The sequence below is a fragment of the Pseudomonas oryzagri genome (assembly GCF_020831405.1).
Lineage (GTDB): Bacteria > Pseudomonadota > Gammaproteobacteria > Pseudomonadales > Pseudomonadaceae > Geopseudomonas > Geopseudomonas oryzagri.
On record NZ_JAJHPU010000043.1, the window covers coordinates 54,571 to 111,170 of the forward strand.

A 56,600-nucleotide genomic window follows, 5' to 3' on the forward strand; every position below is an offset into this window, starting at 1 on the left:
CCACTTCCTGCCGCTGGCCGACAGCCTGGCCGCCGGCCAGTGGTGGCGGCTGATCAGCCCGATGCTGGTGCATTTCGGCGTGCTGCACCTGGCGATGAACAGCCTGTGGTTCTGGGAACTGGGGCGGCGCATCGAGTGGCGTCAGGGCAGCCTGATGCTGCTCGTGCTGACCCTGCTGTTCAGCCTGGTGTCCAACTTCGCCCAGTATCTCTTCGGTGGGCCGGCCATCTTCGGCGGCTTGTCCGGCGTGCTGTATGGTCTGCTCGGCCACTGCTGGCTGTTCCAGCGCCTGGCTCCCAATCCTTGGTACCGCCTGCCGCCGGGCGTGATCGGTCTGATGCTGGTCTGGCTGCTGGTCTGCCTCAGCGGGCTGATCGGCGCCCTCGGCCTCGGCCAGATCGCCAACGCCGCCCACGTCGGCGGCCTGCTCAGCGGCTGCGTCACCGGCGTGCTCGGCGGCCTGCTGGCGCGTCGGCGGCGTTGAATGGCAACCAATCGTAGGGTGGACAACGGCGCAGCCTTGTCCACCGGGGGCCGCGCCGCAGGGTGGAAAAGACCTGCGGTCGTTTTCCACCCTACGTTGTCACGGCCCCGTTAGAATCACTCCTTTTCCCTTGGAGGCACCCCCATGACGTCCTTCGCCGAGATGATCGAGAACATCACCCCCGAGATCTACCAGAGCCTCAAGCTCGCCGTGGAGATCGGCAAATGGCCGGACGGCCGAAAGCTCACCCAGGAGCAGAAGGAACTCAGCCTGCAGGCGGTGATCGCCTGGGAGATCAAGAACCTGCCCGAGGAAGAGCGCACCGGCTACATGGGCCCGCAGGAATGCAGCTCGAAGTCCTTCGAAGTACCGAACATCCTGTTCAAGAGCTCGGACAGCCTGCACTGATGATCGAACTCGGACGCGGCGCGCTGACCAAGATGGCGGTGCGCCTGGATAGCCCGGTGCAGTACGCACTGCGCCTGGACGACGCCGAGGTGGCGCTCAACCCTCTGCTCGGCAAGACCCTGCGCCTGGAATACCTCGGCGCCATCCACTGCACCCATTGCGGCCGGCGGACCAAGAAGAGCTTCAGCCAGGGCTACTGCTACCCGTGCTTCACCAGGCTGGCGCAGTGCGACAGCTGCATCGTCAGCCCGGAGAAATGCCATTTCGAGGCCGGTACCTGCCGCGAGCCGGCCTGGGGCGAGCGGTTCTGCATGACCGACCACGTGGTCTATCTGGCCAACTCCTCCGGAGTGAAGGTCGGCATCACCCGCGCCACCCAGCTGCCCACCCGTTGGCTCGACCAGGGCGCCAGCCAGGCGCTGCCGATCCTGCGCGTGGCCACCCGCCAGCAATCCGGGCTGGTCGAGGACCTGTTGCGCAGCCAGGTCGCCGACCGCACCAACTGGCGCGCGCTGCTCAAGGGCGACGCCACGCCGGTCGACCTGCCGGCGGTGCGCGAGCAACTGTTCGATACCTGCCGCGCGGGTCTCGAAGGTCTGCAACAGCGCTTCGGCCTGCAGGCCATCCAGCCGCTGGCGGATGCCGAGGTGGTGGATATCCGCTACCCGGTGGAGGCCTATCCGGCCAAGATCGCCAGCTTCGACCTGGACAAGAATCCGCTGGTCGAGGGCACCCTGCTCGGCATCAAGGGCCAGTACCTGATCCTCGACACCGGGGTGATCAACATCCGCAAGTACACCGCGTACCAGTTGGCGGCCAGCTGCCAGTCTTGAGCCCGAGGCCGCCAGCAGGCACTCTGGAGCCCATCTCCCGAAGGCGCCGGGATTGCCCGGCGCGTCCACCTTCCGTCCGCGGCGCCCGGTCGCCGCGGTCCGCCAAGCCGAGGTCCCCATGCGCAGCGAACTCCCGAAGACCATCCACCTCAAGGACTACCGGGTTCCCGACTACCTGATCGACGAGACCCACCTGACCTTCGAACTGTTCGAGGACCACAGCCTGGTCCACGCGCAACTGGTCCTGCGCCGCAACCCGCAAGCGGGCCCGGGCCTGCCGCCCCTGGTGCTCGACGGCCAGCAGCTCGAGCTGCTGTCGCTGGCCATGGACGACGTGCCGCTCGGCGAGGCCGACTACCTGCTCACCGACAGCCACCTGACCCTGCAGCCCAAGCGCGGCGAGTTCGTCATCGACAGCAGCGTGCGCATCCATCCCGAGCGCAACACCGCGCTGGAGGGGCTGTACAAGTCCAGCGGCATGTTCTGCACCCAGTGCGAGGCCGAGGGCTTCCGGCGGATCACCTTCTACCTCGACCGCCCGGACGTGATGAGCAAGTTCACCACCACGCTCAGCGCTGACAAGCAGGCCTATCCGATCCTGCTCTCCAACGGTAACCCGATCGCCAGCGGCGAGGAGGAGGACGGTCGCCACTGGGCCACCTGGCAGGACCCGTTCAAGAAGCCCGCCTACCTGTTCGCCCTGGTCGCCGGCGATCTGTGGTGCATCGAGGACAGCTTCCGCACCATGAGCGGCCGCGACGTCGCCCTGCGCATCTACGTCGAGCCGGAGAACATCGGCAAGCTGCAGCATGGCATGGACAGCCTGAAGCACTCGATGCGCTGGGACGAGGAGGTCTACGGCCGCGAGTACGACCTGGACATCTTCATGATCGTCGCGGTCAACGACTTCAATATGGGCGCCATGGAGAACAAGGGCCTCAACATCTTCAACTCCAGCTGCGTGCTGGCCCACCCGGATACCGCCACCGACGCCGCGCACCAGCGCGTCGAGGCGGTGGTCGCCCACGAGTACTTCCACAACTGGTCGGGCAACCGCGTCACCTGCCGCGACTGGTTCCAGCTCTCCTTGAAGGAAGGCTTCACCGTGTTCCGCGACGCCGAGTTCTCGGCCGACATGAACTCGCGCACGGTCAAGCGCATCGAGGACGTCGCCTTCCTGCGCACCCAGCAGTTCGCCGAGGACGCCGGCCCGATGGCCCATCCGGTGCGCCCGGACTCCTACATGGAGATCTCCAACTTCTACACCCTGACCATCTACGAGAAGGGCGCGGAAGTGCTGCGCATGATCCACACCCTCTTGGGCGCCGAGAAGTTCCGCCAGGGCTCGGACCTGTACTTCGAGCGCCACGACGGCCAGGCGGTGACCTGCGACGACTTCGTCAAGGCCATGGAGGACGCCAGCGGCCAGGACCTGACCCAGTTCAAGCGCTGGTACACCCAGTCCGGCACCCCGCGCCTGGCCGTGCAGGACAGCTACGACGCCCATGCCAAGACCTACACCCTGACCTTCCGGCAAAGCTGCCCGGCCACCCCCGGCCAGGAGCACAAGCAGCCCTTCGTCATCCCGGTGGCCCTCGGCCTGCTCGATACCCACGGTCACGAGCTGCCGCTGCGTCTCTGCGGCGAGACCGAGGCCTGCGGTACCTCGCGCGTGCTGGCGGTGACCGAGGCCGAACAGAGCTTCACCTTCGTCGACGTGCCGACCCACCCGCTGCCCTCGCTGCTGCGCGGCTTCAGCGCGCCGGTCAAGCTGAGCTTCCCCTACGGCCGCGACCAGCTGCTGTTCCTCATGCAGCACGATTCCGACGGCTTCAACCGCTGGGAAGCCGGCCAGCAGCTCGCCGTCCAGGTGCTGCAGGAACTGGTCGGCCAGCAGCAGCGCAGCGAGCGCCTGCACCTCGACCGCCGGCTGATCGAAGCGCTGCGCAGTGTGCTGGCCGATTCGGCGCTGGACCCGGCGATGGTCGCCGAGATGCTCTCCCTGCCGGCCGAGGCTTACCTCGCCGAACTCAGCGAAGTGGCCGATATCGACGCCATCCACATCGCCCGCGAATTCGCCCGCCGGGAGATCTCCCGCGAGCTGTTCGACCTGCTGTGGAGCCGCTATCAGGCCTGCCGCGAAGCCTCGCGCAGCACCGCCTACGCCGCCGACGCCGCGCAGATCGCCCGTCGCAGCCTGCAGAACATCGCCCTGTCCTACCTGATGCTGGCGCAGAGCGAGGAGGTCCTCGACGCCTGCGAGGAGCAGTTCGAGCACGCCGACAACATGACCGAGCGCCTCGCCGCGCTGGCCGTGCTGGTCAATTCGCCGTTCGACGCCGAGAAGGCCGGCGCGCTGGCCAAGTTCGCCGAGCACTTCAGGAACGACGCCCTGGTCATGGACCAGTGGTTCAGCGTGCAGGCCGGCTGCCCGCTGCCGGGCGGTCTGGAGCGCGTACAGGAGCTGATGCGCCATCCGGCGTTCAACCTGAAGAACCCCAACAAGGTGCGCGCGCTGATCGGCGCCTTCGCCAACCAGAACCACGTCAACTTCCACCGCGCCGACGGCGCCGGCTACCGCTTCCTCGCCGACCAGGTGATCGCCCTCAACGCCCTCAACCCGCAGATCGCCTCGCGCCAGCTCACCCCGCTGACCCGCTGGCGCAAGTACGATCCCACTCGTCAGGCGCTGATGCGCGGCGAGCTGGAGCGCATCCTGGCCAGCGGCGAGCTGTCCAGCGACGTGTTCGAGGTGGTGAGCAAGAGCCTGGCGTAAGCCGGGCTTGACCGGGCGCCGGTGGTGGAAACCAGTGCCCGGTAATGCCGCCGGCTGACGACAAGGCGCGGCCGACGCCGGCCGCGTTGCACAGGGATTGTGGTGGAAGGGCCGCCCGCGTGGCCCTTCCGACGATGACAAGCGACTCAAGGATGATCGATGCGCGTACTCGTGCTGGGCGGTCTGGGCAACTTCGGGGCCCGGATCTGTAAACGACTGGCCCAGGAGCCAGGGATCGAGGTGCTGGCCGGCTCGCGGAGCCTGCCGGCTGAGACGCCGTTCGGCGCCGGCCGCGTACGGCTGGTGCGCGTGGATATGGACGCGGTCGATTTCCCGCTGCGCCTGCAGGAGTTCGGCGTCGACCTGCTGATCCATTGCGCCGGGCCTTTCCAGCAGCAGGGTTACCGGGTGGCCGAGGCCTGCTGCGCCGTGGGCGTGCACTACATCGACATCGCCGACGGCCGCGACTTCGTCGCCGACTTTCCCGCGACCATGGCCGCCCGGGCCGCGGCGGCCGGGGTGTGCCTGATCTCCGGGGCGAGCACCGTGCCGGCATTGTCGTCCGCGGTGGTGGACAGCCTGGCCAGGCGCTTTGCCAGCATCGACGCCATCAGCGTGGCGATCGCCCCCGGCCAGCAGGCGCCGCGCGGCGTGGCGACCATGCGCGCGGTGCTCAGCTATGCGGGCAGGCCGTTCCAGCGTCTGCGCGACGGCGTCTGGCGCAACGTGTATGGCTGGCACGATCTGCGCGCCATCCACTTTGCCGGTCTGGGTACGCGCTGGGGTGCGGCCTGCGACATCCCCGACCTCGCGCTGTTTCCACAGCGTTATCCGACCGCCAGGACCATCGAGTTTCGCGCGGCTTTGGAGCTGCGCATCCAGCATCTGGTGCTGTGGGGGCTGGCGGGGATTCGCCGGCTGGGGGTGGAATTGCCGCTGGAGCGCTACGCGCCGCAACTGGAAGCCTTCACCCACCGCTTTCTCGACCGCTTCGGCGGCGACCGCGGCGGGATGATGGTGCGGGTTGCCGGCCGGCGCGCGGATGGCGCACCAGGCCAGGCCACCTGGCACCTGACCGCGCCGGACGGCAACGGCCCGGAAATCCCCTGCATGGCGGCGGTGCTGCTGGCGCTGCGCATGGCGGCCGACGGCCCGCCGGCCAGCGGTGCCCATGCCTGCATCGGCCTGCTGGAGCTGGAGGCGTTCGAGCCGGAGTTCCAGCGATGGGGGATCACCACGGAATGTTCGGTCGCCGCGTTCTGAGCGTCATCCAGACTACGTTGATCCAGCTGATAGCCGCCTGGGGACTTTATACGGCTGGGTTTGAGGGCTATCGCCTGTTCATAGGGCCAGTCAGGCGGGACATTTCCTTCGGCCTGCAACTGCACCACGGCATGTCTGTGTTGCTGTTTCTGGCCACCATGAACGCCATCTGCCGGGTCATCTGTTCCGGTCGGCGGGCGCGTCTCGCATCCGCGGGCTGCATGGTCGCCTGGACGCTGTTTTGGGTGAACATCTTTCCCTCCATGCCTTTGCGCAGCGGCCTGGTGGTCGGGGTAGGGGTTATCGCCCTTGCCCTTCCTGCGCTCTTGCGCCAGGCGTGACCACCGGCCGTTGGGAGGGGCGCCTGCCCCTGAGCGGAGACACTTGGCCGGGAACTGCTCTAATCGGGAATCTCCACCTCGACCAGCCTGGCCAGCTGGATCAGCGACTCCTGCCAGCCCAGGTAGCACTCCTCGACGGGAATGGCGTCGGGAATGCCTTCCTGCACGATGCTCAGCTCGGTGCCGCAGGACACCGGGCACAGCTCGACCGTGGTGTACATGGCGCCGGACAGGTTCGGGTCGTCGAACTGGTCCGTATAGCGCAGGCGTTGGTGCGGCACCAGGTCGAGGAATTCGCCGAAGAATGCATGCGCCTTGCCCGTGGTGAAGTTGGTGAACGACATCCGGTAGGTGCCGCCGACCCTGGGGTCGAAATGATGGACGTTGCCGGTGAAACCGTTGGGCGGCAGCCACTTGGCCATGGCGTCGGCGTCGAGGAAAGCGCGGTAGATCTGCTCGGGCGTCGCCCGCAGGATGCGGTGCAGGCGGATGGTGGAGGGCATGCTGGCGTCTCCTCTTGTTGTCGTGGGGCCGGACGGAGGGTGGCTCGCCTCCGGTGACAGTTGAGGATAGTTCGCGCCCTCGGCGCGGCCGCCCGGCAGCGACCGGCGGCGCGCCGCCGGCCGTGCCGGTCGCCTCAGCCGCGGTGGTAGCGCTGCGCCACGAACGGGGTCTTGACCACCTTCATCGGCACGCGCTTGCCGCGCACCATGGCCCACACCTCGCTGTCCAGCGCGGCGTGGGCGCTGGCGACGTAGCCCATGGCCAGCGGCGCGCCCAGGCTGGGGCCGAAGCCGCCGCTGGTGACCTTGCCGATCACCGTGCCCTCGGCATCGACGATCTCGATGCCCTCGCGCACCGGCGTGCGCTCCTGGGGCAGCAGACCGACGCGCTTGCTGGTCACGCCGTCGCGCTGCTGGGCGAAGATCCGCGCCGCGCCCGGGAAGCCGCCGGCGCGCACGCCACCCTCGCGCCGCGCCTTGGAGATGGCCCACTGCAGGCTGGCCTCGACCGGCGTGGTGGCGGTGCTCATGTCGTGGCCGTACAGGCACAGGCCGGCTTCCAGGCGCAGCGAGTCGCGGGCGCCGAGGCCGATCGGCTGCACCTCCGGTTCGGCGAGCAGGGCGCGGGCGAGCTGTTCGGCATGCTCGACGGGCACCGAGATCTCGAAGCCGTCCTCGCCGGTGTAGCCGGAGCGGCTGACATAGCAGGCGACGCCGCACAGCTCGATCTCGGCGAACTGCATGAAGGTCAGCCGGGCGACCTGCGGCGCCAGGCGCGCCAGCACCTCGGCGGCCTTGAGGCCCTGCAGGGCGAGCAGGGCGCGCGACTCGAACAGCGACTGGATCTCGCACTGGTCGCCGATGTGCTGGCGCAGGTGGCCGAGGTCCTGCTCCTTGCAGGCGGCGTTGACCACCAGGAACAGGGTCTGCGCATCGAGGCGAGCGACCATCAGGTCGTCGAGGATGCCGCCGTCGTCGGCGGTGAACAGCGCGTAGCGCTGCACGCCCACCGGCAGGTCGAGGATGTCCACCGGCACCAGGCGCTCCAGCGCCGCGGCGGCCTGCGGGCCGCGCAGGAGGATCTGGCCCATGTGCGAGACGTCGAACAGGCCGGCCTGGTCGCGACAGTGCAGGTGCTCCTTGAGCACGCCCAGCGGGTATTGCACCGGCATGTCGTAGCCGGCGAAGGGCACCATCTTGGCGCCGAGTTCCAGGTGCAGGGCGTGCAGCGGGGTACGGGCGAGGCTTGCGGTGGTCACGTGACGCACTCCATGGGGTGCGCGCGGCGCACCGGGTGGGGGAGGGCCGGCGGCTGCCGGGCTTATGGGCACGGATAGTCACAGGCCGGCGCGGCGCTGTGAAGAGGGGACGACGCGCCTCGTATCGGCCGCGTCGCATGCTTCAGCACTCGACGATGTTCACCGCCAGCCCGCCGCGCGCGGTTTCCTTGTACTTGCTCTTCATGTCCGCGCCGGTCTGGCGCATGGTGCGGATTACCCGGTCCAGCGACACGAAGTGGCGGCCGTCGCCGTGCAGGGCCAGGCGCGCGGCGTTGATCGCCTTGACCGCACCCATGGCGTTGCGCTCGATGCACGGCACCTGGACCAGGCCGCCGACCGGGTCGCAGGTCAGGCCGAGGTTGTGCTCCATGCCGATTTCGGCGGCGTTCTCCACCTGCTGCGCGCTGCCGCCCAGCACCTCGCACAGCGCGCCGGCGGCCATCGAGCAGGCCACGCCGACCTCGCCCTGGCAACCCACCTCGGCGCCGGAGATCGAGGCGTTCTCCTTGTAGAGCATGCCGATGGCCGCGGCGGTGAGCAGGAAGCGCTTGACGCCCTCGGCGCTGGCGCCGGGCACGAAGCCCCAGTAGTAGTGCAGCACCGCCGGGATGATGCCGGCGGCGCCGTTGGTCGGCGCGGTCACCACCCGGCCGCCGGCGGCGTTTTCCTCGTTGACCGCCAGAGCATACAGGTCGACCCAGTCCAGCGCGCCGAGCGGATCGTCGCTCTCGGCGCGGGCCTCCAGATGGCGCAGCAGGGCGGGCGCGCGGCGGCGGATGCCGAGCCCGCCGGGCAGCTCGCCCTCCTGGCGGCAGCCGGCGGCCACGCAGTCCTGCATCGTCTGCCAGAGGCGCGCGAGGCCTGCGCGGGTTTCTGCGTCGGCGCGCCAGGCCCGCTCGTTTTCGGCCATCAGCGCGCTGATCGAAAGCTCGTGCGCGGCGCACTGGGCGAGCAGCTCGGCGGCGCTGTGGAAGGGGTAGGGCAGGGCGCGCGCGTCCTCGCCGGCGGCGCTCTCGTCCGCAGCGACCACGAAGCCGCCGCCCACCGAGTAGTACTCGCCGCTGTGGATCTGCAGGCCGGCGGCATCGAAGGCGCGCAGGATCAGGCCGTTGGGGTGGCGGGGCAGGCTCTTGCGCAGCATCAGCAGATGCTCGCGCTCGACGAAGCGGATCGGCCGTTCGCCGCCCAGGCGCAGCTCGCCGCTGGCGCGGATCTGTTCCAGGCGCTGGGGAATGTACGTGGTGTCGATGCGGTCGGGTTGCTCGCCCTCCAAGCCGAGCAGCACCGCGCTGTCGCTGGCGTGGCCGCGCCCGGTGGCGCCCAGCGAGCCGTACAGCTCGATCTTCAGCCTGGCGGTGGCGGCCAGCAGGCCGGCCTCGCGCAGCTCGCCGACGAAGCGCGCGGCGGCGCGCATCGGCCCCACGGTGTGCGAGCTGGACGGACCGATGCCGATCTTGAACAGGTCGAAAACGCTGAGGGACATGGCGAGGCCTCCTCCGTGCTCCTCTCCACTGTACTCCTTCCCGGGGCGGGCAAGGGGGAGCGTCCCGGGCAATCGCACGAATGGCTGGCGAGCCTGGTCGATCCGCTGGGGAGCGAAGCCATTGGCCCAAATGCCCCGCCAAGGAAGGCGAATGAATTCGCCCCTACAGGCCGGAAAATTGGCTTTATGCGACCGCCGTGGGGGAACGTCGGCGGCCCGGGCCGGCCGGCCTTTCCGCGTGGGCGGCGTTGGGCGCAGGCGATGTTCGGTGGCAGCCGCGCCAGCCGTTCCGCTACTCGGCCAGTCCGCCGCGCCCGCCGGTCGCCTCGCCGCTGGCCAGGCCCCTGGCCTGCATCAGCTCGGTGATGATCGGCACCGGCCCCAGCAGGTGCTCGCGCATCAGCCCACAGGCGCGCGCCTGGTCGCGGGCGAGGATCGCCTCGACCAGGCTGGCGTGCTCGCGGCGCTTGGCCTCCAGCGCCTGTTCGGAGAACACCGTGTGCTGCAGCCACAGGTGGCGGTAGCGCTCGGCCTGGTCGAACAGGTAGGCGCGTACCTGCAGCAGCTGCGCCGAGCCGCAGCCGGCGACGATGGCGGTGTGGAACGCCTTGTGGCGGGCGTCCCAGACGCCCAGCTGCTCCTCGGCGTTGCGCACCTCGACCACCTTGGTCAGCGTGTGGGCGCGGGCGAGGATCTCCGCCTCCCAGGCATCGTCGCCGCGCTCGATGGCCAGGCCCAGCAGCATGGCCTCCAGGTTGGCGCGGGCGTCGTAAATATCGAACAGCTCGCCGAGCGACATCGGCGCCACCCGGTAGCCGCGCTGGCTGATGACCACCACCAGGCGCTCGGCCACCAGCTGCGACAGCGCCTCGCGCAGCGGGCCGACGCCCAGCCCGTAGCGCTCCTTGAGGCCGCTCATCAGCAGCTTCTCGTCGGGCTTGAACACCCCGCGGATGATGTCGCGCTTCAGCAGTTCATGTCCGCGGATCGCCAGATTCTCTTGGGAAACAGGGGTTTCCATATCGCCGTCCTTCCTCGTCGTGCGTCGACATCATACCCAATCGTTGGCGGGATGCCCGTTTCGTCGCTGAGCGTTGAAAATTTTTGACAGCTCGCAAAAATGTCGATATTTTTAATTTACGCCGACATTAACAAGAAACGTCTCATCCCCTTTGCCGCTTTGCCCAGGAGCGCCGTCATGAGCACCGTCGTCCAACTCAAGCCTTCCGTTGCCCAGCCGATCGAACCCCAGGGCTTCACCCTGGCGCCTTCCGCCCTGTCGCCGCGCCTGCTGCAGCTGACCTTCCCGCGCAGCACCGTCGAGGCCTACCTCGCCGCCACCGCCGAGTACCCGGTGCAGGCGCTGGAGTACAAGTCGTTCCTGCGCTTCCGCTGCGCGCGCCTGCTCGACGAGCTGTGCGCCAACACCCTGCAGCCGCTGCTGATCGAGACCCTGGCCGACCGCGACAGCGGCGCCCTGCTGATCACTCCGGAAGGGCTGGACTCGGTGGAGCAGGCCGAGGACATGGTCAAGTTCACCACCGCGGTGGCCCACCTGTTCGGCCGCTCTAACTACGACGCCATGAGCGGCCAGTACTACGCGCGCTTCGTGGTGAAGAACGAGGACAACTCCGACAGCTACCTGCGCCAGGCCCACCGGGTGATGGAGCTGCACACCGACGGCACCTTCGTCGAGCAGGACACCGACTACGTGCTGATGCTGAAGATCGACGAGCAGAACATGGAGGGCGGCGACTCGCTGCTGCTGCACCTGGACGACTGGGAAGGGCTGGAGCACTTCTACACCCACCCGCTGGCCCGTCGCGAAATGCGCTGGAGCGCGCCGCCGAGCAAGAACGTCAGCAAGGACATCTACCACGCGGTGTTCGATACCGACGTCGCCGGCCGGCCGATCATCAGCTACATCGACCAGTTCGTGCAGCCGAAGAACTTCGAGGAAGGCAACTGGCTGGCCGACCTCGGCGACTCCATCGAGAACAGCCCGGCCAAGCTGTCGGTGCGCGTGCCGGTGGGCAGCTTCCTGCTGATCAACAACCACTGCTGGCTGCACGGCCGCGACCGCTTCGTTGCCCACGCCGGCCTGCGTCGCGAGCTGATGCGCCAGCGCGGCTACTTCACCCACAAGAAGGTGCTGCGCCAGCCGCGGCAGTGACGCCGGACCCGCCAGTCACACCCGCGCGGCGTAGCCGGGGACGGGCGGGCAGAGGTCTTGAGTGGCATCATCCTCTGCCTTCCCGTTTCCCGCTGCGGCGCGCGGCCTGGACGGGCTTGCACAAGTCGTGGGGCGAATCGGATCCATGCGTGCGCCGCCCCGCGTGCCCCATAACCATCACACGACAAGGGCAGACAAGGTGTACGACTTCATCATCATCGGCGGCGGCATCCTCGGCATGTCCACCGCCATGCAACTGATCCGCGCCTACCCGGACTGCCGGATGCTGCTGCTGGAGAAGGAATCCGCGCCGGCGCGCCACCAGACCGGCCACAACAGCGGCGTGATCCACGCCGGCGTCTACTACACCCCCGGCAGCCTCAAGGCGCGCTTCTGCCTGGCCGGCAACCGCGCGACCAAGCAGTTCTGCATCGAGAACGGCATCCGCTTCGACGAGTGCGGCAAGCTCCTGGTCGCCACCAACGCGCTGGAGATGCAGCGCATGCAGGCGCTGTGGGAGCGCACCGAGGCCAACGGCCTGCAGCGCGAATGGCTGAGCGCGGAGGCATTGCGCGAGCGCGAGCCGAACATCACCGGCATCGGCGGCATCTTCGTGCCCTCCAGCGGCATCGTCAGCTACGCCGAGGTCGCCGCGGCCATGGCTCGCGAGTTCCAGATGCGCGGCGGCGAGATCCGCTACGGCACCGAGGTGATCGGCCTCGAGGAACGCCCCACCGAGATGGTGGTGAAGACCAGCGCCGGCGCATTCAGCAGCCGCTTCATGGTGTCCTGCTCGGGGCTGATGGCCGACCGCGTGGTGCGCATGCTCGGCCTCGACCCGGGCTTCAGCATCTGCCCGTTCCGCGGCGAGTACTACCTGCTGCCGGCCGAGCACAACCGCATCGTCAACCACCTGATCTACCCGATCCCCGACCCGTCCATGCCGTTCCTCGGCGTGCACCTGACGCGGATGATCGACGGCACCGTCACCGTCGGCCCCAACGCGGTGCTGGCGCTCAAGCGCGAGGGCTACCGCAAGCGCGACATCTCGCTGTCCGACACCTTCGCCATGCTCACCGACCCCGGCATCCTCAAGGTGCTGAAGAACAACCTGCGCCCGGGCCTGGTGGAGATGCGCAACTCGCTGTTCAAGCGCGGCTACCTGCAGGAAGTGCGCAAGTACTGCCCGAGCATCGAACTCAAGGACCTCAAGCCCTACCCGGCGGGTGTGCGCGCCCAGGCGGTATCGCGCGAAGGCAAGCTGATCGAGGACTTCCTGTTCCGCAACACCCGGCGCAGCGTCAACGTGTGCAACGCGCCGTCGCCGGCGGCCACCTCGGCCATCCCGATCGGTGCCTACATCATCGAGCAGATCGACGCCCAGCTCGCCGACCTGCCCGGGTTCAACAGGCAGCGCCAGACCGCCTGAGCCCCGAATGCCTTGCCCAACCCCCATGGAGCGTGCGTCATGAGCCAATCGCTGCAAGAGAAGGACATCCACTACCAGCTGCACCCCTATACCAACGCCCGCCTGCACCAGGAGCAGGGCCCGCTGATCATCGAGCGCGGCGAAGGCGTGTACGTCTTTGATGAGCAGGGCAAGGACTACATCGAAGGCATGTCCGGGCTGTGGAGCGCCGCGCTGGGCTTCAGCAACCAGCGCCTGATCCGCGCCGCGCAGCGGCAGCTCGAGACCCTGCCGTTCTACCACCTGTTCAGCCACAAGGCGCACCGGCCAAGCATCGAGCTGGCCGAGAAGCTGATCCAGATGGCGCCGGTGCCGATGAGCAAGGTGTTCTTCACCAACTCCGGCTCCGAGGCCAACGACACCGTGGTCAAGCTGGTGTGGTACCGCAACCACGCCCTCGGCAAGCCCGAGAAGAGCAAGTTCATTGCCCGCACCAACGCCTACCACGGCATCACCGTGGCCAGCGCCAGCCTCACCGGCCTGCCGGCCAACCACCGCGGCTTCGGCCTGCCGCTGCCGGGCTTCCTGCACGTCGGCTGCCCGCACCACTACCGCTACGCGCTGCCGGGCGAGAGCGAGGAGCAGTTCGCCGACCGCCTGGCCGCCGAGCTGGAGCAGCGCATCCTCGCCGAGGGCCCGGAAACCATCGCCGCCTTCATCGGCGAGCCGCTGATGGGCGCCGGCGGGGTGATTGTGCCGCCGCGCACCTACTGGGCCAAGGTCCAGCAGGTCTGCCGCAAGTACGACATCCTGGTGATCGCCGACGAGGTGATCTGCGGCTTCGGCCGTACCGGCAACATGTTCGGCAGCCAGACCTTCGGCATCCGCCCGGACATCATGGTGGTCTCCAAGCAGCTGTCTTCCTCCTACCAGCCGATCGCCGCGGTGCTGATCAACGACGCCGTGTACCAGCCGATCGAGGCGCAGAGCGGCAGCCTCGGCACCCTCGGCCACGGCTTCACCGCCAGCGGCCACCCGGTGGCCACCGCGGTGGCGCTGGAGAACCTGAAGATCATCGAGGAGGACAACCTGGTCGCCCACGCCGCGGCCATGGGTGAGCGCATGCACGCCGCGCTGCGTCGCTTCACCGACCACCCGCTGGTTGGCGAGGTGCGCGGCTGCGGCCTGATCGCCGCGGTCGAGCTGGTCGGCGACAAGGACAGCAAGGCGCCGTACCAGGCCACCGGCACCCTCGGCCGCTACCTGGCCGGCCGCGCCCAGCAGCACGGCCTGATCACCCGCGCCATGGGCGACGCCATCGCCTTCTGCCCGCCGCTGATCATCGACGAGAAGGAGATGGGGCTGCTGCTCGAACGCTTCGAGCGCGCGCTGGACGATACGGCGCAGTGGGTGGGTTGAGGTAAGAGCCGGCCGGTGCAATCTGTAGGGGCGAATTCATTCGCCAAGGGGTGCGAAGCGCCCCCCGAAACCCTCAAGGGCAGGCCATTGGCCTGCTTGGCGAATAAATTCGCCCCTACGGATCCGGTGGCACGCGATAGCCCGGGCCGGCGCAAGCCGGCCTTTTCGCGTCAGCAGACGCAGTAGAGCCGCAGGCATGCCCTGGCAACGGAGCGCAACCCGAAAAGGAGGACCCCTTGAACATCCCGGTCGTGCCGATCACGGCAGACAACACCGCCAGCGCGGTCGACGCCCTGCGCGAGCTCTGGCCGCACTACGCACCGGAAGAGATGGTGCGGGTGATCGACCAACAGCTGCGGCCCAACGGTTACCAACTGGCCGGCATCTTCGCCGACGACTCGCCCGCGGCCGCCGCCGTGCTCGGCTACCGCATCCAGCACTCGCTGTGGCTGGGCCAGTCGCTGTACATCGTCGACATCGCCACCCTGCCCGAATGGCGCGGGCGGGGCTTCGGCGACCGCCTCATGGAGTGGGCCGAAGCCGAGGCCGCGCGCCTGGGCTGCAGCGCCGTGCATCTGGACTCCGGCGTCGGCCGCGAGCGTGCGGCGGCGCATCGCCTGTACATGCGCCATCACTACCAGATCGGCTGCCATCACTTCGTCAAGAAGCTCGGGGGTTAGTCCGCGCGTGCTGAAGGATACGGTGCAGTGGGTGAGAGGAGGGCCGGCGTGAGCTGGCCCTTTTCTGTAGGACGCAAGAACGGTGTGGTGGTAGTGGCTTGTCCAGCGGGTTGCCTGCAGTCCGAGCAATCCTGTCACGGTGACGATTACTTGTTGACGACCCAAACCAGCCGGTTGCGACAGGCAGGATGCGGCCATTACCGGACATCAACGCCCAGACAGAACGCTGACATTGACACCGGCGGCACGCCTAGTTGATTTTGGAGACGTCAGCCACTGATGGCTCATGTCAGATACGGATATTCGGCTCTATCGCGAAATCGCGTTTCCTAGGGCAGGAGTCAGAGGAAGCCTCATAGGCGGTTCCAGCCCTACGCTAGACGTGCCAAAATCAAGAAAATATGGCTAAGGACGGGCATGCGGCATGTATTTGAGTAGAATAGTTATTAAGAACTATCGTTCCCTAAAGGCCGTGAATGTTCCCATTGCCCCAGGATCCTCTGTTGTAATCGGCGAGAACAGCGTCGGCAAATCGAATCTCTTCCAAGCCCTTCGGATTTGCCTTGATGTGCAGCTTTCGTCGACCTTCCGGTCGCTCCAGAAGGAAGATATTCACTGCCATATCGATCAGACTGGCCCGTTTCAGGTACTCATTGGCGTCGAGCTCTCCGGCTTCCAAGGAAACGAGAACGAGGAAGCTCTTTTACATGGGACGGAGATCGATGCGAACCGTGCTCGTCTATTCTACCGTTTTCGCCCCAAGAGGGCTGTCCGCGAGGCGTTGAGCCGTGACGAGTACGAAGGCCCCCTGACCCTCGACGACTTTGGATGGGAGCTGGCGGGCGGTGGCAACCCCCAAGTGGATCTCACTGAGATCGAATGGGACGATGAATTGGGTGACCTTGGCGCAACCAACGTCGGCTTGCAGTATCTCCAATCTTATTTGGTCGTGTTTCTCCCCGCTCTTCGCGACGTGGAGGCCGACTTGCAAACACGCCGGTCGACGCTTGCTCGCCTAATCGAGGCAAGCCAGATCAATGTCGCTGAACAAAATACCCTGATCGATGCCGTCAAGGCGGCAAACGACGAAATCGAAGCCTCGCCCACAATCCAGACGATTGCGGGAGCGATTGACACCGCTTTTAAGGAAATTACCGGGCCGGCGTTCAGCCTCAATGTGGATCTTGGTCTGTCCTCACCAACCTTCCAGTCCATTATTAGGAACCTGATTGTCCTGCTGACAAGTAACTTAGTCACTCAGTTTGAGCCGCGCCGGAATGGCCTCGGCCTCAACAACATCCTCTATATCGCAATGCTCGTGGAGAACTTCCGAAAGCGCTCCGCTAATGGGAAAGCAGCAGGCGAACTGCTTCTGATCGAAGAGCCGGAAGCGCACCTGCATCCCCAACTCCAGAGTACATTGATAGAGGCACTGCGGAGTTTCTCTTTCCAGTCGCTGGTTTCGACACATAGCACACAGATAACCGCCAAGGTGCCGCTAGAAGCCTACGTCGTGCTGACTACGACGGCGGAAGGCACACCATTCGCCGCGGCTCCAGCCTCCACTAACGATCTTTCTCTATCCGACCAGCAGGACCTGAACCGTTATCTCGATGCGACCAAATCTAACCTTCTTTTTGCAAGGAAGGTGATGCTGGTAGAGGGAGCAGCCGAGCTCCTCCTAGTACCACCGCTCGTCAAGCAGATCATGGGAATCGATTTAGAGCGGGAAGGGATTTCCGTTGTGGCGGTCCACGGTGCTCACTTCGCGCCGTTCGCCCGTCTCTTCAACGGCAGTTGCCTGCCAAAGGCCTGTGCAATTGTGGGTGATGCCGATCAGGAAGTGGAAGCGGTCGACCCCGATGACGATGTGCCCATGCCGTCGAATCTCGGCGCGCTGGTGGGGCCATTTGTGCGCGTATTTCTCGGTGCGACCACGTTCGAGCGCGAGCTGACAACAAGCGGAAACTTGAAGATGCTCGCAAGTGCTGCCAATGAGCTGGGGGCTCCTCGGCTCAAGAGGACGCTTGAAGTACAGGATCTCATTGGTGGAGATGTGCCGGATGATTTGAAGGCAAAGGTTCTTCGGACTGCGAAGCGTTTTGGCAAAGGACGATTTGCTCAAGTCACTGCTCGCCACATAGCTGAAGCGGGTGACTTGCCGCCGTATATCTTCGAAGCGGTGGAATGGCTGCGGGCGCAATGAGACTTACAGACGAGCAAAAGACTGCTGTTGCCCACGACGGCAATCTCCTTCTCACGGCATGTCCTGGTAGCGGAAAGACCCGGACGCTTATCGCGAAGGCAGTGCGTGAGATTGAAGAATTACGGGGCTCCCCCCGCCGTGTCTGCTGCATCACGTATACCAATTCGGCTGCACAAGAGATCGAACAACGGGCCTCACTCCAAATGCAGGATGGCGACGCCACCCATCTATCGGTTTCCACCATCCATGCCTTTTGCCTTCAGGAAATTCTGCGTCCTTATGGCTGGCTTCTTCCTGAATTCAGTGGTGTGATGCGAGTTCTTACTCGCGACAATCCGGACTTCGAGGAAATCGCGAACCATGCAGCGGCCCAAGTTGGCCTGCGTCAACTTAAACTACGCGAGTACGATGACTTTGAATCCCTGAGCGTCAACGCTGCTGGAGAGCTCATCGGGCAGTCCGCTCAAAATACGGCAGTCTCAATGGCTTCCCCCTACTTCTGGAGACGGTGTGCCGAACTTGGCTACATCGACTTCTGCTCAATCATCTATAGATCGTATCGGATTCTGCGCGATCATCCGCGCGTGGCGAATTCTCTCTGCTCGAAGTTTGCTTGGTTTCTGGTCGACGAATTCCAAGATACGACGGAACTCCAGATCGAGATCCTCCGGCAGCTCTATGACGCCGGAGGATCCAAGTTCTTCCTCGTCGGCGATCTTGCGCAGTCTATATATGCCTTCACCGGGGCGCGGCCGGAGCTAGTGGTTCCGTTCGGCGAGTACATTAACGCCCGAACTGATCTGACATTGAGCCAAAATTTCCGATCCAGTGCTCATGTGGTGGATCACGCGGAGCGACTGTTTCCTCGCAATCCAGCTATGTCTGCGGTTGGGAAATACCATGCGTTTCAGGCAGAGCCTGTACTAATCCGTAACGTTACCGCCTTCGAGGCCATTACCGAGTATTTCCTGCCGATACTTGACGAACACGGGATTGGTCTCGGTGACGCGACGATCCTCGGTAAGGACTGGGCGTCGCTAAGCAACCTCTCGCGTCAACTGAGGAGCTTCGGTACGCCAGTAGTCGGGCCTGGCGCTCGCCCGTACCGGCGTTCTCGCCTATTCGCGACTCTTGCCGAGCAGCTTTGCGGAGCCATTGTGGAGACGCAGGCAGACACAATGCGCCAGCTTGAGCGCGCCGTCTTCCACGCTGTGCAGGAGATAACAGGTCAACCTAGGTTTGATGTTTTCAGCCACGAAGGCCGCGTCCTAATTATCCGGCTACTGCGCGCCGCGCGCCGGCATGCCGCTCATGACGGCGCACTTATCTGGCTTGATAACGTGTCGCAGGAGACAGGGAAGCTCATGTACGAGGCCGGACTCATTGATCTTGTTCAATCGGGCCTATTCTATGCCTCCGTTCAGGAGATGAAGATGGACATGGACCGCCAGCAGGTCGATACCGCCAATCTCCGGATCGAGGACCTCGGCTTGTTCGCCAGCCCGACGAAAGCGCTGCGGCTTTCAACTATTCACTACGCGAAGGGCCGCGAGTATGCCGCAGTGGCCTTGATCGGGCTCCGACAAGGTAGCTTTCCCCACTTTTATGCAACTTCTCCAGATGCCATTCTTAGCGAAAAGCGCCTGTTTTATGTCGGAGTAACCCGTGCAGAGAGGGTACTCATGTATGTCTCCGAACGCGACAGATGGTCGAATCCGCCCAGCCATTTCCTCGGTGCTGATGGAGTGGGGATGGTCTAATGGAACCCCCAGAGGAAACTTTCTCATAATTACCACTCGAATGCGCACGCAGCATGGAGCATTCTATGGCAGATAATGACATTGATCGGTTCGATCGCCTTACCGGCGCCGTCTTCGCAAGGCTTTATGAGTCCTTTCCTGTTGGTGTTGACCTAAACTCCATGGAGTTCTCCAGGGTGATTTCGCCTAGCGAAGAGCATGACGAATTATTTTGTCAAATTTTCAATCAAGACGAATTCTTTAACTCAACCGTTTTTTGGTTGCGAGACGCAGGTTTCATCACTTTTAGCAATACGACTCTAGATAACAGCATGGCGTATCAATGCAGACTAACCGCAAAGGCGCTTCAAGTTTTGAAATGTACCCCGGAGAGGGTTGGTGGGGAGACTCTCGGTGGTCGGCTAGGTGACGCAGTCAAGCAAGGGACAATGGTGGTCTTGGAGACGGTGGCGAACGAAGCGCTAAATCGCGGAGTCGGCTTATTACTCTCCACAGCAGCCGCTGCATTGCCCAGATAACCTAAAAAGGCATAAATAAAAAAGATGACATATCTATCTCCTCGCTCCAGTCATTTCTTTTGCATATTAACATGCGGGATGGCAGTGCTAAATTATACAAATAAACAATTACCTTTTCGGCTGACAGGGAGGACATTTAATGACCATTGTATGTGCTTGGGTTAGAGCCTCTAAGAGAGGGGCGGAGGAGCTCATTGTGTGCTCTGATAGCCGGCTGTCCGGCGGAGGTACGCTGGATTGTTCGCCAAAGGTTTTTCAACTTCCTAGAACGGACGCCGTAATTGCTTTTTCAGGGGCAACTTATCTTGCCTATCCATTGCTCCTCCAAATGACACAGGCAATCAATTCCCATGGCCCGATGAGGGATGGCGTTCTTGACTATGCTCGTCTAAAATCGTTTCTACTGAGATTGTTAAACGAGCTATTTGGCAGATTTGATACCTACCTGGATGCATTTAAAAAGCCAGAACATAATTTCCTGCTATGTGGGTATTCATGGTTCCACAAAGAATTTATGATTGATCGATTTGAATATGATCATTATGCAAATAGATTTCAGGCGCACCCAGTCGTTAAGGGGATAGGGAATTTCGGGAAAATTGCATTCATTGGTGATGTGCGTAAACAAGCAAATCATCAGCTTATAACTTTGCTGCGAAGACGTTATGGGGATGCATCAGTCTTGCCTAACAGTACCCTAGTCAAACGATATGACATGGAGCCATTTGAAATCATTCGCGATATGTTGAGAAGTGCAGGGCCAGAGGACTCGATTGGGGGCGCCCCTCAGTTAACCTCACTATGCCAGCATATGATTTCAAAGCCTCTGGGGATATTCTGGCCTGACAAGAATAGCAATGACGTATTTGTAAATGGAAGACCTGTCTTTGCGTTTGAAAATATTGATAGCTGGATTATTGATCCAGACTCCTTGAAGAAGTCTCACAAGTACTTATCAAGAAGAGAGCCGACTTTTGAGGAATAGAAAGAACCTGGAAAGGCTCTAGAAACTAAGCCGCTGAATCAGTTATCACCGCATCAGTGACCGCTTTTGGCCGTTCACTGCTGGCCGTCACTGAAAAATTATTGGCCATCCTGGACGAAATCTGTCTTCAGACTGCAGCAGGCTGGTCAAGAACTCCGCCTTGTCACACAAAAAACGCGACCTCCCTAGTCGCGTTTTTTTGTCCGACCCTCACCCTCACTCCCCCCGCCTCTGCAACCCCCCACGCACCTCCCGCGCAGTACAGCCGTACTGCTGGCGGAAGGCGCGGGTGAACTGGGCTTGGTCGTTGAAGCCCCAGCGGAACGCCAGTTCGCCGATCGACAGGTGGCAGTGCGGGTCGCGCAGTTGGCGGTGCACCGCCTCCAGGCGCTGCAGGCGGACCCACTCGCCGAGGGTGTAGGGGGTGGCGGCGAACAGCTTGTGCAGGTAGCGCAGCGACAGGCCGCAGGCCTCGGCGATCTGCGCCGGGTTCAGCTCGGGGTTGGCCAGGTGGCGTTCGATGTACTGCTCGACGCGCTGCAGGTGCACGGCGGCCAGCGTCGAGGTTTCGCTGTTGAGCACCCGCTCGTCCTGGCGCAGGGCCATCAGCAGGGTGGCCAGCGCCTGTTCCAGCAGCAGGTGGCGGGCGCTCGCGTCGCACTCGTCGAAACGCGCCGCGCACAGGCCGAGCTGTTCGACGAAGATCCGCCCGAGGCCTCGGCGGGCGTCGAAGCAGAAGCGGGTGTAGCGTTCCGCGCCGCGCAGCTGGCCGTGCAGGGCGCGCTCGGGCAGCTTGAACACCCAGAGGTCGTTGTCGGCGGCGTAGTGGAAGCGGTAGGGCGCATCGCCGCGTTCGACGATGAAGCCGCCGGGCTGGCAGCGCAGGGCGCGGCCGTCCTGCTCGAACTGCACTTCGCTTTGCCGCGGCACGGTGACCAGGTAGCAGGCCTCCGGGTCCTGGCTGACCTGGGCCTTGCTGCGCGAGTAGGCGAGCTGGCTGGAGCGCAGGCGGGAGAGGGTGAGCGGCGTGCTGGGCGTGTCCCAGACGTGCAGGCTGCCCTGGAAGGCGGCGCCGGGAGCGAACTCCAGGCTGAGAGGGAAGTAGGTGGAGCCGATAGCTTCTGCCCAGCGGAGCTGGCGTTCCTGTTGCGGCCAGTACCGGGTGGAGAGCTGTTGAGCCATGGCCGGTCCTCACGATTATCGTTGTTATGAGGACAGCGCGGCGGGGAGTGGAAATCCCTGCCGCGCTGTTATTTCGCCATCATTGGCCTGGGTGACCGGGTGGTCAAGTCCGTGGCGTCACCCGGTAGGTGGCGGACGGGGTGAGCGTCGCCTGCCAGCCCGGCGGGATGACGATGTTGGTGGTGCTTTCCTCGATCACGCACGGACCCTGCACGCTCTGGCCGGCCTGCAGGTGGTTGCCGTCGTACACCGGGGTGGCCTGCCAGTCGCCGTCGGCGCTGAACAGCATCTTGCGCAGGCTGGACGGGGCGGCCTCGCCGACCTCGGCCGGCTGCGGCAGTTCCGGCAGCGGCGGGCGCGGCAGGCGGCCGATTACCGAGCACTCGAGGTTGACCAGCTCCACCGGGCTGCCCGGCTCGCTGTAGGAATACAGCGCCTGGTGGCGGCGGTGGAAAGCGTCGCACAGTGCGGCCAGGCCCTGCTCGTCGAGCCGACTGCTGGCCAGCTCCACGCTGCACTCGTGGATCTGCCCGAGGTAGCGCATCTCCAGGGTGTAGTGGCACTCGATGGTGTCGGCGGCGAAGCCGTCCTCGCGCAGGTTGCCCAGGCCCTTGTTGCGCAGCTCGGCCAGCGCCCGGTTGAGGCGCTCGAGGTCGACGTGGCCGGCGTCCAGGCGCATCGGCAGGCTGGTCAGCTGGTCGTAGCGCATGTCGGAGAGGATCTGGCCGAAGGCGCACAGGCCGGAGGCGACCTTGGGGATCAGCACGGTGTGGATGCCGATCTCCTCGGCCAGGCGCACCACGTGCATGCCGGCCGCGCCGCCGGCGCCGATCAGGGCGAAGTCGCGCGGGTCGTGGCCGCGCTCGATGGACACCCGGCGGATGCCGTTGACCATGTTCAGGTTGACCAGGGTGGTGATGCCGTAGGCGGCGCGCTCGATGCTGATGCCCAGCGGGTCGGCGATCCTGCTGCGGATGGCGTCCAGCGCCGCCTGGCGGTTGAGGCGGATGCTGCCGCCGAGCAGGGCGCCGTCGGGCAGGTAGCCGAGCACCAGGTTGGCGTCGGTCACGGTCGGCTCAAGGCCGCCCTTGCCGTAGCACACCGGGCCGGGCTTGGCGCCGGCGCTGCGCGGGCCGACCTGGAGCATGCCGAACTCGTCGAGGTGGGCGATCGAGCCGCCGCCGGCGCCGAGGGTCTCCACCTGGATCATCGGCACGCCGATGCGCTGGCGCAGGAAGTCGACGTCCTTGCTGAAGTTGGTGCGCCCGGCGTTGGTCAGGGTGATGTCGAACGAGGTGCCGCCCATGTCGACGGTGATCACGTTGTCGATGTCGAACGGTTTGGCCACCGACAGGCCGGCCTGCGGCGCCGAGGCCGGGCCGGAGTTGATCGCGTTGACCGCGCGCTCGCGCATCATGCCGCCCGGCGCCAGGCCGCCGTTGGACTGGAAGTAGCGCACCGGCTGCTGGGCGCCGAGCTCCTCGAACAGCGCGTCGATGCGCTCGACGTAGCGCGCCATCACCGGGCTCAGGTAGGCGTTGACCACGGTGGTGGAGGTGCGGGTGTACTCGCGGATCTGCGGGAACACCTCGACGCCGGTGCAGACGAACACCCCGGGCAGGGCGGCGCGCACCATCTCGGCGGCGCGCAGCTCGTGGGCCGGGTTGCGCACCGACCAGACGAAGGAGATCGCCACCGCCTCGACGCCCTCGGCGCGGAAGTACTCGATGGCCTCGCGCACCGCGGCCTCGTCCAGCGGGCTGTACTCGCGGCCGTCGCTGAGGATGCGCCCGCCCACCGGGCGGCGCAGGTGGCGCGGCACCAGCATGTGCGCCGGCGGGTAGTGGGCGTCGTAGCGGTGGCCTTCCTCCTTGTGGCCGAGGCGGATCTCCAGGCTGTCCTCGTGGCCCTCGGTGCACAGCAGGCCGACCTTGACCCCGGTGCGCTCGATCAGCGCGTTGAGCGCCACGGTGGTGCCGTTGATGCACAGGTCGCAGTCGGCAATGATCTCGGCCGGCGAGCGGCCGACGGCGTCGGCGATCTGCGCCAGACCGGCGCGGATGGCCAAGGTGCCGTCCTGCGGGGTGGACGGCGCCTTGAACAGCTGCACGCCGCCGTCGCGGTCGGCGAGGATGAAGTCGGTGAAGGTGCCGCCGGCGTCGATGCCCAGACGATATTGGTTACGCATGTCGATGTTCCTCAGCAGTGCTCAGTGGGGGGCGCGGGCGGCGCGGGTGGCGGCTTCGTCGAGATGGCCGGCGGCGTCGACGATCACCCCGTACTCGAGGCGGGCGCCCTCGGCGGAGACCAGGCCGTTGCGCAGGTCGTCGAGGACCGCGGCGACCGGGCGGCGCAGCGGGTCGCCGTAGCCACCGCCACCGGGGTTGACGTTGATCACCCGCTCGCCCGGGCGCACGGTCAGCACTGGGTTCTGGATGTAGTGGGTTTCCTCGCCGTCGGCGCGGCGGTGGATCAGGCGGCCGAGCTTGGGCTCGATCAGCGCGTTGCGCGCGCCGGCCGCGCCGGCGGTGGCCAGCTGGCGGCCCTCGCCGAAGCCGACCACGGTCATCTCGTGCTCCAGCGGTTCGATCTCCAGGCGGGTGCCGGAGCCGCCGCGGAATTCGCCGGCGCCGCCGCTGTCGCTCATCAGGCTGTAGCGGTGGATGACGATCGGGTAGGAGTACTCGAGCAGCTCGATGTCGCCGCTCATCAGCGCGCCGAAGCAGCACAGCGGGCCGCAGGCGTGCCAGCCGTCCATCACCTTGTTGGCGCCGGCGCCGGAGATGATCGAGGCGAGCACCATGGTCACGTACTCGTCGCCCTCGCGACGCGGGTCGTGGCCGGCGATGTTGATGCCGCTGGCGTGGCCCCAGGAGGCGGTGACGCGCTCGGGTGCGGCCTGCTCCAGCGCCTGGCGCACGGCGTCGGCCAGGGTCTCCATCGGCGTGGTGGTGCAGTTGACGTGCGGCGCCGGTTCCTCGGCGTTGCACAGGGTGCCCTTGGGCCCGAGGTCGACGCTGACGCAGCGGTACAGGCCCTCGTTGTAGGGCGGCGGCACCTGGGCGAACATCATCAGGCCCAGGTAGACGCCGGACACCGAGTTGCCCTCGTAGGAGTTGATGAAGTAGGGCACCTGCGGCGGGCTCTCGATGCGCACGTGGGCCTCGTCGCCGCGGATCTCGACGTGGGCGGTGATCTCCAGCTCGCCGAGGCCGTGGCCGGAATCCTCGAGGATCGCGGTGCCGCTGTAGTGGCCGTCCGGCACGTCGCGCAGCAGGGCGCGCATGTGGCGGTCGGCCATGTTCTTCAGCTCGGCGATGCAGGCGCGCACCTGGGCGACGCCGTACTTCTCGACCAGCTCCAGCAGGTGGCGCTCGCCCACGCAGCAGGCGCCGTACTGGGCGTTGAGGTCGCCCTCCTGGTAGGGACGGGCGCGCATGTTGGTGAGCAGCAGGTTGAACACGTCCTCGCGGCGTTTGCCGCCGGCCCACAGCTTGACCGGCGGGATGCGCAGGCCCTCGGCGTAGATCTCCTTGGCGTCCGGGTTGTAGCCGGCCGGCACCGGGCCGCCGATGTCGGTGAGGTGGCCCTTGCACACGGTCCAGAACACCAGCTCGCCCTGGTAGAACACTGGCTTGTACATGCAGCAGTCGAGGATGTGGCTGCCCTTGTAGGCCGGGTCGTTGTGATAGATCACGTCGCCTTCGGCGATGTCGCCCTCGAAGAACTCGGCCACGCACTTCATCGCCGGGATCAGCGAGCCGAGGTGGATCGGGATGTCCTGGCCCTGCAGGATCATTTCCGGGAAGTGGTCGAACAGCGCGTTGGAGTAGTCGTGGGCCAGGTTGAACACGCTGGAGCGGCCGGTTTTCTCCAGGGTCAGGGTCATCTCGCGCTGGGCGGTTTCCAGCGCCCCGCGCACGACCGCGAGGGTGATCGGATCTACTGTACTCATGGTTCACCACACATCTTGTTGTTGTCGGAGAGGCGGCCCCGCAAGGCTCCGCCCTGGCTTACAAGCTACGCGGCGCGCGGCGCACGGGCTTGTCGCCGGATGCACCCTTTGTTGCGTCTGCGTGCACTCGTCCGTGCGTGGGTTGCCGTTGGTGCAGACGAAAAAAAGGCCAGCGCGAGGCTGGCCTGAAAGGGGGGCAAAGGGGGATGCCAGAGCAATCGCACGAAGCAGAAAAGGCCAACCTACGTGGGCTAAATGCCCTGTAGCCCTCCCTGTAGGAGCGAATTCATTCGCGACCTGGTCGCGAAGTCGCGAATGAATTCGCTCCTACACCGTTCATGCGATTGCCTTGGTTGGCAATGCGGCAGAGGTTAGAAGTAGTAGCCGACGTTGCTGTACAGCTGGTTCTCCCAGCGGTCGCTGCCGCCGGCGCCGAGGCTCTGGGTGTAGCTGCCGCCGCCGATGTACGGGTCGTGCTTGCCGTGCAGCCATTCCAGGGCGATCCACAGCGGGCCGAAGGTGAACGAGCTGCCGGCGATGAAGCGCTGCGAGTCCTCGAAGCCGCTGGCATCCTTGGTGAAGTGGCTGTAGTTGGCATAGAACTTCACCCCGGAGAACCAGCCGTACTGGCCGGGCAGGGCGTAGCTGAGGTCGGCGACGTACAGGTTGCCCTTGGCGGCGACGTTGAAGGTGCCGTCGAAGCTGCCGAAGGACACCAGGCGGTCGCTGCCGGGGTTCTCCGGGCTCATCGACTGGCGCGCGGCGAGCAGCTGCACGCCCCACGGGCCGTTCTGGCCGAGGTAGTGCACGGCGAAGGCGCGGCGGTCGCCGTCCTTGCCGGTGTCCTGGTTCTCCAGCGTCGAGGCCAGCGCCGACACGCCGACTTCCGAGGCCCAGTCGCCGAGCTGCAGGTTGCGCGCCAGGCGGGCGACGACGATGTTCTCCTCGTGGTTGTCGCTGCCGTCGACCACGTAGCCGTCGGCCGTCGCCACGCTGGTGCCGTAGGTGCGCCCGCCGCGGCTGGTGCCCTTGCCCTGTTCGGCCGGCATGGCGAACCAGGCGGCCTGCAGGTCCCAGTCGGCGTTCTTCTGGGTGTACTTGATGCCGATGTCCTGGGTGTCCTCCAGGCCGATCACGTTGCCCAGCGACTCGAAGAAGGTGCTGCCGAAGTAGGGCTGCAGGCCGAACGGAATCGGCATCAGGCCGGCCTGCACCTGGCGCTCGGCGTCGAACCTGTAGCCCAGCCAGGCGTACTCGGCGAAGGAGATGTCGCCGATCTTGTCGGTGTAGTCGAACGGGCGGTGCTTGCCGTAGAAGCGGTACTTGGCCGCGCCGATCCAGCTGTCCGAGCTGTAGGTGGCGGTGAGGAAGGCGGTGTCGAAACCGAATTCCGAGATGTCGCGGTCCGGGTCGTAGTCCAGGCGGCCGCGGATGGCGCCGCCGAGGTCGAGGTTGTCGGTGACCTGCACGGCGGCGGCCGGCAGGGCGAAGGCGGTCAGCAGCGGCGCGGCCAGCAGCGGCCATAGCAGCAGGGTGGAGCGGCGGGTGAGCGGGTGACGCATCGGGTGTCTCCGGGTGTTGTCGTTGTTTTGCGGGCACACCGGAAGCGCACCGCCGGGAGGCGGCGCGTTCCGTGATGGGGAGGATGGGCAGGCGGGTGCCTGCCCCGGGCTCAGAGGCTGTCGGTGCCGGCCGACCAGGCGCGGCGGCGGCCGCTGGCCAGCAGGCGGTAGCCGGCGAAGGCGACCACGAAGGTGGCCGGCGCCGAGAAGGTCGCCAGGCTGGCGTTACCGGCCTTGAGCAGGACGATGCCGGTCGCCGCTGCGACGAACCAGGCCAGCAGACCACGAGCGTCGAAGGCCGGCAGGCTGGCGTCGTCGGCCGCCGGCGCCCCGCGGGCGGCGAGGATGTGCGCCAGGGCGATGGCCACCCAGGCGACGATGAAGATGCTCTGCCAAGCCAGCGCCTGGAGGATGTAGCTGAACACGTCGAAGCGCATCAGCAGGTAGACCGTGAGGCCGGTGAGCGCCGCCCAGACCATGTAGGGTGCGCGGCCGCCGAGGCCTGCGCACAGTGCCTGCAGGTTGGTGGCGCCGAGGAAGAAGTTGCCGGTGTTGATGCGCGTCTGGGTGACCCAGACGAACAGCAGGCCCCAGAGACCCATCAGCTGGACGATCGACAGCACCACCGACACCTCGCTGACACCGCCCTCGGTGGGGATGGTGGCGGCGAGGAAGATCCCGGCCAGGCCGTTGAGCAGGAAGGCCACGGCGTAGAACGGCATGCCGAAGTTGAAGCGCGCGTGGTAGTCGCTGTCTTCCGGGCGACCGAAGCGGGCGTAGTCCCAGGTGTACATCATCAGCACCCAGACACCCATGAAGTAGGTGAAGCAGTTCCACCAGCCGTGCGCGGGCGCGCCGCCTTCCGGCGCCAGCTCCAGCCAGGCGGCGGAGTAGCCGTACTGGTCGACCGCCATCAGCAGGGTCGCCGCGAGGCCGAGCAGGTACAGCGGCAGCAGCACACCGTTGAGCTTGTCCAGCCAGCGCATGGCGTGGCCGAAGATCAGCAGCACGCTGTACACCACCACGATCAGGTAGGCCTGCTCGAGGCTCACCGCGCCGGCGTAGTGGTTGAGCGCCACCGCCATCACCGAGCCCTCGAAGGCGGCGTAGTAGATGGCGGTGGCGCTGAACAGCAGCGTCGCCAGCGCGGCGCCGGCGCGGCCGAACAGGCGCCGCGAGAACTGCGCCACCGACAGCCCGCTGGCGATGGCGTAGCGACTGATCACCGCGTTGATCGCCCCGTAGCAGACCACCGACAGCAGCAGGCCGATGATCGCGTTGCGTGTGCCGAAGCCCATCGCCAGCGCGGCGCCGACCACCAGGTAGAACATCGCGCTGCAGATGCCCCACCAGGCCATGGTCAGCGAGCCGCGGCTGAGACGTTGATCGAGGGGTACCGCGCTATCGGTACCCGAATGCTGGTTTGCAGGTTTTCCGGCCATGACAGATCTCTTGTTGTTGTTGGAAGAAGCGAGAGGTCATGACAGTAGAAAAAACGCCGCCGCCGGGCTTGCCGCTGCGGGCCCGGGGTTTTGTCGCTGGGTGTACTCAGGCTGCGTGGGGCGGTAGCGGATGCGCCGACGCCAGACGCGTGTTGGCGGGAGTGCGCAGCTGTTGCACGATCGGTCGCAGAGAGGGGCGACGTCCCCGACGGCAGGAACCACCAAAGCTGCAGGTCGCGGCGAGCGGATACGCCCGGGAGCCCTGCAACCGAGGCATGACGGCGGCCAACGTAAAACGCTGTGGCCATCTCCGAGGTCGCCCCCGGAGGTGTCCACAGCGCCTTTTCCGCTCGGATCAGCTGGCCAGGGTTGGCCTGGCCAGGCTGTTGCGAATTCCATCGCTGCTTCCGCCAGCTCTTCAATATGGCGCCGCGCGAATTCCGCTCGAAGGCGCAGCTGATGCACTGAAGCCGACAGCTGGCGGCCGCGCCCCAGGCGTGCCACCCTCTACCCGGATGGGGCGAGATAGACGGCTTGCCGATGGGGCGCCGGCCAGCGGGCGAGCGGTCGCCCCGGTCGGAACAGCTACAAGAAGAACATTGCAAGGGGCCGGGAATGGTCAGCAGAAGGCACTTCAGCGATGCCATGCAGGGGCAGAACCTCCGCTTCGTGGGCGAGCACGGCAAGGAGTCGCCGCGTCAGGCGCGGGTGGGCTTTCTGCTGCTCGAGCATTTTTCGCTGCCGGCGTTCACCCAGGCGCTGGATACCCTGGTCACCGCCAATCTGATCAGGTCGGAAGCCTTCACCACCAAGACCTTCAGCCTCACTGGCGAACCGGTCACCAGCGACCTGGGGCTGGTCATCTGCCCGAACGCCGCCCTGGCCAGCCGCGATCTGCACGGCCTGGACCTGCTGGTGGTGTGCGGCGGGTTGCGCACCGCGCTGCACGCGGTGCCGGAGCTGACCCACCTGCTGCAGGTGGCCGACAGCCGCGGCGTCGCGCTGTCGGGGCTGTGGAATGGCGCCTGGTTCCTCGGCCAGGCGGGCCTGCTCGATGGCTACAAGTGCGCCGTGCACCCGGAAAACCGCGCCGCGCTGGCCGAGATCGCCAAGGACAGCCAGGTCACCTGCGAGAGCTACATGGTCGACCGCGATCGCCTGACGGCGGCGAGTCCGACCGGCGCGTTCAACATGATCCTGGAGTGGATCAACAAGCTGCATGGGCGCGGCCTGGTCGACGGGGTGGTCGACATCCTGGCCTTCGAGGAGTCGCGCTACCGGCGGGCGCGGCCGGCGCTGCACGAGAAGATGAGCGAACCGCTGCGCGAAACGCTCAATCTGATGAGCGCCAATATCGAGGAGCCGCTGAGCCAGGACCAACTGTCCAGCTATGTCGGCCGCTCCAAGCGTCAGCTCGAACGCCTGTTCCGCGAGCAATTGGGCACCACGCCGGTTCGCTACTACCTCGAATTGCGGATTACCGAGAGTCGCCGCCTGTTGCAGCACTCGGATCTGCCCATCGTCGACGTGGCGGTTGCCTGCGGTTTCGTTTCGCCCAGCCATTTCAGCAAGTGCTACAACTCGTTCTATGGATATCCGCCATCCAAGGAAGTACGCCACGGTTGCGTGAAGTCCATAAAGCCGCAGGTTGCCCAGGTCAAATAAGAGTTCGGGCGTTGGCCCGGCTAGTTGGCCATCTCCTGCAAACCATCCGATTTTCTTTTCCCGGTACAGGCGCAATCCGTGCCGGGGGAAAACGAGTACGAGCGGGATCGAATTAAAACTTTTTGTCGGCCCGTTTGGTTTCGACCCCGCTTGCACCCGCAGGGCCACTTCGGTGGCCCTGTGGTTTTTTGTGTCCTCGATAAAGAGCCATTCATGCACGGGCGTCGTCATCGCGGGGCGAGGTCTGCAGGGCAGGAGGCTGGCGGGATTGCCGATAGCCCGGGGGGCGCATGGGCAGGTCGCGGATGAACAACCTACTGAGAGATCGCCGCTGGGCGAAACCTTTGTGGCCGCCGACCGCAAGCACTACTTCGTCTGCCGCCGTGATCTGGCCGTCTCGCGGGAGATGCGCATCCTCCGCGACTGGCTGATGGCGGAGACGCAGGAGTTGCGGGACCGCTGCAGTCAGGCCGGATAAGGGTCGCGCGCTCAGCGCGGATACAGCGGCGGCAGCGAGCCCGGCTTGGGCGGGCGGGCGTTGGCGGTCTGCGGCGGGGGCGGCAGGCTGCCGATCGCCTGCCACAGCGCCTCGCCCTGCCAGGAGTGGCCACTGGCGCTGTACAGCGCGCCGTTGAGGCCGTCGAGGGCGTCGGACAGCGGCACGAAGCGGGCCGCCATGTCGGCCAGGGTCTCCGGTTGCTGGCGCGCCCAGGCATCAAGCGCCTGGCGGGTGGCCTGCGGATCGTTGCTCAGGCAGGTGCGCCGCAGGTCGTCCTGCAGGGTGCGCGGGCTGGGGCCGATGGCGGCGGCGCGGATCACCGCCGGCAGGCGTCGCGCCCGCCACCACAGGGCGAAGCCGAGCAGGGTGGTCAGGGCGAGCACGGCGGTGGCCAGCTGCCAGGGCCACAGGCGCACCTCGCTGCTGGCCAGGTCGCCCGGCAGCACCGGCTGGGTCTCGGCGACCAGCGCCGGATTTTCCTCCACCTCCAGGCTGTGCGCGGGCAGGCGGCTGCGCATCAGGCGGTCCTCGACGGTGTTCCACCACACCACTTCCTGCGCCGGCAGCTCGATGCGCCCGGCGGCGGTGGGCACCAGCGCGGTGCTTTCCTCGCGGCTGCCGACCACGCCGTGCTCGCCGTGGCGATCGTTCAGGCGCGGCTGCTCGGGGTAGCGGCGTAGCCACTGCTCCGGCGCCGGCAGGTCCAGCACCGGCAATTGCGCGCTGGCCAGGCCCTCGGCGCGCAGCAGCAGGCTGCGGGTCAGCGAGTCGCCGACGCGCACCGTGCCCTGCGCCGGGCTCCAGTGCTCGCTGAGGGTCAGCACGCGCGCCGGCAGCCAGGGCGCGTCGGCCGGGTAGTCGGCCGGCTTGGGCTTGACCCGCAGGATCAGCTCGGGCGAGCGCACCTGCACCGGCCGGCCGCTGCGCGGGCCGAACGGCTGGGCGCCGCCGTTGCCGCCATCCAGGGCGGTGGCGTCGAATTGCAGGGAGGGGATGCGCAGCACGCCGCTGTGCTGGGGGAACAGCGCGTAGCGGGTCTCGATCACGCCATGGCGCACGCCGTCGATCAGGGTTTCGTAGGTGTGCTGCGGGGCGAGCGCCTCGACCCGCGCATCGGCGATCTCCAGCGGGTCCAGGCGGCTGTCGTCGTACAGCGGCACCGAGTGGTAGACGCGCAGGGTGAGGATGGCCTGGGCCTGCACGTAGACATTGTCGCTGTCCAGGCTGGCGTCGATGAACACCGGCGCCTGGCTGACCGCGGCCACCGACGGCGCCGCGCTGACCTGCAGTTCGATGGCCGGCGAGCGCGCCGTGCCGACCTGCAGCGGCGGGATCAGCAGGCGTCCGGCGATCTTCGGCTGCAGGCCGATCACCAGGCGGCTGTCCAGATCGCCCGGCGCCTTGTCCTCGTCGTGGTAGGTCAGCAGGCGGGTGTCGAGCACCTCGAACTGCGCCGCCAGCACGCTCAGGTCGGGACGCCCGCTCGGCGCGGGATCGTCGCTCTCCAGGTTGAGCTCGACGATCTCGCCCACCGCCAGCTCGCTGCGGTCGACCCAGGCGCGCAGCTCCTCGGCGTGCAGCGGCCGGCCGAGCAGCAGCAGGAGGGCGGCGAGCAGCCAGGCGCGGCGCGCGCTACGGGGACGGCAGAACAACATGTGGGTCATCGCGGTTTTCCTGACGGCGCTGCTGCTCGTACCAGAACTTGCGGCGCAGCAGCTCGGCCGGGTCGTCGGGGATCTGGCGCAGCCATTGTTCGAGGGCCTGGCGTTGTTCGCCCTGTTCGGGCAGGTCGTCGGCGGCGATCGGCGTGGGCGCCATCGCGCTGTCGCTGCCCAGCGCCTCGTCGCCGGCCGCGCCGGCGCCCAGGGGCGGCGCGCTCGCCGTCTCGGCGCTCGGCTCGTCCTGCGGGGTGCCGCCGGGCTGCGGCGCTGCCGCCGGTGTGCCGGCCTGCTGGGCCGGATCGCCCGTGCCGGCGTCCTGCTGGCCGCTCTCGCCATTCTGCGCGGCTGCGGCTGCGGCTGCGGCTGCGGCGGCTGCGGCGGCGGCCTCGCGGTCGCGCAGCAGCTGCTCGACCAGCGCACGGTTGCCCTGCGCCTGCGCCAGCTGCGGATCCAGGCGCAGGGCCTCGGCGTAGGCCTCCAGCGCGGCCTCCAGCTCGCCGCCCCTGGCCAGGGCGTTGCCGCGATTGTAGTGGGCGGCGGCGTCGTCGCCCGCGGCGAAGGCGGTGGCGGCGGCGGCGTAGTCGCCGGCCTGGTAGTGGGCGATACCGCGCCACTGCGGATCGTCGAAGCGCTGCGCCGCCGCTTGCGGCTCCCCGGCCTCGAGCAGGCGGCGGCCCTGCTGGTCGGCGCGCCACCAGAGGTCGGCGAACTCGAAGGCGTAGGCCGGCGGCGGGGTTATCAAGAGCGCGGCGAAGCCGAACAGCCAGCCGCGCCGGCCGGCGCAGGCGGCCAGCAGGAGCAGCGGCAGCAGCAGCCAGTGGCCCTGGTCGGCCCAGGCGGCAAGGGTCTTCGACTGGCCACTGCGTTCCCGGCGGGCGCCGCCGGCGCCGAGCAGGCCGAGGCTTTTGAGGTCGCCGTCGTCCAGGCGCAGGTTGCTGTAGCCGCCGCCCTGGTCGGCGGCGAAGGCCGCCAGCTGCTCGCTGGGCAGGCGCGGCAGGACGATGCCGCCGGCGGCGTCGCGCAGGAAGCCGCCGTCCTCCAGGCGTATCGGCGCGCCGGACGGGGTGCCGACGCCGAGCAGCAAAAGCGGGTTGTCGCGCCGCGCCAGGGCCTGGCGGATGCCGGCCTGCTCGACCGGATCGAGTTCGCCGGCGAGCAGCAGCAGGCGGCCCTGGCCGTTGCCGCCCTGGTCGAGCAGGTCCAGGGCGCGTTGCACGGCGAGGTCGGCGCGGCGGCCGGGCACGGGCATCAGCGAGGGCTTCAGGGCGGCCAGCAGGTTCTGCGCGGTGGCCAGGTCGTTGGACAGCGGCACCAGCACGTGGGCGCTGCCGGCGTAGACGACGATGGCGGTGGGCGCCTCGCCGCGCGCGGCGAGCAGGTCGAGCAGCTTGCGCCGCGCCACTTCCAGGCGGGTGGGGGCGAGGTCCTCGGCGAGCATCGTCGGGGTCAGTTCGAGGATCGCCACCAGCGGATCGCCCCGCTGCTGCGCCGCCTGCTCCTGGTGTTCCCAGCCGGGGCCGAGCAGCGCCAGCAGGGCGAGCAGCCAGGCCAGGCCCAGCAGCAGCCAGGGCCGGCGGTTCTGCTGGCCGCGGCCGCCGGTCAGCAGCCAGGGCTGGAAAGCCGGCGGCAGCAGCACCTGCCAGCGGCCCAGGCGCTGCTTGCGGTGCCACAGGCGCCACAGCAGCCAGGCACCCAGCGGCAGCAGGAGCAGCCAGGCGGGCCGGGCGAGGTGGGGCAGCAGCTCGCTCATTTGCGCCTCCGCTGCAGGCGTTGCGGCCAGTTCGGCCAGAGGTCGTGCATCACCAGCAGCAGGCTGAGCAGCAGCGCCGCGCCCAGCGGCCAGGGATACAGCGGAGTGGCGCGGTACACGGTGGTCGGCGCCTGGGTCACCGGCTCGAGACGGTCGAGGGTCTGCGCGATGGCGCGCAGCTCGTCCTGCGAGCGGGCGCGGAAGTATTCGCCGCCGGTGGCCGCGGCCACCGCGCGCAGCAGCGGCTCGTCGAGGTCGATGCCGGGGTTGAGGCCGTACAGGCCGACCGCGCCGGCCTGCTCGGCGTCGGCGCCGATGCCGATGGTGTAGATGGTCACCTGCTCGCCGGCGGCCAGCCGCGCGGCGGTCAGCGGCGCCACCTCGCCGCCGGTGTTGGCGCCGTCGGTGACCAGGATCAGCACGCGGCTGTCGGCCGGCTGCTGGCGCAGGCGCTTCACGGCCAGGCCGATGGCGTCGCCGATGGCGGTGTTCTTGCCGGCGATGCCGATCGCCGCCTCCTCCAGCCACTGGCGCACGCTGTGGCGGTCGAAGGTCAGCGGCGCCTGCAGGTAGGCGCGGCTGCCGAACAGGATCAGGCCGAGGCGATCGCCCGTGCGTCCGGCGACGAACTCGCCGAGCAGCTGCTGCACGAGGGTCAGACGGCTGACCGTCTCGCCCTGCCACTGCATGTCGCGATAGTCCATCGAGCCGGAGACATCCACGGCGAGCAGCAGGTCGCGGCCGCTGGTCGGCAGCGGCAGCGGCTCGCCCAGCCATTGCGGGCGGGCGGCGGCCAGCACCAGCAGCAGCCACAGCACGGCGAACGGCGCCTGGCGCCGCCAGCCCGGCAGCCGCGGGCGGGCGCGGCGGCCGGCGAGGCTTTCGAGCTCGTCGAGGAAACTCACCTTGAGCGCCGCCTCGCCGCTGTCGGCCGCCGGCAGCAGCAGGCGCAGCAGCCAGGGCAGCGGCACGAGCAGGACGACCCAGGGCCAGGCGAACTCAAGCATGCTTGCGGATCCAGGTTTCCACCGCCTGCTGCAGGCCGTCGATGGCCTTGTCGTCCAGGCGGCAGTCGGCGCGGTAGGTGCCCTCCACGAGGATCATCCAGCGGGTCAGGCCGGCGGCCGGACAGCGGTTGTCGAGGAACGCCAGCCAGGCGCGGCCGCTCATGGTGTGGCTGTGGCTGTCCGGGTAGCGGGCGCGGCACAGGCGCTTGAGCAGGCCGTTGAGCGCTTGCAGCCAGGGACCGGCCGGCGCGCCCTGGTAGGGGCGCGGCAGGCGGTTGAGTTCGTCGAGCGCGGCCTGGCGCTGCGGCTCGAGGTCGGGCGCCGGTTCGGCGACCGGGGCGCGCCGGCGCGACCAGGCCAGCAGCCGGTCGCGCAGCAGCCAGAGCGCGGCGAGGGTGCCGAGCAGCAGGGCGGCGAGCAGCCACCAGCCGGGCGCCGGCGGCCAGAAGGACGGGGGCGGCGGCAACAGCGGCGGGGCCAGCTGGTCGAGCGGGTTCATATTGACGGCGCCCCGTGGGACGCCGGCTGCTGCGGCTCGACCAGTTCGCGCAGCTGGTCGATCAGCTCGCGCTGGGTGGACAGCGGCAGCAGCAGCACGCCGAGCTTCTGCGCCAGGCGCTGCCAGCGCTGCACGCGGGCGGCGCCGCGTTCGCGCCAGGTCTGGCGCAGCTCGACGTCGCTGGTGTCCAGCTCCAGGCGCGCGTGGGCGTCGGCGAAGCGCAGCAGGCCGGCGGCCGGCAGCGCGTGGTCGAGCGGGTCGGAGAGCGGCAGGAGGATCAGGTCGCAGTGGCGGGCGAGCAGGGCGAGCTGTTGCTCGGCGACATCGCCGAGGGCGCGCTCGTCGCAGATCACCAGCACCAAGCTGCCCGGACGCAGCACCTCGCGGGCGCGGCGCAGCGCCTGGCCGAGGCCCTCGGCGCTGCTTTCCGCGGCCGGCGGCGCGGCGAGCGCATGGTTGGCGCGCACCAGGCGGCCGAGCAGCTGCAGCAGGCTCTGCTTGCTGCGCCGCGGACGGATCTCGCTGCTCTGGGTGCCGCTGAACACCAGGCCGCCGATGCGGTCGTTGTGCGCCAGCGCGGCCCAGCCGAACAGCGCGGCGGTCTGCGCGGCGAGCACCGACTTGAAGCAGCGGCCGCTGCCGAAGAACAGCCGCGGGCTCTGTTCGACGAGCAGGAACACCGGCCGCTCGCGCTCCTCGTGGAACAGCTTGGTGTGCGGCTCGCGGGTGCGCGCGGTGACCCGCCAGTCGATGTTGCGCACGTCGTCGCCGGCCTGGTAGACGCGCACCTGGTCGAAGTCGACGCCGCGCCCGCGCAGCCGCGAGTGGTGCAGGCCGATCAGCGGGCTGCGCTGGCCGGGACGCGAGAACAGCTGCACCTCGTCCAGGCGATGGCGCATCTCCAGCAGTTCGGCGAGGCTGACCATCACCCCCGGCGGCAGCAGGTCGGTGTGCATGAGGCGCCTCAGGCCACCGCGACCAGGTCGAGGATGCGCTGCACCACGCGGTCCTGGTCGATGCCGGCGGCTTCCGCCTCGAAGGTCAGGATGATGCGGTGGCGCAGCACGTCGAACAGCACCGCCTGGATGTCCTCGGGGCTGACGAAGTCGCGCCCGGCCAGCCAGGCATGCGCGCGCGCGCAGCGGTCGAGGGCGATCGAGCCGCGCGGGCTGGCGCCCCAGGCGATCCACTCGGCCAGCTCGGCATCGAAGCGGGCCGGTGTGCGGGTGGCCATGATCAGCTGCACCAGGTATTCCTCCACCGCGTCGGCCATGTACAGGCCGAGGATCTCGCGGCGCGCGCTGAAGATCGCCTCCTGGCTGACCCGCTGCTCGGGCTGCGCCTCGCCGGCGATCGCCTCGCCGCGCGCCTGCTGGAGGATGCGCCGCTCCACGGTGGAGTCGGGGTAGCCGATCTTCACGTGCATCAGGAAGCGGTCGAGCTGCGCCTCGGGCAGCGGGTAGGTGCCCTCCTGCTCGATCGGGTTCTGCGTGGCCATCACCAGGAACAGCGGCGGCAGGTTGAAGGTGCGCCGACCGACGCTGACCTGGCGCTCGGCCATCGCCTCGAGCAGCGCCGACTGCACCTTGGCCGGGGCGCGGTTGATCTCGTCGGCCAGTACCAGGTTGTGGAAGATCGGCCCCTGCTGGAACTCGAAGCTGGTGGTTTCCGGGCGGTAGATCTCGGTGCCGGTGATGTCCGCCGGCAGCAGGTCGGGGGTGAACTGGATGCGGTGGAACTCGGCCTCCAGGCCGGCCGCGAGATCCTTGATCGCCTTGGTCTTGGCCAGCCCCGGGGCGCCCTCGACCAGCAGGTGGCCGTCGGCGAGCAGGGTGATCAGCAGGCGCTCGACCAGCCGCTCCTGGCCGAGGATCTGGCTGGAAAGGTACTGGCGCAGGGCGATCAGGGCGTCGCGATGGGGCATGTCGTGACTCGGTCGGGGATGGCCGGCAGGAGGCGCCGGATAGCCTCACACTTTAATGCATCTGCCCCCGGCTCGACTAACGTGAGATGAGGCGGCAGGGCGATCGCCCCAATGCCTGGGCGGGGCCTCGGGCGGCTCCGCAGGGGCGCGTCGCCCCATGCATTCGCCTCTACGACAAAAAAAATGGAGGATCTATGGGCTTCTTCAGTGCTGCCGATCGCGACGATTTCCACCGCCAGCTGCACGAGGTGCTGGCCCGCCAGGTCGGCGCGGCGGCGCTCGATCAAGTGAGCCTGTTCGCCCGCCAGTTCTTCGCCAGCGTCGGCGTCGAGGAGCTGACCGAGCGCCGCCTGGTCGACCTCGCCGGCTGCTGCCTGTCGGCCTGGGCGATGCTCCAGCGCTTCGATCCGCAGGCGCCGCAGGTGGTGCTGTTCAGTCCCGAATACGAGCGCCACGGCTGGCAGTCGCCGCACACCGTGCTGCAGATGCTGCACCCCGACATGCCGTTCCTGGTCGACTCGCTGCACATGGAGCTGCGCCGCCGCGGCCACGCCGTGCACAGCCTGCAGAACTGCGTGCTGAGCCTGCGCCGCGGCGCCGGCGGCGAACTGCTCGAACTGCTCGAGCCGGGCGCGGACGGCCCCGACGTGCGCCGCGAGGCGTTGATCAGCCTGGAGATCGACCGCTGCGCCAGCGCCGGCGAGCAGCACATGCTGGCCAAGGCGCTGCACGAGGTGCTCGCCGACGTGCGTCTGGCGGTCGGCGACTTCGGGTCGATGCAGGAGCGCGTGCGCGCCCTGCTGGCCGGCTTGCAGCCGTCCTGCGCCGCGGTGCGCGAGGCCGATTGCGCCGAGGTCGGCGCCTTCCTGGAGTGGCTGCTGGACAACCACTTCACCTTCCTCGGCTACGAGGAGTTCACCGTCGAGACCCAGGCCGACGGCAGCGGCCTGCTGGTCTACGACGAGGCCTCGCTGCTCGGCCTGTCGCGGCGTCTGCGCGTCGACCTGAGCGAGGCGCAGCGCTGGGTGTCGGCGCAGGCCCTGGCCTGGCTGCGCGCGCCCTGTCTGCTGTCGTTCGCCAAGGCCGACCAGCCGGCGCGGGTGCACCGCGCGGCCTATCCCGACTACGTGTCGCTGCGCCAGTTCGACGAAGGCGGTCAGCTGCTGCGCGAGTGCCGCTTCATGGGCCTGTACACCTCGCCGGTGTACCGCGAGAGCATACATACCATCCCCTGCGTGCGCGGCAAGGTCGCCGAGGTGGAGCGCCGCGCGGGCTTCGAGTCCAGTGCGCACCTGGGCAAGAGCCTGGTCCAGGTGCTCGAGGTGCTGCCGCGCGACGACCTGTTCCAGACTCCGGTGGAGGAGCTGATCGCCACCGCGGTGGCCATCGTCCAGCTGCAGGAGCGCAGTCGCCTGCGCCTGTTCCTGCGCCGCGATCCGTTCGGCCACTTCTGCTACTGCCTGGTCTACGTGCCGCGCGAGATCTACTCCACCGATACCCGGCAGAAGATCGAGCGGGTGCTGCGCCAGCGCCTGGGCGCCAGCGACAGCGAGTTCTGGACCGAGTTTTCCGAGTCGGTGCTGGCGCGCGTGCAGTTCATCCTGCGCGTCGATCCGCGCGCGCCGGTGGAGGTCGATCCGCAGCGCCTCGAACAGGAGGTGATCCAGGCCTGCCGCAGCTGGCAGGACGAGTGCGCCAGCCTGCTCCTCGAGGCCTTCGGCGAGGCGCGCGGCACCGACCTGCGGGCGAGCTTCGCCGACGGCTTCCCGGCCGGCTACCGCGAGCGCTTCGAGCCGCACATGGCGGTGATCGACCTGCGCCATCTGCTCGAGCTGTCCGAGGAGCGGCCGCTGGCGATGAGCTTCTACCGCCCGCCGCTGGAGCGCGGCCCGCAGCTGCACTGCAAGATCTACCACGCCGACACGCCGCTGCCGCTGTCGGACATGCTGCCGATCCTCGAGAACCTCGGCCTGCGCGTGCTCGGCGAGTTCCCCTTCCGCCTGCGCCGCCAGGACGGCCGCGAGTTCTGGGTGCACGACTACAGCCTGGCCACCGCCGAGGGCATCGACGTCGACCTCGCCCAGCTCGACCGGATCCTGCAGGACGCCTTCCTGCACATCGTCCGCGGCGATGCCGAGAACGACGGCTTCAACCGCCTGGTGCTGGGCGCCGGCCTGCCGTGGCGCGAGGTGGCGCTGCTGCGCGCCTACGGCCGCTACCTCAAGCAGATCCGCCTGGGCTTCGATCTGGGCTACATCGCCGCCACGCTCAACAGCCACGCCGACATCGCCGGCGGGCTGGTGCGCCTGTTCAAGACCCGCTTCTACCTGGCGCGCAAGCTGTCCGCCGAGGCGCTCAAGGACAAGCAGCAGCGCCTGGAGCAGGCGATCCTCGGCGCCCTGGAGCGGGTCCAGGTGCTCAACGAGGACCGCATCCTGCGCCGCTACCTGGAGCTGGTGCGCGCCACCCTGCGCAGCAACTTCTACCAGAGCGACGAAGGCGGCGGGCCCAAGGACTACCTGAGCTTCAAGCTCGACCCCCGGCAGATCACCGAGATGCCGCGCCCGGTGCCGCGCTTCGAAATCTTCGTCTACTCGCCGCGGGTCGAGGGCGTGCATTTGCGCGGTGGCAAGGTGGCGCGCGGCGGCCTGCGCTGGTCGGACCGCGAGGAGGACTACCGCACCGAGGTGCTCGGCCTGGTCAAGGCCCAGCAGGTGAAGAACGCGGTGATCGTCCCGGTCGGCGCCAAGGGCGGCTTCGTGCCGCGCCGCCTACCGGTGGGCGGCACGCGCGACGAGATCCAGGCCGAGGCGATCGCCTGCTACCGGATCTTCGTCAGCGGTCTGCTCGATCTCACCGACAACCTGGTGGAGGGCGAGGTGCAGCCGCCGCCCGGGGTGGTGCGCCACGACGAGGACGATCCCTACCTGGTGGTGGCGGCCGACAAGGGCACGGCGACCTTCTCCGACATCGCCAACGCGCTGTCCGCCGACTACGGCTTCTGGCTGGGCGACGCCTTCGCCTCCGGCGGCTCGGCCGGCTACGACCACAAGGGCATGGGCATCACCGCGCGCGGCGGCTGGGTCGGCGTGCAGCGCCACTTCCGCGAGCGCGGCGTCGACGTGCAGGAGCAGCCGATCACCGTGGTCGGCATCGGCGACATGGCCGGCGACGTATTCGGCAACGGTCTGCTGCGCTCGGACAAGCTGCAACTGATCGGCGCCTTCAACCACCTGCACATCTTCCTCGACCCCAACCCCGACCCGGCGGCCAGCTTCGCCGAGCGCCAGCGCCTGTTCGATCTGCCGCGCTCGAACTGGACCGACTACGACGCCGCGCTGATCTCCGAAGGCGGCGGGGTGTATCCGCGCAGCGCCAAGAGCATCCCCATCAGCGCGCAGATGCGCGAGCGCTTAGGCCTCGACGCCGAACACCTCACCCCCAACGAGCTGATCGGTGCGCTGCTGCGCGCGCCGGTCGACCTGTTGTGGAACGGCGGCATCGGCACCTACGTGAAGGCCAGCCGCGAGAGCCACATGGACGTCGGCGACAAGGCCAACGACGCGGTGCGGGTCAACGGCCGCGAGCTGCGCTGCAAGGTGGTCGGCGAGGGCGGCAACCTGGGCATGACCCAGCTCGGCCGCGTCGAGTACTGCCTCGGCGGCGGCGCCTGCAACACCGACTTCATCGACAACGCCGGCGGGGTGACCTGCTCGGACCACGAGGTCAACATCAAGATCCTGCTCGGCGAGGTGGTGCGCGCCGGCGATCTGACCCTCAAGCAACGCAACGAGCTGCTGCGCGAGATGACCGAGGCGGTGGCCGGCCTGGTGCTGAATATCAGCTACCGCCAGGTGCAGGCGCTGTCGCTGGCCCAGCGCCATGTCCACGGCCGGCTCGGCGAGTTCCGCCGGCTGATGGCCGATCTGGAAAGCCGTGGCCGTCTCGACCGCGCGCTGGAGTTCCTGCCCGCCGACGACGAACTCACCGCGCGGGTCGCGCAGGGCCAGAGCCAGGTGCTGACCCGGCCGGAGCTGGCGCTGCTGCTGTCCTACAGCAAGTTCGATCTCAAGGAGACCCTGCTGCACTCGACCCTGGTCGACGACGCCTACCTGCTCGACGAGCTGCACCAGGCCTTCCCGGCGCCGCTGGTCGAGGGCTTCCCGCAGGCCATGGAGCACCATCGCCTGCGCCGCGAGATCGTCAGCACGCGCATCGCCAACGACCTGGTCGACCACATGGGGATGACCTTCGTGCAGCGCCTCAACGAGTCCACCGGCCTGACCCCGGCGCACATCGCCGCGGGCTGGGTGGTGGTGCGCGACCTGTTCGAGCTGCCCTACTGGTGGCGGCAGATCGAGGCGCTCGACCACCGCATCGACCCCACCCTGCAGCTCAAGCTGATGGAGGAGCTAATGCGCCTGGGCCGGCGCGCCACCCGCTGGCTGCTGCGCAACCGCCGCGGCGACCTCGACCTGGCCCGCGATGTCGCCCACTTCGCGCCCAGCGTCAAGGCGCTGTCCGAGAATCTCGAGGAGCTGCTCGAGGGGCCGGTGCACGCCGCCTGGCAGGCGCGTCGCGAACGCTTCGAGGCGGGCGGGGCGCCGGTGGAGCTGGCGCGGCAGATGGCCGCCGGCGGCGACCTCTACACCCTGCTGCCGATCATCGACGCTGCCGACGTCACCGGCCAGGCGCCGATGCAGGTGGCCGCCTGCTACTACGCCCTGGCCGCCGAACTGGAGCTGGGCTGGTACCTGCAGCAGCTCAACGCCCTGCCGGTGGAGAACAACTGGCAGGCGCTGGCCCGCGAGTCGCTGCGCGACGAACTGGACGCCCAGCAGCGCGCCCTGACCATCTCGGTGCTGCAGATGGCCGAGGGCCCGCAGGAACTCGACGAGCGGTTGAAGCACTGGCTGACCGAGCACCAGCCGCTGGTGGCGCGCTGGCGCCATCTGCTCGCCGAGCTGCGCGCCACCAACGCCAGCGATTACGCCGTGTACGCGGTGGCCAACCGCGAATTGCAGGACCTGGCGCAGAGCGCGCAGCGCGCCGCGGGAGGGGGCTGAGGCTGCTTGAAATTCTGCACGACGGGTGAGAGATTCTGCACGGTAGAGCTGGACGGATGCGTAGGGCGGGTGAGTCGCGTAGCGGCATAACCGGCCAGGGATGCCGACGGCGTCCCCTGGCCGGCCTGCCGGCCGGTTGGTGGGTTACGGCCTGCGGCCTGACCCACCCTACGGAATGCAGGGCATCGATGCCGAGGAGTTGGGGGAGGGAAACGATGAAGAGCCCGGAAGAGTTGCTGCAGTTCGCCGAGCGCCTGGCGGGGGTCGACGAGGTCGAGTGCGTGACGCCGGACCTCAACGGTATTCCGCGCGGCAAGACCATGACCGCCGAGGGCTTCCTGTCCGGGCGCCGTCTGCACATGGCGCGCGGCGTGCTGCTGCAGTGCCTGATGGGCGGCTACCCGCCGACCCGCTTCTACGGCTGCGACGACGGCGATGTGGCGCTGCACGCCGATGCCCAGCAGATCCACCGCCTGCCCTGGAGCGACACGCCGCGCGCGCTGGCGATCTGCGATGCGCTGGATCTCGATGGCCGGCCGTGCGCGCTGTCCACGCGCGGCCTGCTGCGCCAGGTACTGGCCGACTACGCCGAGCTGGGCCTGCGCCCGGTGGTGGCCACCGAGCTGGAGTTCTACGTGTTCGCCCCCAATGCTGATCCGCGCGACGATTTCCTGCCGCCGATCGGCAGCGATGGCCGCCGCGAGATCGGCGCCTCGGCCTTCACCGCGTCGTCCGCCAACGGCCTGCGGCCGTTCTTCGCCGAGGTCTACCGCTGCATGGCGGCGCTCGGCCTGCCGCGCGACACCTTCATGCACGAGATGGGTACCAGCCAGTTCGAGATCAACTTCCCGCATGGCGACGCCCTGCGCCTGGCCGACCAGACCTTCCTGTTCAAGCACCTGCTGCGCGAGGTGGCACTGCGCCACGGGCTGATCGTCGTGTGCATGGCCAAGCCGCTGGGCAAGGTGCCGGGCAGCTCGATGCACATCCACCAGAGCCTGGTCGACGAGGCCGGGCGCAACCTGTTCAGCGAGAACAACGGCGAGCCGAGCGCGGCCTTCGCCCACTTCATCGGCGGCCTGCAGGCCGGCCTGCCCGAGCTGACCCTGCTGCTGGCGCCCAACGTCAATTCCTACCATCGCCTGGCGCATCCCTACGCCTCGCCGAACAACGTCTGCTGGGCCTACGACAACCGCGCCGCCGGCCTGCGCGTGCCGGCCAGCGGCCCGGAGGCGCGGCGGGTGGAGAACCGCCTGCCGGGCGCCGATGCCAACCCCTACCTGGCCCTGGCCGCCAGCCTCGGCGCCGGCCTGTACGGGCTGGTGCGCGGCGTGCAGCCGAGCCTGCCGGCGCACGGCGAGTTCCAGGTGCCCGACGCCCTGCGGCTGCCGACCAGCATGAACGAGGCGCTGCACCGCCTGCAGCGCAGCGCGCTGGCCCGCGAACTGTTCGGCGAGGAGTTCATCGAGGGCTACCTGGCGACCAAGAGCCTCGAGCTCGCCGACTTTCTCGAAGAGATCACCCCCTGGGAGCGCCGCCAGTTGGCTGCGCTCTGACCAAGCGCGCGGTGGCCCCGGCCGCCGCGTTCCCGCTGTTCCGGCCTGCTGGAGCTGAAGCATGCCCCGTTCGATGTTCGCCTTCCCCGCGTTGTACACCGCGACCCTGATCATGCTGCTCGGCTCCGGCCTGCTCAGCACCTATATCGCGCTGCGCCTGGCCGCCGAGGGGGCGGCCGACCAGGCCGGCTGGCTGATGGCCGCGCACTATGCCGGCCTGGTGCTCGGCGGCAAGTTCGGCCATCGGCTGATCAGCCAGGTCGGCCACGTGCGCGCCTACGTCGCCTCCGGCGGGGTGGTCACCGCCGCGGTGATCGGCCACGGCCTGCTCGACTGGATCCCGGCCTGGATGGTGCTGCGCTTCCTGATCGGCCTGGGCATGATGTGCCAGTACATGGTGGTGGAGAGCTGGCTCAACGAGAAGGCCGAACCGCACAAGCGCGGGCGGGTGTTCTCGGTGTACATGGCCGCCTGCTACCTGGGCCTGACCCTGGGCCAGCTGGTGCTCACCGTGCGCCCGGGCCTCGGCCTCGAGCCGCTGCTGATGGTCGCGCTGTGCTTCGCGCTGTGCCTGGTGCCGGTGGCCACCACCCGGCAGATCCACCCCTCGCCGCTCAAGCCGGCGCCGCTGGAGCCGCGCTTCTTCCTCAAGCGGGTGCCGCAGTCGATGACCACCGTGGCGGTGGCCGGCCTGACCCTCGGCGCCTTCTACGGCCTGGGGCCGATCTACGCTCAAGGTCTCGGCCTGAGCACCCGGGAAGTCGGCCTGTTCATGGGTACCTGCGTGTTCGCGGGTCTGGTGGTGCAGGCGCCGCTCGGCCGCTTGTCCGACCGCTTCGACCGCAGTCTGTTGATCCAGTTGATCTCCCTGGCGCTGGCGCTGGCCTGCGTGCCGCTCGGCCTGCTCACCGACATGCCGTTGCCGGCGCTGCTGGCGCTGGGCTTCGTGGTCAGCCTGCTGCTGTTCTCGCTCTATCCGCTGGCGGTGGCGCTGTCCAACGCCCATGTCGAGCAGGAGCGCCGCGTCGCCCTGTCGGCCATGCTGCTGGTGGTGTTCGGGATCGGCGCCTGCGTGGGGCCGCTGATCGCCGGCGAGCTGATGAACTACGCCGGACCCGGCCTGCTCTACCTGTTCATCGCCGGCTGCGCGCTGATTCTGGTCTGGCGCGTGCGTCCGCAGCCGGGGCAGGCGCGTCAGCCGGCCGACGAGGCGCCGCTGGATCGGGCCGTGCCGCTGGCGATGGCCGGCTCGTCCGCCGCGGCGGCCACGGCGACGGCCGCCGTCGAGCCCGGCGAAGCGCCGCCGGCGGAGCAGGGCGGGGTGGCTGCGCAGGGCGACGATGACGACGAAGCGGCGGCCGGAGCGCCGAAGGTCGCGCCGTAGAGCGTGGGGTGCAGGAAGTGATGGCGTTTTGAAATTCGCGTCATAAAATTGACTGGCGACGGTGTTTTGGCTTTACTGCCAGCGCCGGGCCCGTGACAGTCGCTGTCGCGGGCCCTCCAGTTTTCCTTTCTGCCCCGGGCCGATCATGTGGCGTGAATCGCGAATTCTCCTGATTGATGACAATTCACAGCGGCGCCATGACCTGGCGGTGATCTTCGAGTTCCTCGGCGAAGCCTGCAGCAGCTGCGCCAGCGCCGACCTGGCCGCAGGCCTGGCGGAGGAGACGCAGGCCCAGTTGTCCTGCGTGCTGCTCGGCCAGGTCGACAGCAAGGGCGGCGCGCCGCGTCTGCTCAAGCAACTGGGCGTCACGGCGGCCAACCTGCCGCTGCTGCTGCTCGGCGAGCAGAACACGTTCGAGTGGCCGGAGGACCTGCGGCGCCGCGTGCTGACCCGTCTGGACATGCCGCCGAGCTACAACCAGCTGCTCGATTCGCTGCACCGTGCCCAGGTCTATCAGCAGGTCTACGACACGGCCCGCGAGCGCGGCCTGCAGCGCGAGTCCAACCTGTTCCGCAGTCTGGTCGGCACCAGCCGGGCGATCCTCCAGGTGCGCCAGGAGATGCAGCAGGTGGCCGGTACCGAGGTCGGCGTGTTGCTGCTGGGCGAGGCCGGCACCGGCAAGGAAGTGGTGGCGCGCAACCTGCATTACCACTCGGCGCGCCGCGAGTTTCCCTTCGTGCCCTTCAGCTGCACCGCGATCGAGCCCGAGCTGCTGGAGTGCGAGTTGTTCGGCTACGAGGAGGGCGCCTTCCCCGGCGCGATCAGCAGTCGTCGCGGCCGCCTCGAACTGGCCGCCGGCGGCACCCTGTTCATCGACGAGGTCGCCGACCTGCCGGCCGAGCTGCAGGTACGCCTGCTGCGCGCGCTGCAGGAGGGCAGTTTCAAGCGACTGGGCAGCGACCTCGAGCGGGCCGTGGACGTGCGGCTGATCGCCGCCAGCCGCCATGATCTGGAGCAGCGCGTGGCCGACGGCAGCTTCCGCGACGATCTCTACTACCTGCTCAACCAGTTCTCCATCGAATTGCCACCGCTGCGCGAGCGGGTGGAGGACATCCCGCTGCTGCTCAACGAGCTGATCGCGCGCATGGAGCACGAGAAGCGCGGTTCGATCCGCTTCAGCTCGGCGGCGCTGATGTCGCTGTGTCGCCACGACTGGCGCGGCAACGTGCGCGAGCTGGCCAACCTGGTGGAACGTCTGGCGATCATGCATCCCTACGGGGTGATCGGCGTCAGCGAACTGCCGAAGAAATTCCGTCATATCGACGAAGAGATCGTCCTCGCCAGCGAGGGCGCGGTCGGGCAGGGCGCCGCCGTTGCGCCCCCCGGGGCGCTGCCCGGGCTGGATGTGCCGGCTTTGCTGCCGGTCGGCGGTCTGGACCTCAAGGACTACCTGAACGGCCTCGAGCGCTCGCTGATCCAGCAGGCGCTGGACGAGGCCGGCGGGGTGGTGGCGCGTGCCGCCGAGCGCCTGCGGGTACGCCGCACCACCCTGGTGGAGAAGATGCGCAAGTACGGCATGGGCCGGCGCGACGACGAGGAAGGAGATTTCCTGTGAGGGCGCGGCCGGCACAGATACGCGCCGCGCAGGTGATCGCCGTGGCCAGCGGCAAGGGCGGTGTCGGCAAGACCCAGGCGGCGATCAACCTGGCCTGGGCGCTGGCGGCGCGTGGTCGGCGGGTGATGCTGCTGGACGCCAGCTTCGCCCTGCCCAACGTCGACGTGGCCCTCGGCCTGACGCCGCGCTACACCGTGCAGGACGTGCTGGCCGGCCGCTGTCGGCTGGCCGAGGCGCTGAGCGCCGGTGCCGGCGGCGTGCAAGTGATCGCCGGCTCCGCCGCCGTGGATGCGCCGGGCGAGCCCGACATGCGTCAGCTGGCCGGACTGATCCAGGCCTTCGGCAGCCTGCCGCAGCTGCCCGAGGTGCTGGTGATCGACTGTGCGCCGGGCATGGGCCCGGCGGTGACCACCCTGTTGCACGCCGCCAGTGAGGCGCTGCTGGTGGTCAACGACGAGCCGGCCGCGCAGGCCGATGCACTGGCGCTGATCGGCCGGCTCAATCGCCGCTACGGCATGAGCCGCTTCCGCCTGCTGGCCAGCATGACCTTCGCCCAGCAGGAAGGGCTGGGCTTGCACGAGTCGCTGCTGCGCCTGAGCGAGACGCTCCCGGGGGTGTCGCTCGACTATGTCGGCGCCATCCCCTTCGACGACTCGCTGCGCCGCGCCGTGCAGCGCCAACGTCCGCTGCTCGAGGTATTTCCGCGCAGCCGGGCGGCCCAGGCCTACGCGGCGCTGGCCGAGAAGGTGGACGGCTGGGCGCTGCCGGGCAGCCCGCGGGGCCATCTGGAGTTCTTCATCGAGCAGCTGATCGCCCTGCAGTCGGCGCCGCGTATCGCCAAGCCCTGAGCGCGGCTGCGACAACTCACCGCAGCTACTCCTTAAGCTGGTCATAACCTGTCGAAAATACGATCTCCGGCGCTTTGGGGCGCATGTATAATGCGCCCCGACCGCCCGCCACAGCCCGGGCGATGTTTTCGACCGCTCTGCCGACGGGTAGCCATGCAGTGACCAGTCCCTTCCTCGAAGCCGTTGCTCTCGCCTGCGAGCGAGATCTGCGCGTGCTCTTCGAGCAACTCGACTTCGCCCTGCACCCCGGGCAGATGCTGCAGATCGCCGGCCCCAACGGCAGCGGCAAGACCAGCCTGCTGCGTCTGCTCGCCGGGCTGATGCAGCCCACCGCCGGCGAGATCCGTCTGGCCGGAAGACCCCTGGCCGAGCAGCGCGGCGAACTGACCCGCAACCTGCTGTGGGTCGGCCATGCCGCCGGCATCAAGGGCCTGCTCAGCCCCGAGGAGAACCTCGCCTGGCTGTGCGCCCTGCATACCATGGAAAGCCGCGAGGCGATCTGGTCCGCGCTGGCGGCGGTCGGCCTGCGCGGTTTCGAGGACGTGCCCTGCCACACCCTGTCCGCCGGCCAGCAGCGTCGCGTCGCCCTGGCCCGCCTGTATCTCGACCCGCCGCCGCTGTGGGTCCTCGACGAACCCTTCACCGCCCTCGACAAGTACGGCGTGGCCCAGCTCGAGGAGCACCTCGCCGGCCACTGCGAGCAGGGCGGCATGGTGGTGCTGACCACCCACCACACCCTGACCCGCAAGCCGGCCGGCTACCGCGAGCTGGATCTGGCGCTGGCCGGGAGCGTCGCCGATGAGTAACGTGTTCACCCAGCTGTTCACCCGCGAGGCGCGTCTGCTGTGCCGCCGTCCGGCCGAGCTGCTCAACCCCCTGGTGTTCTTCGGCATCGTGGTGGCGCTGTTCCCGCTGGCCGTCGGCCCGGAGAGCAAGCTGCTGGAAACCCTGTCGCCGGGCCTGGTGTGGGTCGCCGCGTTGCTCGCCGTGCTGCTGTCGCTGGACGGTCTGTTCCGCAGCGACTTCGAGGACGGCTCGCTCGAGCAGTGGGTCCTTTCGCCGCATCCGCTGCCCCTTCTGGTGCTCGCCAAGGTGCTGGCACACTGGCTGTTTTCCGGGCTGGCGCTGGTCCTGCTCGCTCCCTTGCTGGCGCTGATGCTCGGCCTGCCGGCGCGCTGCGTGCCGGTGCTGCTGCTCTCGCTGCTGCTCGGCACGCCGATCCTCAGCCTGCTCGGCGCGGTCGGCGCGGCGCTGACCGTGGGCCTCAAGCGCGGCGGCCTGCTGCTGGCGCTGCTGATCCTGCCGCTGTACATCCCGGTGCTGATTCTCGGCAGCGGCGCCCTGCAGGCGGCCCTGCAGGGACTGGCGGCGACCGGCCACCTGCTGTGGCTGGCCAGCCTCACCGCCCTGGCGGTGACCCTGACCCCCTTCGCCATCGCCGCTGGCCTGACCATCAGCGTCGGTGAATGATGAACCCTGGATTCGACTACGCCCTGGCCGCTGGCCATCGGCAGACGCAACGGTTTTGAGGCGGTTTTCATGAACTGGACGTGGTTTCACAAATTGGGCTCGCCCAAATGGTTCTACGACATCAGCGGCCGCTGGCTGCCCTGGCTGAGCGTGGCCGCGGCGCTGCTGCTCGCCGTCGGCACCGTCTGGGGCCTTGCCTTCGCGCCGCCGGACTACCAGCAGGGCAACAGCTTCCGGATCATCTACATCCACGTGCCGGCGGCGATCCTCGCCCAGTCCTGCTACATCATGCTGGCGGTGGCTGGGGTGGTCGGCCTGGTATGGAAGATGAAGCTGGCCGACGTCGCCCTGCAGTGCGCCGCGCCGATCGGCGCCTGGATGACCTTCGTCGCGCTGCTCACCGGCGCGGTGTGGGGCAAGCCGACCTGGGGCGCCTGGTGGGTGTGGGACGCGCGCCTGACCGCCATGCTGATCCTGCTGTTCCTCTACTTCGGAGTGATCGCCCTCGGCCAGTCGATCAGCAACCGCGACAGCGCCGCCAAGGCCTGCGCCGTGCTGGCCATCGTCGGCGTGGTCAACATCCCGATCATCAAGTACTCGGTGGACTGGTGGAACACCCTGCACCAGCCGGCCACCTTCAAGGTCACCGAGAAGCCGGCCATGCCGGCGGAGATGTGGGTGCCGCTGCTGATCATGGTCATCGGCTTCTACTGCTTCTTCGCCGTGGTCCTGCTGCTGCGCATGCGCCTCGAGGTGCTCAAGCGCGAGTCGCGGGCCAGCTGGGTCAAAGCCGAAGTGGAGCGTAGCCTGTGAGTTTCGAGTCCTTCGCCGATTTCCTCGCCATGGGCAAGCATGGCCTGTACGTCTGGACCGCCTACGGCATCAGCCTGGCGGTCCTGGCCCTCAACGTCGCGCTGCCGATCCTCGCGCGCCGTCGTTACCTGCAAGACGAGGCGCGCCGTCTGCGCCGGGAGAGCAAGCAATGAATCCGGTGCGCAAGAAGCGTTTGTTCATCATCCTCGGCATCCTCGCCGGCGTCGGCATCGCCGTGGGCCTGGCGCTCAGCGCCCTGCAGCAGAACATCAACCTGTTCTACACGCCGACCCAGATCGCTGCCGGCGAGGCGCCCAAGGACACCCGCATCCGTGCCGGCGGCATGGTCAAGGAAGGCTCGGTGAGCCGCTCGGCCGACTCGCTGGACGTGCAGTTCGTGGTCACCGACTTCGCCAAGGACGTGACCATCCGCTACCGCGGCATCCTTCCCGACCTGTTCCGCGAAGGGCAGGGCATCGTCGCCCTCGGTCGGGTGAACGGGGAAGGCGTGCTGGTGGCCGACGAGGTGCTGGCCAAGCACGACGAGAACTACATGCCGCCGGAAGTCACCAAGGCGCTCAAGGACAGCGGCAAGCTGCCGGCGGGCGCGATGGGCAGCGCGGAGAGCAAGCAATGATCCCCGAACTCGGCCATCTGGCGCTGATCCTCGCCCTGTGCCTGGCCGCGGTGCAGGCGACCCTGCCGATGATCGGCGCCTGGCGCGGCGACGCGCAGTGGATGGGCCTGGCCCGCCCGGCGGCCTGGGGTCAGTTCGCCTTCCTGCTGTTCGCCTTCCTGTGCCTGACCCAGGCCTTCCTGGTCGACGACTTCTCGGTGGCCTACGTGGCCAGCAACTCCAACAGCGCGCTGCCCTGGTACTACAAGTTCAGCGCGGTGTGGGGCGCCCACGAGGGCTCGCTGCTGCTGTGGGCGCTGATCCTCGGCAGCTGGACCTTCGCCGTGTCGGTGTTCTCCCGCCAGCTGCCGGACGTGATGCTGGCCCGCGTGCTCGGCGTGATGGGCATGATCAGCGTCGGCTTCCTGCTGTTCTTGATCGTCACCTCCAATCCCTTCGACCGCCTGCTGCCCAACGCGCCGGGCAACGGCCGCGACCTCAACCCGCTGCTGCAGGACTTCGGCCTGATCGTCCATCCGCCGATGCTGTACATGGGCTACGTCGGCTTCTCGGTGGTGTTCGCCTTTGCCATCGCCGCGCTGCTCGGCGGCCGCCTCGACGCCGCCTGGGCGCGCTGGTCGCGGCCGTGGACCATCGTGGCTTGGGCCTTCCTCAGCATCGGTATCGTGCTCGGCTCCTGGTGGGCCTACTACGAGCTGGGCTGGGGTGGCTGGTGGTTCTGGGACCCGGTGGAGAACGCCTCGTTCATGCCTTGGCTGGTCGGCACCGCGCTGCTGCATTCACTGGCGGTGACGGAGAAGCGCGGCGTGTTCAAGAGCTGGACGGTGCTGCTGGCCATCGCCGCCTTCTCGCTCAGCCTGCTGGGTACCTTCCTGGTGCGCTCCGGCGTGCTGACCTCGGTACACGCCTTCGCCGCCGATCCCGAGCGCGGCACCTTCATCCTGATCTTCCTGCTGTTCGTGGTGGGCAGCTCGCTGACCCTGTTCGCCCTGCGCGCGCCGGTGGTCAAGAGCGCCATCGGCTTCGGCCTGTGGTCGCGCGAGACCCTGCTGCTGGCCAACAACCTGATCCTGGTGGTGGCCTGCGCGATGATCCTGCTCGGCACCCTGTATCCGCTGGTGCTCGACGCGCTCTCCGGCGCCAAGCTGTCGGTCGGCCCGCCGTACTTCAACGCGCTGTTCCTGCCGCTGATGGCCATCCTCATGCTGGCGCTGGGCGTCGGCGTGCTGGTGCGCTGGAAGGACACCCCGCTCAACTGGCTGGGCAGCATGCTGCTGCCGGTGCTGGTCGCCGGCGGCGTGCTGGGGATCGTCGCCACCTTCCTGTTCGGCGACTTCCACTGGGCAGTGCTGGCCGCCTGCCTGCTGGCCGCCTGGGTGGTGCTCGCCGGACTGCGCGACCTGCTCGACAAGACCCGCCACAAGGGCCTGCTGCGCGGTATCGCCGGCCTGTCGCGCAGCTACTGGGGCATGCAATTCGCCCACCTGGGCATCGCGGTGACCGCCCTGGGCATCGTGCTGTCCAGCCAGTACAACGTCGAACGCGACCTGCGCATGGCGCCGGGCGAGACGGTCGAGGTGGGCGGCTATCAGTTCGTCTTCGACGGCGCCAAGCACCATGAAGGGCCCAACTACACCGCCGACCGCGCCACCGTGCATGTCCTGCAGGACGGCGAGGAAATCACCGTGCTGCACCCGGAGAAGCGCCTGTACACCGTGCAGCGCATGCCGATGACCGAAGCCGGCATCGATCCGGGCTTCACCCGCGACCTCTATGTCGCTCTCGGCGAGCCGCTGGACGGCGGCGCCTGGGCCGTGCGTCTGCACGTCAAGCCGTTCGTGCGCTGGATCTGGCTGGGCGGGCTGCTGATGGCCTTCGGCGGCTTCCTCGCCGCGCTCGATCGCCGCTATCGCGTCAAGGTGACCACCAAGGCCCGCGAGGTCCTCGGCATGACTGGAGCCAATGCCTGATGAAACGTGCAATCCTGCTGCTGCCGCTGGTCGGCTTCCTGGTCCTGGCCGGCTTCCTCTACAAGGGGTTGTTCCTCGATCCGCGCGACATCGGCTCGACCATGATCGGCAAGCCGTTGCCCGAGTTCGCCCTGCCGTCGCTGGAGAACCCGACGCGCAACCTGAGCGCCGCGGACTTCAAGGGCAAGCCGGCGCTGGTCAACGTCTGGGCGACCTGGTGCCCGACCTGCCGCGCCGAGCACGCGATGCTCAACCAGCTGGCCAGCCAGGGCGTGGTGGTCTACGGGGTCAACTACAAGGACAACGGCGACGCGGCGCGCAAGTGGCTCAACGATCTGGGCAATCCCTACCGCCTTAACGTCGAGGACCCGCAAGGCAGCCTGGGCATCAACCTCGGCGTCTATGGCGCGCCGGAAACCTTCCTGATCGACAAGGACGGCGTCATCCGCCACAAGTACGTCGGCGCCATCGACGAGCGCGTCTGGCGCGAGCAGCTGGCCCCGCTGTACCAGGAACTGGTGGACGCGCGCTGATGAAACGACTGCTTTCCGCGGCCCTGCTGGGGCTGACCCTGTCGCTGGGCGCCCAGGCGGCCATCGACACCTACGAGTTCAACGACGAGGCGGCGCGCGCGCGCTACCGCACCCTCACCGAGGAGCTGCGCTGCCCGAAGTGCCAGAACCAGAACATCGCCGACTCCGACGCGCCGATCGCCATGGACCTGCGCCGCGAGATCCATCGCATGCTCGGCGAGGGCAAGAGCGACGAGGAGATCGTCGACTTCCTGGTCGCCCGCTACGGCGATTTCGTGCGCTATAACCCGCCGGTCAACGCGCGTACCTGGCTGCTCTGGTACGGCCCGTGGGTGCTGCTGGCCACCGGCCTCGGCGTGCTGACGCTGATCGTCCTGCGTCGCCGCCGCCCGTCCGCGTCCGGCCCGGGCACCGACCTCTCCGCCGAGGAGCGCGCGCGCCTCGACCAACTGCTGAAGAGTTCCGTTCACAAGAACTCTGCCGACAAGAGCCCCACCGACCACCCCAAGGCTGACCAATGACCGCTTTCTGGCTTGCCGCCGCGGTGCTGCTGCTGGCAGCGCTCGCCTTCCTGCTGATTCCGCTGCTGCGCGGTCGCCGTGCCCAGGCCGAGGAGGATCGCACCGCCCTCAACGTCGCCCTCTATCAGGAGCGCATCGCCGAACTGGAAGCCCAGTACCTCGCCGGCGCGCTGGATAAGCCGCAGCTGGAGGCGGGGCGCGCCGAAGCGGCTCGCGAGCTGCTCGCCGACGCCGAGCAGGGCGAGGGGGCGCATCGCTCGCTGGGGCGCTGGCTGCCGCTGGCGCTGGCCGTGCTGGTGCCGGCCGTCGGCTTGGGGCTGTATCTGCACTGGGGCGCCAGCGACGCATTGCGCCTGCGCGAGCAACTGGCCGTGGCGCCGAAGAACATGGACGAGGTGATCGAGCGCCTCGAGGAAACCGTGCGCCTGCAGCCGGACCAGGCCGAGGCCTGGTACTTCCTCGGCCGCAGCTACATGGCCCAGCAGCGTCCGCAGGACGCCGCGCCGGCCTTCGCCCGCGCCGCCGAGCTGGCCGGCCGCCAGCCGGAACTGCTCGGCCAGTGGGCGCAGGCGCTGTACTTCGCCGCCGGCCAGAAGTTTACCGCAGAGGTGCGCAGCCTCAGCGAGGAGGCCTTGCAGGCCGATCCGCGCGAGGTCACCACCCTCGGCCTGCTCGGCATCGCCGCCTTCGAGGAACAGCGCTACGCCGACGCCATGGGCTACTGGCAGCGTCTGGTCGCCGTGCTGGAGCCCAACGATCCGTCGCGCCAGGCCATCGAGGGCGGCATCGCCCGCGCCCGCGAGCAGCTGGTCGCCCGCGGCGAGCCGCTGCCCAAGGCGCCGAAGGCCGCGGCGGCGGCGGTAGAGCTCAAGGTCAAGGTCAGCCTGGCCCCCGAGCTGGCCGGCAAGGTGCGCCCGGACGACAGCCTGTTCGTCTTCGCCCGTGCCGCGTCCGGTCCGCCGATGCCGCTGGCGGCCAAGCGGCTGAAGGTCTCCGACCTGCCGGTCGAGGTCAGCCTGTCCGACGCCGACGCGATGATGCCGCAGCTCAAGTTGTCCAACTTCGCCGAGATCCAGCTGGTCGCGCGCATCTCCCGCGCCGGCAGCCCGATGGCCGGCGAGTGGATCGGCCAGAGCGGCGTACTGAAGACCGCCGAGGCCGGTGCCCAGGCGCTGGTGATCGACACCGCCGAGCAGAAGTAACGGCCTGCGCCGCCGGCCCGCTCGGGTTCGGAGCGGGCCGCGTCGCCGCATCAGTCGAGGTAGCCGCGATCCTTCTGGCGCTTTTCGGTCCGGTATTCGTTGACCACCAGGGTGATGCCGAGGGCGACCACGAACAGCGCGGCGGCGGTGACGGTGAGCTTGAAGAACAGCTCGCCGTCCAGCGGCGCCCACCACAGCTGCACCAGCGCCAGGGCGACCCAGGCGACGAAGATCAGCAGGCAGACCAGCGCGCCCAGTCTCACCGGTCGCGCTCCATGATCACCAGGTAGGACTCGCGGCTCCAGAACAGCAGCATGCGGCGGATGTCCTTTTCCATGGTGATCACTCTCCAGCCCTCGCGGGCGTTGCGGTTGAGAAACTCGCTGAAGCGCTCCGGATCGACCTTCGAGGCGCCGAGCAGCAGCGAACCGAGCATGCCTTCCTGATACAGCGTGACCTTGTATTCCTTCATCGGGATTCCTTGTCTGCAGTTGACGGCAGCGCTTGCGCTGCCGCGGCCATCATAGCCCGCCGAGCACCGCAGGGTGGACTCGGCTACCTTCTCCGGGCGCCGCTGCGCATCTCGTGAGAGCATTCTGCAACCACTGCCGTTGTGCGCTGTCTGATGGTTGAGGCCACCGGATTGTGGCCAGTGCGATGGTGCGGCGGCCGCTGCGGCGATTGTCGACATTCAATGGTTCGAGCAGGCCCGGTCCTGCGGTGGAGGCTAGCAATGAGGCGTTTTGCCGTTGGGATCCTGTTGGCGCTGATCCTGCCGCTGAGTGCCTGCACCGTCTACGAAGGGGACTATGGATACGAGCCCTACTACGGCCGCCCGTATCCGCCGCCCTCCTATGGCGACTGGCGCTGGGACGACGATCTGCGCGTCTACGTCAGCGTCGGCTATCCGTACGTCTACTACCACGATCACACCTACTACCGCTGGTACGACAACCATTGGAGCTCGGGGCCCGGCTTCCGTGGTCCGTGGCGGATGGTCGAGCATCGCCACGTGCCGTCGCGTCTCGGCCAGCGCTATTACCCGCGGCAGTACCATGACGGTCGTCGCGACAACGATCGCTACGACTATCGCCAGCCGCGTTACGAAAATCGCGACATCCGTGACCGCCAGGACTACCGCGACCAGCGTGACTGGCAGCGCCGCCAGGACATGGAGCGCCGCGACAATCGCCTGGAGCACCGTGACGAGCGGTTCGGGCAGGGGCCGGAGGAGCGCCAGCGTCGGCAACTGCAGCAGTTCAGGGGGCGTGAAGTGGAGCACCAGCCGCTGGACCGCCAGCACCTAGATCGCCAGCCGC

The 56,600-nt window shown here is 67.9% G+C and carries 47 protein-coding genes (2 of these 47 only partly in view); 30 read left to right on the forward strand and 17 right to left on the reverse strand.

Features of this window, described 5'->3' with window-relative positions:
- The 6 genes from LMJ29_RS16945 to LMJ29_RS16970 form a co-directional block, all read left to right on the forward strand.
- A protein-coding gene (locus LMJ29_RS16945; RefSeq protein WP_229606700.1) for a rhomboid family intramembrane serine protease crosses the window boundary here: on the forward strand, nucleotides 1–484 show its 3' portion. It extends 386 nt beyond the left edge of the window; 484 of the gene's 870 nt are visible here — the last part of the coding sequence; its start codon lies off the left edge, out of view; the stop codon is at nucleotides 482–484.
- Between the two features lie 144 nt (nucleotides 485–628).
- Nucleotides 629–892, forward strand: a complete 264-nt coding sequence (locus LMJ29_RS16950) for a YeaC family protein (RefSeq protein ID WP_229606701.1) — start codon at nucleotides 629–631, stop codon at nucleotides 890–892.
- Nucleotides 892–1,725 carry a DUF2797 domain-containing protein gene (locus LMJ29_RS16955; RefSeq protein ID WP_229606702.1) on the forward strand — a complete coding sequence of 278 codons (834 nt, stop codon included), beginning with the start codon at nucleotides 892–894 and terminating at the stop codon, nucleotides 1,723–1,725. The genes LMJ29_RS16950 and LMJ29_RS16955 overlap by 1 nt, the downstream gene beginning before the upstream one ends.
- Before the next feature lie 118 nt (nucleotides 1,726–1,843).
- A complete protein-coding gene (pepN, locus tag LMJ29_RS16960; RefSeq protein WP_229606703.1) occupies nucleotides 1,844–4,501 on the forward strand; it encodes an aminopeptidase N in 2,658 nt (885 codons plus the stop codon).
- Between the two features lie 159 nt (nucleotides 4,502–4,660).
- Nucleotides 4,661–5,764, forward strand: a complete 1,104-nt coding sequence (locus LMJ29_RS16965) for a saccharopine dehydrogenase family protein (protein WP_229606704.1) — start codon at nucleotides 4,661–4,663, stop codon at nucleotides 5,762–5,764.
- Nucleotides 5,743–6,105 carry a hypothetical protein gene (locus LMJ29_RS16970; protein ID WP_229606705.1) on the forward strand — a complete coding sequence of 121 codons (363 nt, stop codon included), beginning with the start codon at nucleotides 5,743–5,745 and terminating at the stop codon, nucleotides 6,103–6,105. Before LMJ29_RS16965 ends, LMJ29_RS16970 begins: the two co-directional genes overlap by 22 nt.
- Nucleotides 6,106–6,164: 59 nt before the next feature.
- On the opposite strand, the gene LMJ29_RS16975 is transcribed toward LMJ29_RS16970, so the two are convergent.
- The 4 genes from LMJ29_RS16975 to csiR form a co-directional block, all read right to left on the reverse strand.
- Nucleotides 6,165–6,608: an SRPBCC family protein gene (locus tag LMJ29_RS16975; protein WP_229606706.1), complete on the reverse strand. Its 444-nt coding sequence runs from the start codon at nucleotides 6,606–6,608 to the stop codon at nucleotides 6,165–6,167.
- A gap of 134 nt (nucleotides 6,609–6,742) precedes the next feature.
- Nucleotides 6,743–7,867 (reverse strand): glycine cleavage system aminomethyltransferase GcvT, encoded by a 1,125-nt coding sequence (gcvT, locus tag LMJ29_RS16980; protein WP_229606707.1) that lies wholly within the window; start codon nucleotides 7,865–7,867, stop codon nucleotides 6,743–6,745.
- 142 nt (nucleotides 7,868–8,009) lie between these two features.
- Nucleotides 8,010–9,371 (reverse strand): L-serine ammonia-lyase, encoded by a 1,362-nt coding sequence (locus LMJ29_RS16985; protein ID WP_229606708.1) that lies wholly within the window; start codon nucleotides 9,369–9,371, stop codon nucleotides 8,010–8,012.
- 292 nt (nucleotides 9,372–9,663) lie between these two features.
- Nucleotides 9,664–10,392, reverse strand: coding sequence for a DNA-binding transcriptional regulator CsiR (csiR, locus tag LMJ29_RS16990; RefSeq protein WP_229606709.1), 729 nt, complete (start codon nucleotides 10,390–10,392; stop codon nucleotides 9,664–9,666).
- Between the two features lie 177 nt (nucleotides 10,393–10,569).
- Here csiR and glaH point away from each other — a divergent pair, with 177 nt between their 5' ends.
- The 8 genes from glaH to LMJ29_RS17030 all read left to right on the forward strand — a co-directional run bounded on the left by glaH (nucleotide 10,570) and on the right by LMJ29_RS17030 (nucleotide 20,520).
- Complete coding sequence (glaH, locus tag LMJ29_RS16995) at nucleotides 10,570–11,544, forward strand: glutarate dioxygenase GlaH (RefSeq protein ID WP_229606710.1); 975 nt, start codon at nucleotides 10,570–10,572, stop codon at nucleotides 11,542–11,544.
- A gap of 199 nt (nucleotides 11,545–11,743) precedes the next feature.
- On the forward strand, nucleotides 11,744–12,973 hold the full coding sequence (lhgO, locus tag LMJ29_RS17000; RefSeq protein ID WP_229606711.1) for an L-2-hydroxyglutarate oxidase: 1,230 nt from the start codon (nucleotides 11,744–11,746) through the stop codon (nucleotides 12,971–12,973).
- Nucleotides 12,974–13,012: 39 nt separating this feature from the next.
- Complete coding sequence (locus LMJ29_RS17005; protein ID WP_229606712.1) at nucleotides 13,013–14,371, forward strand: aspartate aminotransferase family protein; 1,359 nt, start codon at nucleotides 13,013–13,015, stop codon at nucleotides 14,369–14,371.
- A gap of 236 nt (nucleotides 14,372–14,607) precedes the next feature.
- Nucleotides 14,608–15,051, forward strand: coding sequence for a GNAT family N-acetyltransferase (locus LMJ29_RS17010; protein WP_229606713.1), 444 nt, complete (start codon nucleotides 14,608–14,610; stop codon nucleotides 15,049–15,051).
- 424 nt (nucleotides 15,052–15,475) lie between these two features.
- Nucleotides 15,476–17,257 carry an ATP-dependent nuclease gene (locus LMJ29_RS17015; RefSeq protein ID WP_229606714.1) on the forward strand — a complete coding sequence of 594 codons (1,782 nt, stop codon included), beginning with the start codon at nucleotides 15,476–15,478 and terminating at the stop codon, nucleotides 17,255–17,257.
- The gene (locus tag LMJ29_RS17020) at nucleotides 17,254–19,017 is read left to right on the forward strand and encodes an ATP-dependent helicase (protein WP_229606715.1); all 1,764 of its coding nucleotides are present in this window, start codon (nucleotides 17,254–17,256) and stop codon (nucleotides 19,015–19,017) included. Before LMJ29_RS17015 ends, LMJ29_RS17020 begins: the two co-directional genes overlap by 4 nt.
- Nucleotides 19,018–19,082: 65 nt before the next feature.
- A complete protein-coding gene (locus LMJ29_RS17025) occupies nucleotides 19,083–19,535 on the forward strand; it encodes a hypothetical protein (protein ID WP_229606716.1) in 453 nt (150 codons plus the stop codon).
- A 139-nt stretch (nucleotides 19,536–19,674) separates the two neighbouring features.
- The gene (locus LMJ29_RS17030) at nucleotides 19,675–20,520 is read left to right on the forward strand and encodes a hypothetical protein (RefSeq protein ID WP_229606717.1); all 846 of its coding nucleotides are present in this window, start codon (nucleotides 19,675–19,677) and stop codon (nucleotides 20,518–20,520) included.
- Between the two features lie 216 nt (nucleotides 20,521–20,736).
- Here the strand turns inward: LMJ29_RS17030 and LMJ29_RS17035 are convergent, their stop codons facing one another.
- The 5 genes from LMJ29_RS17035 to LMJ29_RS17055 form a co-directional block, all read right to left on the reverse strand.
- Complete coding sequence (locus tag LMJ29_RS17035) at nucleotides 20,737–21,702, reverse strand: AraC-like ligand-binding domain-containing protein (RefSeq protein WP_229606718.1); 966 nt, start codon at nucleotides 21,700–21,702, stop codon at nucleotides 20,737–20,739.
- A gap of 103 nt (nucleotides 21,703–21,805) precedes the next feature.
- The gene (gene capA / locus LMJ29_RS17040) at nucleotides 21,806–23,890 is read right to left on the reverse strand and encodes a caprolactamase subunit alpha (RefSeq protein ID WP_229606719.1); all 2,085 of its coding nucleotides are present in this window, start codon (nucleotides 23,888–23,890) and stop codon (nucleotides 21,806–21,808) included.
- A gap of 21 nt (nucleotides 23,891–23,911) precedes the next feature.
- Complete coding sequence (gene capB / locus LMJ29_RS17045; RefSeq protein WP_264758932.1) at nucleotides 23,912–25,657, reverse strand: caprolactamase subunit beta; 1,746 nt, start codon at nucleotides 25,655–25,657, stop codon at nucleotides 23,912–23,914.
- A 371-nt stretch (nucleotides 25,658–26,028) separates the two neighbouring features.
- Complete coding sequence (locus LMJ29_RS17050; protein ID WP_229606720.1) at nucleotides 26,029–27,219, reverse strand: hypothetical protein; 1,191 nt, start codon at nucleotides 27,217–27,219, stop codon at nucleotides 26,029–26,031.
- A gap of 110 nt (nucleotides 27,220–27,329) precedes the next feature.
- A complete protein-coding gene (locus tag LMJ29_RS17055) occupies nucleotides 27,330–28,661 on the reverse strand; it encodes a purine-cytosine permease family protein (protein WP_229606721.1) in 1,332 nt (443 codons plus the stop codon).
- Nucleotides 28,662–29,276: 615 nt separating this feature from the next.
- On the opposite strand from LMJ29_RS17055, the gene LMJ29_RS17060 reads away from it, so the two are divergent.
- Nucleotides 29,277–30,326, forward strand: coding sequence for a GlxA family transcriptional regulator (locus LMJ29_RS17060; protein WP_229606722.1), 1,050 nt, complete (start codon nucleotides 29,277–29,279; stop codon nucleotides 30,324–30,326).
- Nucleotides 30,327–30,815: 489 nt separating this feature from the next.
- On the opposite strand, the gene LMJ29_RS17065 is transcribed toward LMJ29_RS17060, so the two are convergent.
- Genes LMJ29_RS17065 through LMJ29_RS17090 form a run of 6 tightly spaced genes read right to left on the reverse strand, consistent with a single transcriptional unit; the run spans nucleotide 30,816 to nucleotide 37,666 of the window.
- Nucleotides 30,816–32,480, reverse strand: a complete 1,665-nt coding sequence (locus tag LMJ29_RS17065) for a BatD family protein (RefSeq protein WP_377655859.1) — start codon at nucleotides 32,478–32,480, stop codon at nucleotides 30,816–30,818.
- Nucleotides 32,458–34,236 (reverse strand): vWA domain-containing protein, encoded by a 1,779-nt coding sequence (locus tag LMJ29_RS17070; protein ID WP_229606724.1) that lies wholly within the window; start codon nucleotides 34,234–34,236, stop codon nucleotides 32,458–32,460. The genes LMJ29_RS17065 and LMJ29_RS17070 overlap by 23 nt, the downstream gene beginning before the upstream one ends.
- The gene (locus tag LMJ29_RS17075; protein ID WP_229606725.1) at nucleotides 34,233–35,243 is read right to left on the reverse strand and encodes a vWA domain-containing protein; all 1,011 of its coding nucleotides are present in this window, start codon (nucleotides 35,241–35,243) and stop codon (nucleotides 34,233–34,235) included. The genes LMJ29_RS17070 and LMJ29_RS17075 overlap by 4 nt, the downstream gene beginning before the upstream one ends.
- Nucleotides 35,236–35,742: a DUF4381 domain-containing protein gene (locus tag LMJ29_RS17080; RefSeq protein ID WP_229606726.1), complete on the reverse strand. Its 507-nt coding sequence runs from the start codon at nucleotides 35,740–35,742 to the stop codon at nucleotides 35,236–35,238. The genes LMJ29_RS17075 and LMJ29_RS17080 overlap by 8 nt, the downstream gene beginning before the upstream one ends.
- Complete coding sequence (locus LMJ29_RS17085; RefSeq protein ID WP_229606727.1) at nucleotides 35,739–36,698, reverse strand: DUF58 domain-containing protein; 960 nt, start codon at nucleotides 36,696–36,698, stop codon at nucleotides 35,739–35,741. Before LMJ29_RS17085 ends, LMJ29_RS17080 begins: the two co-directional genes overlap by 4 nt.
- A gap of 8 nt (nucleotides 36,699–36,706) precedes the next feature.
- Complete coding sequence (locus LMJ29_RS17090) at nucleotides 36,707–37,666, reverse strand: AAA family ATPase (RefSeq protein WP_229606728.1); 960 nt, start codon at nucleotides 37,664–37,666, stop codon at nucleotides 36,707–36,709.
- A 194-nt stretch (nucleotides 37,667–37,860) separates the two neighbouring features.
- Here LMJ29_RS17090 and LMJ29_RS17095 point away from each other — a divergent pair, with 194 nt between their 5' ends.
- The 14 genes from LMJ29_RS17095 (at nucleotide 37,861) to ccmI (ending at nucleotide 55,281) form a co-directional block, all read left to right on the forward strand.
- On the forward strand, nucleotides 37,861–42,732 hold the full coding sequence (locus tag LMJ29_RS17095) for an NAD-glutamate dehydrogenase (protein ID WP_229606729.1): 4,872 nt from the start codon (nucleotides 37,861–37,863) through the stop codon (nucleotides 42,730–42,732).
- Nucleotides 42,733–42,947: 215 nt separating this feature from the next.
- On the forward strand, nucleotides 42,948–44,288 hold the full coding sequence (locus LMJ29_RS17100) for a glutamine synthetase family protein (RefSeq protein WP_229606730.1): 1,341 nt from the start codon (nucleotides 42,948–42,950) through the stop codon (nucleotides 44,286–44,288).
- Nucleotides 44,289–44,349: 61 nt separating this feature from the next.
- Nucleotides 44,350–45,672, forward strand: coding sequence for an MFS transporter (locus LMJ29_RS17105; protein ID WP_229606731.1), 1,323 nt, complete (start codon nucleotides 44,350–44,352; stop codon nucleotides 45,670–45,672).
- A 145-nt stretch (nucleotides 45,673–45,817) separates the two neighbouring features.
- Nucleotides 45,818–47,287: a sigma-54-dependent transcriptional regulator gene (locus LMJ29_RS17110; protein WP_229606732.1), complete on the forward strand. Its 1,470-nt coding sequence runs from the start codon at nucleotides 45,818–45,820 to the stop codon at nucleotides 47,285–47,287.
- Nucleotides 47,284–48,135 (forward strand): P-loop NTPase, encoded by an 852-nt coding sequence (locus LMJ29_RS17115; RefSeq protein WP_229606733.1) that lies wholly within the window; start codon nucleotides 47,284–47,286, stop codon nucleotides 48,133–48,135. Before LMJ29_RS17110 ends, LMJ29_RS17115 begins: the two co-directional genes overlap by 4 nt.
- 122 nt (nucleotides 48,136–48,257) lie before the next feature.
- On the forward strand, nucleotides 48,258–48,941 hold the full coding sequence (ccmA, locus tag LMJ29_RS17120; protein WP_229606734.1) for a cytochrome c biogenesis heme-transporting ATPase CcmA: 684 nt from the start codon (nucleotides 48,258–48,260) through the stop codon (nucleotides 48,939–48,941).
- Nucleotides 48,934–49,605 carry a heme exporter protein CcmB gene (ccmB, locus tag LMJ29_RS17125; RefSeq protein ID WP_229606735.1) on the forward strand — a complete coding sequence of 224 codons (672 nt, stop codon included), beginning with the start codon at nucleotides 48,934–48,936 and terminating at the stop codon, nucleotides 49,603–49,605. The genes ccmA and ccmB overlap by 8 nt, the downstream gene beginning before the upstream one ends.
- Nucleotides 49,606–49,674: 69 nt before the next feature.
- Complete coding sequence (locus LMJ29_RS17130) at nucleotides 49,675–50,418, forward strand: heme ABC transporter permease (RefSeq protein ID WP_229606736.1); 744 nt, start codon at nucleotides 49,675–49,677, stop codon at nucleotides 50,416–50,418.
- Nucleotides 50,415–50,591 (forward strand): heme exporter protein CcmD, encoded by a 177-nt coding sequence (gene ccmD / locus LMJ29_RS17135; protein WP_229606737.1) that lies wholly within the window; start codon nucleotides 50,415–50,417, stop codon nucleotides 50,589–50,591. Before LMJ29_RS17130 ends, ccmD begins: the two co-directional genes overlap by 4 nt.
- A complete protein-coding gene (gene ccmE / locus LMJ29_RS17140; protein ID WP_229606738.1) occupies nucleotides 50,588–51,055 on the forward strand; it encodes a cytochrome c maturation protein CcmE in 468 nt (155 codons plus the stop codon). Before ccmD ends, ccmE begins: the two co-directional genes overlap by 4 nt.
- Nucleotides 51,052–53,025, forward strand: a complete 1,974-nt coding sequence (locus tag LMJ29_RS17145; protein ID WP_229606739.1) for a heme lyase CcmF/NrfE family subunit — start codon at nucleotides 51,052–51,054, stop codon at nucleotides 53,023–53,025. Before ccmE ends, LMJ29_RS17145 begins: the two co-directional genes overlap by 4 nt.
- On the forward strand, nucleotides 53,025–53,558 hold the full coding sequence (locus LMJ29_RS17150; protein ID WP_229606740.1) for a DsbE family thiol:disulfide interchange protein: 534 nt from the start codon (nucleotides 53,025–53,027) through the stop codon (nucleotides 53,556–53,558). The genes LMJ29_RS17145 and LMJ29_RS17150 overlap by 1 nt, the downstream gene beginning before the upstream one ends.
- The gene (locus LMJ29_RS17155) at nucleotides 53,558–54,079 is read left to right on the forward strand and encodes a cytochrome c-type biogenesis protein (protein WP_229606741.1); all 522 of its coding nucleotides are present in this window, start codon (nucleotides 53,558–53,560) and stop codon (nucleotides 54,077–54,079) included. Before LMJ29_RS17150 ends, LMJ29_RS17155 begins: the two co-directional genes overlap by 1 nt.
- Nucleotides 54,076–55,281 carry a c-type cytochrome biogenesis protein CcmI gene (gene ccmI / locus LMJ29_RS17160; protein WP_229606742.1) on the forward strand — a complete coding sequence of 402 codons (1,206 nt, stop codon included), beginning with the start codon at nucleotides 54,076–54,078 and terminating at the stop codon, nucleotides 55,279–55,281. Before LMJ29_RS17155 ends, ccmI begins: the two co-directional genes overlap by 4 nt.
- A 50-nt stretch (nucleotides 55,282–55,331) precedes the next feature.
- Here the strand turns inward: ccmI and LMJ29_RS17165 are convergent, their stop codons facing one another.
- The gene (locus tag LMJ29_RS17165; protein ID WP_229606743.1) at nucleotides 55,332–55,544 is read right to left on the reverse strand and encodes a hypothetical protein; all 213 of its coding nucleotides are present in this window, start codon (nucleotides 55,542–55,544) and stop codon (nucleotides 55,332–55,334) included.
- Nucleotides 55,541–55,753, reverse strand: a complete 213-nt coding sequence (locus LMJ29_RS17170) for a DUF4177 domain-containing protein (RefSeq protein ID WP_229606744.1) — start codon at nucleotides 55,751–55,753, stop codon at nucleotides 55,541–55,543. The genes LMJ29_RS17165 and LMJ29_RS17170 overlap by 4 nt, the downstream gene beginning before the upstream one ends.
- Nucleotides 55,754–56,014: 261 nt before the next feature.
- Between LMJ29_RS17170 and LMJ29_RS17175 the strand changes: the two genes are divergently transcribed.
- Nucleotides 56,015–56,600: the 5' portion of a hypothetical protein gene (locus tag LMJ29_RS17175; protein WP_229606745.1), read on the forward strand. 320 nt of this gene lie beyond the right edge of the window; only the first 586 of its 906 coding nucleotides appear in the window; it begins with the start codon at nucleotides 56,015–56,017; the stop codon falls past the right edge of the window.

What these genes read in the sequence shown, in the direction of transcription:
- ccmA (WP_229606734.1), top strand. Translation starts at nt 48,258, where the DNA reads ATGTTTTCGACCGCTCTGCCGACGGGTAGCCATGCAGTGACCAGTCCC.
- LMJ29_RS16955 (WP_229606702.1), top strand. Translation starts at nt 892, where the DNA reads ATGATCGAACTCGGACGCGGCGCGCTGACCAAGATGGCGGTGCGCCTG.
- LMJ29_RS16975 (WP_229606706.1), bottom strand. Translation starts at nt 6,608, where the DNA reads ATGCCCTCCACCATCCGCCTGCACCGCATCCTGCGGGCGACGCCCGAG.
- ccmE (WP_229606738.1), top strand. Translation starts at nt 50,588, where the DNA reads ATGAATCCGGTGCGCAAGAAGCGTTTGTTCATCATCCTCGGCATCCTC.
- LMJ29_RS17055 (WP_229606721.1), bottom strand. Translation starts at nt 28,661, where the DNA reads ATGGCCGGAAAACCTGCAAACCAGCATTCGGGTACCGATAGCGCGGTA.
- LMJ29_RS17015 (WP_229606714.1), top strand. Translation starts at nt 15,476, where the DNA reads ATGTATTTGAGTAGAATAGTTATTAAGAACTATCGTTCCCTAAAGGCC.
- LMJ29_RS17130 (WP_229606736.1), top strand. Translation starts at nt 49,675, where the DNA reads ATGAACTGGACGTGGTTTCACAAATTGGGCTCGCCCAAATGGTTCTAC.
- LMJ29_RS17020 (WP_229606715.1), top strand. Translation starts at nt 17,254, where the DNA reads ATGAGACTTACAGACGAGCAAAAGACTGCTGTTGCCCACGACGGCAAT.
- LMJ29_RS17035 (WP_229606718.1), bottom strand. Translation starts at nt 21,702, where the DNA reads ATGGCTCAACAGCTCTCCACCCGGTACTGGCCGCAACAGGAACGCCAG.
- LMJ29_RS16970 (WP_229606705.1), top strand. Translation starts at nt 5,743, where the DNA reads ATGTTCGGTCGCCGCGTTCTGAGCGTCATCCAGACTACGTTGATCCAG.
- LMJ29_RS17075 (WP_229606725.1), bottom strand. Translation starts at nt 35,243, where the DNA reads ATGCTTGAGTTCGCCTGGCCCTGGGTCGTCCTGCTCGTGCCGCTGCCC.
- LMJ29_RS17110 (WP_229606732.1), top strand. Translation starts at nt 45,818, where the DNA reads ATGTGGCGTGAATCGCGAATTCTCCTGATTGATGACAATTCACAGCGG.
- csiR (WP_229606709.1), bottom strand. Translation starts at nt 10,392, where the DNA reads ATGGAAACCCCTGTTTCCCAAGAGAATCTGGCGATCCGCGGACATGAA.
- LMJ29_RS17025 (WP_229606716.1), top strand. Translation starts at nt 19,083, where the DNA reads ATGGCAGATAATGACATTGATCGGTTCGATCGCCTTACCGGCGCCGTC.
- LMJ29_RS17095 (WP_229606729.1), top strand. Translation starts at nt 37,861, where the DNA reads ATGGGCTTCTTCAGTGCTGCCGATCGCGACGATTTCCACCGCCAGCTG.
- LMJ29_RS17080 (WP_229606726.1), bottom strand. Translation starts at nt 35,742, where the DNA reads ATGAACCCGCTCGACCAGCTGGCCCCGCCGCTGTTGCCGCCGCCCCCG.
- ccmB (WP_229606735.1), top strand. Translation starts at nt 48,934, where the DNA reads ATGAGTAACGTGTTCACCCAGCTGTTCACCCGCGAGGCGCGTCTGCTG.
- LMJ29_RS17170 (WP_229606744.1), bottom strand. Translation starts at nt 55,753, where the DNA reads ATGAAGGAATACAAGGTCACGCTGTATCAGGAAGGCATGCTCGGTTCG.
- LMJ29_RS16965 (WP_229606704.1), top strand. Translation starts at nt 4,661, where the DNA reads ATGCGCGTACTCGTGCTGGGCGGTCTGGGCAACTTCGGGGCCCGGATC.
- capA (WP_229606719.1), bottom strand. Translation starts at nt 23,890, where the DNA reads ATGCGTAACCAATATCGTCTGGGCATCGACGCCGGCGGCACCTTCACC.
- LMJ29_RS17070 (WP_229606724.1), bottom strand. Translation starts at nt 34,236, where the DNA reads ATGAGCGAGCTGCTGCCCCACCTCGCCCGGCCCGCCTGGCTGCTCCTG.
- LMJ29_RS17065 (WP_377655859.1), bottom strand. Translation starts at nt 32,480, where the DNA reads ATGTTGTTCTGCCGTCCCCGTAGCGCGCGCCGCGCCTGGCTGCTCGCC.
- LMJ29_RS16950 (WP_229606701.1), top strand. Translation starts at nt 629, where the DNA reads ATGACGTCCTTCGCCGAGATGATCGAGAACATCACCCCCGAGATCTAC.
- LMJ29_RS17085 (WP_229606727.1), bottom strand. Translation starts at nt 36,698, where the DNA reads ATGCACACCGACCTGCTGCCGCCGGGGGTGATGGTCAGCCTCGCCGAA.
- LMJ29_RS17005 (WP_229606712.1), top strand. Translation starts at nt 13,013, where the DNA reads ATGAGCCAATCGCTGCAAGAGAAGGACATCCACTACCAGCTGCACCCC.
- LMJ29_RS17050 (WP_229606720.1), bottom strand. Translation starts at nt 27,219, where the DNA reads ATGCGTCACCCGCTCACCCGCCGCTCCACCCTGCTGCTATGGCCGCTG.
- capB (WP_264758932.1), bottom strand. Translation starts at nt 25,657, where the DNA reads ATGAGTACAGTAGATCCGATCACCCTCGCGGTCGTGCGCGGGGCGCTG.
- ccmI (WP_229606742.1), top strand. Translation starts at nt 54,076, where the DNA reads ATGACCGCTTTCTGGCTTGCCGCCGCGGTGCTGCTGCTGGCAGCGCTC.
- LMJ29_RS17090 (WP_229606728.1), bottom strand. Translation starts at nt 37,666, where the DNA reads ATGCCCCATCGCGACGCCCTGATCGCCCTGCGCCAGTACCTTTCCAGC.
- LMJ29_RS16985 (WP_229606708.1), bottom strand. Translation starts at nt 9,371, where the DNA reads ATGTCCCTCAGCGTTTTCGACCTGTTCAAGATCGGCATCGGTCCGTCC.
- LMJ29_RS17060 (WP_229606722.1), top strand. Translation starts at nt 29,277, where the DNA reads ATGGTCAGCAGAAGGCACTTCAGCGATGCCATGCAGGGGCAGAACCTC.
- LMJ29_RS17155 (WP_229606741.1), top strand. Translation starts at nt 53,558, where the DNA reads ATGAAACGACTGCTTTCCGCGGCCCTGCTGGGGCTGACCCTGTCGCTG.
- LMJ29_RS17100 (WP_229606730.1), top strand. Translation starts at nt 42,948, where the DNA reads ATGAAGAGCCCGGAAGAGTTGCTGCAGTTCGCCGAGCGCCTGGCGGGG.
- LMJ29_RS17105 (WP_229606731.1), top strand. Translation starts at nt 44,350, where the DNA reads ATGCCCCGTTCGATGTTCGCCTTCCCCGCGTTGTACACCGCGACCCTG.
- LMJ29_RS17150 (WP_229606740.1), top strand. Translation starts at nt 53,025, where the DNA reads ATGAAACGTGCAATCCTGCTGCTGCCGCTGGTCGGCTTCCTGGTCCTG.
- LMJ29_RS17145 (WP_229606739.1), top strand. Translation starts at nt 51,052, where the DNA reads ATGATCCCCGAACTCGGCCATCTGGCGCTGATCCTCGCCCTGTGCCTG.
- pepN (WP_229606703.1), top strand. Translation starts at nt 1,844, where the DNA reads ATGCGCAGCGAACTCCCGAAGACCATCCACCTCAAGGACTACCGGGTT.
- LMJ29_RS17030 (WP_229606717.1), top strand. Translation starts at nt 19,675, where the DNA reads ATGACCATTGTATGTGCTTGGGTTAGAGCCTCTAAGAGAGGGGCGGAG.
- glaH (WP_229606710.1), top strand. Translation starts at nt 10,570, where the DNA reads ATGAGCACCGTCGTCCAACTCAAGCCTTCCGTTGCCCAGCCGATCGAA.